The 46,812-nt window shown below is 70.2% G+C and carries 40 protein-coding genes and 1 pseudogene (1 of these 41 cut by a window edge); 19 read left to right on the top strand and 22 right to left on the bottom strand.

Annotated features, from left to right (window positions below; all coding sequences use genetic code 11):
* Positions 1–101: 101 nt before the first annotated feature.
* The 9 genes from ACWD4G_RS17205 to ACWD4G_RS17165 all read right to left on the bottom strand — a co-directional run bounded on the left by ACWD4G_RS17205 (position 102) and on the right by ACWD4G_RS17165 (position 10,143).
* Positions 102–818 carry an ABC transporter ATP-binding protein gene (locus ACWD4G_RS17205; protein WP_451294093.1) on the bottom strand — a complete coding sequence of 239 codons (717 nt, stop codon included), beginning with the start codon at positions 816–818 and terminating at the stop codon, positions 102–104.
* Positions 815–1,723, bottom strand: coding sequence for an ABC transporter ATP-binding protein (locus tag ACWD4G_RS17200; protein WP_451294091.1), 909 nt, complete (start codon positions 1,721–1,723; stop codon positions 815–817). Before ACWD4G_RS17200 ends, ACWD4G_RS17205 begins: the two co-directional genes overlap by 4 nt.
* Positions 1,724–1,726: 3 nt before the next feature.
* Positions 1,727–3,547: a branched-chain amino acid ABC transporter permease gene (locus ACWD4G_RS17195; protein WP_451294089.1), complete on the bottom strand. Its 1,821-nt coding sequence runs from the start codon at positions 3,545–3,547 to the stop codon at positions 1,727–1,729.
* Between the two features lie 5 nt (positions 3,548–3,552).
* A complete protein-coding gene (locus ACWD4G_RS17190) occupies positions 3,553–4,485 on the bottom strand; it encodes a branched-chain amino acid ABC transporter permease (protein WP_451294087.1) in 933 nt (310 codons plus the stop codon).
* 110 nt (positions 4,486–4,595) lie between these two features.
* Positions 4,596–5,825 (bottom strand): branched-chain amino acid ABC transporter substrate-binding protein, encoded by a 1,230-nt coding sequence (locus ACWD4G_RS17185; protein ID WP_451294085.1) that lies wholly within the window; start codon positions 5,823–5,825, stop codon positions 4,596–4,598.
* Between the two features lie 281 nt (positions 5,826–6,106).
* Positions 6,107–6,739, bottom strand: coding sequence for a Tat pathway signal sequence domain protein (locus ACWD4G_RS17180; RefSeq protein WP_451294083.1), 633 nt, complete (start codon positions 6,737–6,739; stop codon positions 6,107–6,109).
* On the bottom strand, positions 6,736–7,137 hold the full coding sequence (locus tag ACWD4G_RS17175) for a hypothetical protein (RefSeq protein ID WP_451294081.1): 402 nt from the start codon (positions 7,135–7,137) through the stop codon (positions 6,736–6,738). The genes ACWD4G_RS17180 and ACWD4G_RS17175 overlap by 4 nt, the downstream gene beginning before the upstream one ends.
* A gap of 32 nt (positions 7,138–7,169) precedes the next feature.
* Positions 7,170–7,655, bottom strand: a complete 486-nt coding sequence (locus ACWD4G_RS17170; protein WP_451294079.1) for a hotdog fold thioesterase — start codon at positions 7,653–7,655, stop codon at positions 7,170–7,172.
* A 184-nt stretch (positions 7,656–7,839) separates the two neighbouring features.
* On the bottom strand, positions 7,840–10,143 hold the full coding sequence (locus ACWD4G_RS17165) for an FdhF/YdeP family oxidoreductase (RefSeq protein WP_451294077.1): 2,304 nt from the start codon (positions 10,141–10,143) through the stop codon (positions 7,840–7,842).
* A 204-nt stretch (positions 10,144–10,347) separates the two neighbouring features.
* Here ACWD4G_RS17165 and polA point away from each other — a divergent pair, with 204 nt between their 5' ends.
* Entirely contained in the window at positions 10,348–13,074 is a 2,727-nt protein-coding gene (gene polA / locus ACWD4G_RS17160; protein ID WP_451294075.1) for a DNA polymerase I, read from the top strand.
* Positions 13,075–13,725: 651 nt separating this feature from the next.
* Here the strand turns inward: polA and ACWD4G_RS17155 are convergent.
* The gene (locus tag ACWD4G_RS17155; RefSeq protein ID WP_451294073.1) at positions 13,726–14,577 is read right to left on the bottom strand and encodes a DUF4184 family protein; all 852 of its coding nucleotides are present in this window, start codon (positions 14,575–14,577) and stop codon (positions 13,726–13,728) included.
* Positions 14,578–15,024: 447 nt separating this feature from the next.
* On the opposite strand from ACWD4G_RS17155, the gene ACWD4G_RS17150 reads away from it, so the two are divergent.
* The 3 genes from ACWD4G_RS17150 (at position 15,025) to ACWD4G_RS17140 (ending at position 18,160) form a co-directional block, all read left to right on the top strand.
* The gene (locus tag ACWD4G_RS17150; protein WP_451294071.1) at positions 15,025–16,815 is read left to right on the top strand and encodes a lytic transglycosylase domain-containing protein; all 1,791 of its coding nucleotides are present in this window, start codon (positions 15,025–15,027) and stop codon (positions 16,813–16,815) included.
* Between the two features lie 169 nt (positions 16,816–16,984).
* On the top strand, positions 16,985–17,119 hold the full coding sequence (locus ACWD4G_RS17145; RefSeq protein ID WP_451294069.1) for an SPW_0924 family protein: 135 nt from the start codon (positions 16,985–16,987) through the stop codon (positions 17,117–17,119).
* A 48-nt stretch (positions 17,120–17,167) separates the two neighbouring features.
* Positions 17,168–18,160, top strand: coding sequence for a DUF3068 domain-containing protein (locus ACWD4G_RS17140; RefSeq protein ID WP_451294067.1), 993 nt, complete (start codon positions 17,168–17,170; stop codon positions 18,158–18,160).
* A gap of 55 nt (positions 18,161–18,215) precedes the next feature.
* Here the strand turns inward: ACWD4G_RS17140 and hrpB are convergent, their stop codons facing one another.
* Positions 18,216–20,810: an ATP-dependent helicase HrpB gene (gene hrpB / locus ACWD4G_RS17135; RefSeq protein WP_451294065.1), complete on the bottom strand. Its 2,595-nt coding sequence runs from the start codon at positions 20,808–20,810 to the stop codon at positions 18,216–18,218.
* A 151-nt stretch (positions 20,811–20,961) separates the two neighbouring features.
* Positions 20,962–21,870, bottom strand: coding sequence for a class I SAM-dependent methyltransferase (locus ACWD4G_RS17130; protein WP_451294063.1), 909 nt, complete (start codon positions 21,868–21,870; stop codon positions 20,962–20,964).
* Between the two features lie 329 nt (positions 21,871–22,199).
* On the opposite strand from ACWD4G_RS17130, the gene rpsA reads away from it, so the two are divergent.
* The 4 genes from rpsA (at position 22,200) to ACWD4G_RS17110 (ending at position 26,084) form a co-directional block, all read left to right on the top strand.
* Positions 22,200–23,696 (top strand): 30S ribosomal protein S1, encoded by a 1,497-nt coding sequence (rpsA, locus tag ACWD4G_RS17125; protein WP_093504378.1) that lies wholly within the window; start codon positions 22,200–22,202, stop codon positions 23,694–23,696.
* 252 nt (positions 23,697–23,948) lie between these two features.
* The gene (locus tag ACWD4G_RS17120) at positions 23,949–24,887 is read left to right on the top strand and encodes a PAC2 family protein (RefSeq protein WP_451294061.1); all 939 of its coding nucleotides are present in this window, start codon (positions 23,949–23,951) and stop codon (positions 24,885–24,887) included.
* Positions 24,888–25,018: 131 nt separating this feature from the next.
* Positions 25,019–25,657, top strand: coding sequence for a dephospho-CoA kinase (gene coaE, locus ACWD4G_RS17115; RefSeq protein ID WP_451294059.1), 639 nt, complete (start codon positions 25,019–25,021; stop codon positions 25,655–25,657).
* 49 nt (positions 25,658–25,706) lie between these two features.
* Positions 25,707–26,084, top strand: coding sequence for a tetratricopeptide repeat protein (locus ACWD4G_RS17110; RefSeq protein ID WP_451294058.1), 378 nt, complete (start codon positions 25,707–25,709; stop codon positions 26,082–26,084).
* A gap of 16 nt (positions 26,085–26,100) precedes the next feature.
* On the opposite strand, the gene ACWD4G_RS17105 is transcribed toward ACWD4G_RS17110, so the two are convergent.
* A complete protein-coding gene (locus tag ACWD4G_RS17105; protein WP_451294056.1) occupies positions 26,101–26,367 on the bottom strand; it encodes a DUF6343 family protein in 267 nt (88 codons plus the stop codon).
* Positions 26,368–26,544: 177 nt separating this feature from the next.
* Between ACWD4G_RS17105 and ACWD4G_RS17100 the strand changes: the two genes are divergently transcribed.
* The 4 genes from ACWD4G_RS17100 (at position 26,545) to ACWD4G_RS17085 (ending at position 29,690) form a co-directional block, all read left to right on the top strand.
* Positions 26,545–27,579, top strand: a complete 1,035-nt coding sequence (locus ACWD4G_RS17100) for an acyltransferase domain-containing protein (RefSeq protein WP_451294054.1) — start codon at positions 26,545–26,547, stop codon at positions 27,577–27,579.
* Between the two features lie 37 nt (positions 27,580–27,616).
* Positions 27,617–28,309 (top strand): class I SAM-dependent methyltransferase, encoded by a 693-nt coding sequence (locus ACWD4G_RS17095; RefSeq protein ID WP_451294052.1) that lies wholly within the window; start codon positions 27,617–27,619, stop codon positions 28,307–28,309.
* Between the two features lie 139 nt (positions 28,310–28,448).
* On the top strand, positions 28,449–28,979 hold the full coding sequence (gene cpt, locus ACWD4G_RS17090) for a chloramphenicol phosphotransferase CPT (protein ID WP_451294408.1): 531 nt from the start codon (positions 28,449–28,451) through the stop codon (positions 28,977–28,979).
* Between the two features lie 180 nt (positions 28,980–29,159).
* Positions 29,160–29,690, top strand: coding sequence for a DoxX family protein (locus ACWD4G_RS17085; RefSeq protein WP_451294050.1), 531 nt, complete (start codon positions 29,160–29,162; stop codon positions 29,688–29,690).
* Between the two features lie 167 nt (positions 29,691–29,857).
* On the opposite strand, the gene ACWD4G_RS17080 is transcribed toward ACWD4G_RS17085, so the two are convergent.
* Positions 29,858–30,379 (bottom strand): RNA-binding S4 domain-containing protein, encoded by a 522-nt coding sequence (locus ACWD4G_RS17080; protein WP_451294048.1) that lies wholly within the window; start codon positions 30,377–30,379, stop codon positions 29,858–29,860.
* A 105-nt stretch (positions 30,380–30,484) separates the two neighbouring features.
* Here ACWD4G_RS17080 and ACWD4G_RS17075 point away from each other — a divergent pair, with 105 nt between their 5' ends.
* Together ACWD4G_RS17075 and pip are read left to right on the top strand one after the other, a co-directional pair.
* Positions 30,485–31,219, top strand: a complete 735-nt coding sequence (locus ACWD4G_RS17075; RefSeq protein WP_451294406.1) for a uracil-DNA glycosylase — start codon at positions 30,485–30,487, stop codon at positions 31,217–31,219.
* Between the two features lie 89 nt (positions 31,220–31,308).
* On the top strand, positions 31,309–32,283 hold the full coding sequence (pip, locus tag ACWD4G_RS17070; RefSeq protein WP_451294046.1) for a prolyl aminopeptidase: 975 nt from the start codon (positions 31,309–31,311) through the stop codon (positions 32,281–32,283).
* A 51-nt stretch (positions 32,284–32,334) separates the two neighbouring features.
* On the opposite strand, the gene ACWD4G_RS17065 is transcribed toward pip, so the two are convergent.
* Entirely contained in the window at positions 32,335–33,807 is a 1,473-nt protein-coding gene (locus ACWD4G_RS17065; protein WP_451294044.1) for a LamG domain-containing protein, read from the bottom strand.
* Between the two features lie 189 nt (positions 33,808–33,996).
* The gene (locus ACWD4G_RS17060; protein WP_451294042.1) at positions 33,997–34,698 is read right to left on the bottom strand and encodes a GntR family transcriptional regulator; all 702 of its coding nucleotides are present in this window, start codon (positions 34,696–34,698) and stop codon (positions 33,997–33,999) included.
* A 188-nt stretch (positions 34,699–34,886) separates the two neighbouring features.
* On the opposite strand from ACWD4G_RS17060, the pseudogene ACWD4G_RS17055 reads away from it, so the two are divergent.
* A pseudogene (locus ACWD4G_RS17055) lies at positions 34,887–35,111 on the top strand (aspartate/glutamate racemase family protein); the annotation flags it as partial.
* A gap of 129 nt (positions 35,112–35,240) precedes the next feature.
* Here the strand turns inward: ACWD4G_RS17055 and ACWD4G_RS17050 are convergent.
* The 3 genes from ACWD4G_RS17050 to ACWD4G_RS17040 form a co-directional block, all read right to left on the bottom strand.
* Positions 35,241–36,284 (bottom strand): GNAT family N-acetyltransferase, encoded by a 1,044-nt coding sequence (locus ACWD4G_RS17050; RefSeq protein ID WP_451294040.1) that lies wholly within the window; start codon positions 36,282–36,284, stop codon positions 35,241–35,243.
* Between the two features lie 65 nt (positions 36,285–36,349).
* Positions 36,350–37,081, bottom strand: a complete 732-nt coding sequence (locus ACWD4G_RS17045) for a hypothetical protein (RefSeq protein WP_451294038.1) — start codon at positions 37,079–37,081, stop codon at positions 36,350–36,352.
* Between the two features lie 88 nt (positions 37,082–37,169).
* The gene (locus ACWD4G_RS17040) at positions 37,170–37,934 is read right to left on the bottom strand and encodes an SDR family NAD(P)-dependent oxidoreductase (RefSeq protein ID WP_451294036.1); all 765 of its coding nucleotides are present in this window, start codon (positions 37,932–37,934) and stop codon (positions 37,170–37,172) included.
* A 415-nt stretch (positions 37,935–38,349) separates the two neighbouring features.
* Between ACWD4G_RS17040 and ACWD4G_RS17035 the strand changes: the two genes are divergently transcribed.
* The 3 genes from ACWD4G_RS17035 to ACWD4G_RS17025 all read left to right on the top strand — a co-directional run bounded on the left by ACWD4G_RS17035 (position 38,350) and on the right by ACWD4G_RS17025 (position 42,259).
* Positions 38,350–40,350, top strand: coding sequence for an FUSC family protein (locus ACWD4G_RS17035; protein ID WP_451294034.1), 2,001 nt, complete (start codon positions 38,350–38,352; stop codon positions 40,348–40,350).
* Between the two features lie 129 nt (positions 40,351–40,479).
* Positions 40,480–41,901 carry an amidohydrolase gene (locus ACWD4G_RS17030; RefSeq protein ID WP_451294032.1) on the top strand — a complete coding sequence of 474 codons (1,422 nt, stop codon included), beginning with the start codon at positions 40,480–40,482 and terminating at the stop codon, positions 41,899–41,901.
* Between the two features lie 172 nt (positions 41,902–42,073).
* On the top strand, positions 42,074–42,259 hold the full coding sequence (locus tag ACWD4G_RS17025) for a hypothetical protein (protein ID WP_451294030.1): 186 nt from the start codon (positions 42,074–42,076) through the stop codon (positions 42,257–42,259).
* Here the strand turns inward: ACWD4G_RS17025 and ACWD4G_RS17020 are convergent.
* The 3 genes from ACWD4G_RS17020 to ACWD4G_RS17010 all read right to left on the bottom strand — a co-directional run bounded on the left by ACWD4G_RS17020 (position 42,256) and on the right by ACWD4G_RS17010 (position 46,206).
* Entirely contained in the window at positions 42,256–44,139 is a 1,884-nt protein-coding gene (locus tag ACWD4G_RS17020; protein ID WP_451294404.1) for an ABC transporter ATP-binding protein, read from the bottom strand. The genes ACWD4G_RS17025 and ACWD4G_RS17020 overlap by 4 nt on opposite strands.
* Before the next feature lie 754 nt (positions 44,140–44,893).
* A complete protein-coding gene (locus ACWD4G_RS17015; RefSeq protein WP_451294028.1) occupies positions 44,894–45,325 on the bottom strand; it encodes a hypothetical protein in 432 nt (143 codons plus the stop codon).
* 50 nt (positions 45,326–45,375) lie between these two features.
* Complete coding sequence (locus ACWD4G_RS17010; protein WP_451294026.1) at positions 45,376–46,206, bottom strand: ATP-binding protein; 831 nt, start codon at positions 46,204–46,206, stop codon at positions 45,376–45,378.
* Positions 46,207–46,657: 451 nt separating this feature from the next.
* Here ACWD4G_RS17010 and ACWD4G_RS17005 point away from each other — a divergent pair, with 451 nt between their 5' ends.
* On the top strand, positions 46,658–46,812 hold the 5' portion of the coding sequence (locus ACWD4G_RS17005; protein ID WP_451294024.1) for a helix-turn-helix domain-containing protein. 706 nt of this gene lie beyond the right edge of the window; the window shows 155 of its 861 coding nt (coding positions 1–155); it begins with the start codon at positions 46,658–46,660; its stop codon lies beyond the right edge, outside the window.

Here is a 46,812-nt window from a genome sequence, read left to right as displayed (position 1 = left end):
GCGCTCCCCGCGCCGGGCCACTACGTATCCGCCCGCGGCCCCCCCCCCCCCGCTCGGGCGCGCGGGCCTCGCCGTATACGTATGTGGTGCCGTGTTGGACGTCAGTCCTCGCCGAGGTACGCCTTGCGGACCGATTCGTCGGTCAGCAGGTCGGAGCCGGTGCCGGAGAGGACGATGTTGCCGACTTCCATGACGTGGCCTTGGTCGGCGAGGGAGAGGGCGGCTTGGGCGTTCTGCTCGACGAGCAGGATGGTGGTGCCCTGGGCTTTGAGTTCGGCGATGGTGGCCATGATCTTCTGCATCATGATCGGCGAGAGGCCCATGGAGGGCTCGTCGAGCATGAGGAGCTTCGGCTGGGACATGAGCGCCCGGCCCATGGCGAGCATCTGCTGTTCACCGCCGGACAGTGTGCCTGCGGCCTGCTTCCTGCGTTCGCCCAGGATGGGGAAGAGGTCGTAGGCGCGTTGGATGTCCTTTTCGATGCCGGGTTTGTCGCTGCGGAGGAAGGCGCCGAGGCGGAGGTTGTCCTCGATGGTCATGCGGGGGAAGATGTGGCGCCCTTCGGGGGAGTGGGCGAGTCCCAGCGAGACGATGTTGTGTGCGGGGACTTTCTTCAGCGATTTGCCGTTGAACTTGATCTGGCCGCCAGCGGGCTTCAACAGACCCGACAGGGTGCGCAGAGTTGTGGTCTTACCGGCTCCGTTGGTGCCGATGAGGGTGACGACTTCGCCGGCGTTGACTTTGAAGGAGATGCCTTTGACGGCTTCGATCTTGCCGTAGGCGACCCGGAGGTTTTCGACTTCGAGTAGTGCGGTCATCGGTCGTTCTCCTTGCCGGGCGCGGCGTCGGTGGGGGCCTCGGCGTGTGCTTCGGCGGCTTCGACTTCCGCGATTTCCTCCTTGCCGGGGGCGTCTTCGAAGGGTTCGCCGAGGTAGGCGGCGACGACGCGTTCGTCGCCTTGGACGGTGGCGCTGTCGCCTTCGACGAGTTTTTCGCCTTGGACGAGGACGGCGACGCGGTCGCAGAGGTTGAAGATGAACCGCATGTCGTGCTCGATGACGAGGACGGCGATGCCCTTGTCGCGGATGGCGAAGACGAGTTCTTCGGTGGCCCTCGTCTCCTGGGGGTTCATGCCGGCCGTTGGTTCGTCGAGCAGCAGGAGACCGGGTTCGCTCGCCAGGGCGCGCGCGATCTCCAGCTTGCGTTGCTCACCGTAGGGCAGGTTCCTGGCGAGGTGTTCGGCTTTCTCGGCGAGGCCGACGAATTCCAGGAGTTCCATGGCGCGTTCGCGAGACGCGGCCTCGGCCTTGTGGAAGCCGGGGCCGCGCAGCAACGCTGACCAGAGGCCTTCCTTGGTCCGCGTGTGGCGGCCGACGAGCACGTTTTCCAGGACCGTCATGTTGGCGAACAGTCGGATGTTCTGGAAGGTGCGGGCGATGCCGGCGGCCGTGACCTTGAAGGATTTGGGCGGTAGGACTTGGCCTTTGTAGCGGACTTCGCCTTCGGTGGGGATGTAGAGGCCGGTGAGGCAGTTGAAGAAGGTGGTTTTGCCGGCGCCGTTGGGGCCGATGAGGCCGACGATCTCGCCGCTGTTGACGGTGAGGTTGACGTTGCGTACGGCGGTGAGGCCGCCGAAGCGCATGGTGACGCCTCGGGCGTCGAGGACGGTTTCGCCGGGTGTGGTGGCGCCGGTGGTGTCCTTGGTGGTGGTGTCGGTGGTCATGGGTCAGGCCCCTGCCTTGCTGAGGACTGTGGGTGCTTCGGCTTCTTCGTGGAATTCGAGTTGGCGTCGCCGGTTGGGGATGAGGCCTTCTGGGCGGAAGCGCATGAGGAGTACGAGGGCGAGGCCGAAGGCGAAGAGTTGGAGGTCGCCGAGGAACTGGAGCTTGGCGGGGATGAGGTAGAGCAGTGCGGCGCCGACGAGGGGGCCGCTGATGGTGCCCATGCCGCCGAGGACGACGGCTGCGAGGAGGAATGCCGAGTTCGGTGGGACGACGTGGGCGAACTGGTACTGCTCGGGGGTGACGGTGTAGGTCACGTGTGCCTGCACGGTGCCGGCGAGGCCGGCGAGGGCGGCGCCGAGGGCGAAGGCGATGAGTTTGACGCGGAAGCCGTTGATGCCCATGGCGAGTGCGGCTGTCTCGTCTTCGCGGATGGCGATCCAGGCGCGGCCGATGCGGGAGTCGCTGCTGCGTCGGAAGACCACTACGACGACGAGCGTGATGAGGAGCATCAGGAAGAAGTAGTTGGCGAACCGGGCGATGGTGAAGCCGGCGATGGTGTGTTCGGCGCCGAAGTCGAACCCGAGGATGTTGAGGTTGGGGATGGAGGAGATGCCGTTGGAGCCGTTGGTGATGTCGGGGCCGGAGGTGCCGTCCATGTTGAGGACGGCGAGGCGGAAGATCTCTCCGAAGCCGAGGGTGACGATGGCGAGGTAGTCGCCGCGGAGTCGGAGGGTGGGTGCGCCGATGATGACGCCGAAGATCATGGCGACGACGGCGCCGAGGATGGCGGAGGCCCAGAAGGGGAGGTGGACGTCGAAGGGGGAGGAGGGGGAGCCGGAGACCATGGCTGCGGTGTAGGCGCCGACGCCGAGGAAGGCGACGTATCCGAGGTCGAGGAGGCCGGCGAGGCCGACGACGATGTTGAGGCCGAGGGCGACGGTGGCGAAGATGAGGATGTAGACGCCGATGGTCGCGTATTGGTCGTTGGTCTGGGTGAAGGGGAATGCGGCGGCGGCGACGAATGCGCCGATCATGGTGACGTTGCGGTGTTTGGCTGTGATCGCGGAGATGCGGTTGACGAGGCCGGCTTTGGCGACGGCTGCGAAGCCGAAGCCCGCGGTGATGAGGAAGCCGACGAAGAGTTCGTCGTATTCGGTGCCGATGCCGTAGGTGAAGACGGTCAGGCCGAGGGCCATCGCGGCGACGATGATGAGGATTTCGGCGTAGGCGGGGAGCTTGGGTGCCGGGCCGGGGTTGCCGGTGGCGAAGCAGGCTTTGACGATGGACCAGCTGTTGCGGGCGCTGAGGGTGAACTCTTCCCAGGGGGTGTCCTCGGGGTCGGCGAGTTCGGGTTGCGGTCGTTCGAACGGTAGGGCGAGTGCGCCGAGGAGGGCGGTGAGGGTGGCGATGGCCGCGACGTAGCCGCCGGGTTCGAGGTTGACGAGTCCGCCGAGTTCGACGCTGATCGCGAGGATCGTGTACCAGGCGGTGACGAAGGTGCCGAGTGCGGCGAGTTTGATGGCGCTGTCGGCGCCTGCGGGGATGAGCCAGCGCAGGGGTGTGATGCCGTAGGAGGCGAGGCCGAAGAGTGCGGTGAGGGCGCCGCCGATGAGGACGAGGACTTGGAGGCCGCCGGGGTAGCCGTAGACGGTGAGGTTGCCGGGGAAGGCGGCGGTCCAGGTCCAGGAGAGGAAGGTGGAGATGACGGCGAGGGCGCCGCCGCCGGTGGCGAGGGCGCGGCCGGTGTTTTCGGGGAGGGCGACGAGGCCTCGGGGGGTGGTGGGCTTGGTGGTGCCCGTGGTCGCGGTGGTTTGTGTGGTCATCGGTGTCACGCCCTGTCCGCCACGCGCTCGCCGAGCAGGCCTTGTGGCCTGAACAGGAGTACGAGGATGAGGAGTACGAACGCCCAGACGTTGGCCCAGGACTGGCTGCCGAACTGTTCCATGCCGGGGATGTCGGCGATGTAGGCGGTGGAGAGGGCTTCGGCGAGGCCGAGGACGACGCCGCCGAGCATGGCGCCGTAGATGTTGCCGATGCCGCCGAGGACGGCGGCGGTGAAGGCCTTGAGGCCGAGGATGAAGCCCATGCGGAATTGGACTTGGCCGTATTTGAGGCCGTAGGCGACGGCTCCGACGGCGGCGAAGGCGGCGCCGAGGGCGAACGCGATCACGATGATGCGGTCGGTGTTGATGCCCATGAGCTTGGCGGTGTCGGGGTCCTGGGCGGTGGCCTGCATGCCGCGGCCGGTGCGGGTCTTCATGACGAAGTAGGCGAGGATCGCCATGCTGATGGGGGCGGCGATGAGCAGGAAGATGTCGCCGGTCTGGATGGTGACGTTGCCGATTTCGAAGGGTCCGCCGTCGATCTGGGGGAAGTTGACGGATTCCTTGGCGTCGGGGTACCAGGCCCAGACGGCTTGCTGGAGCGCGAGGGAGAGGCCGATGGCGGTGATGAGGGGTGCCAGGCGTGGTGCGCTGCGCAGGGGGCGGTAGGCGAGTCTTTCGGCGCCTACGGCTGCGAGGACGGCGACGATGATGCCGCCGATGAGCATGAGGGGGAGTGCGACCCACATGGTGGTGCCGTCGGGCAGTACGTACAGGTAGACCGTGATGGCCCCGAAGCCGCCCAGCATGAAGATTTCACCGTGGGCGAAGTTGATGAGCTGGACGATGCCATAGACCATCGTGTAGCCGATGGCGACCAGCCCGTACATTGATCCTAGTAGCAGGCCGTTGACCAGCTGCTGCGGCAGTTCGTTCACCGCATGTCCTCCGAGTTTTTCGGATGTTCGACGAATGTGACCGGATGTGAGTCCGCGCGGGGCGCTTGGTGGTGCAGCGCCCCGCGCGGCTCATGTGTGTGCGGGTTGGTTCAGCCGGTGTAGGTGCCGGACTTGACCGCCTTCCACTCGCCGCCTTCGACCTTGTAGACGGTGAGCTGCTTGTTGGTCGTGTCGCCGTATTCGTCGAAGGAGACCTTGCCGGTCACGCCGTCGAAGGAGACGTTCTGCATGGCTTCGGTGATCTTCGCGCGGGCGTCGTCGGGGAGCTTGCCGTCGTTGTCCTCGACGACCTTCTTGACGGCTTCGATGATGGCCCAGGCGGAGTCGTAGGAGTAGCCGCCGTAGGCCGCGTAGGGCTCCTTGTAGCCTTCGGCCTTGTAGTTGGCGACGAAGTCCTTGGCGGAGGCGAGTTCCTCGACGGGGGCGCCGACGGAGGTGGAGAAGTCGCCGGTGGCGGCGCTGCCGCCGAGGTCCATGTAGGCGGGGTTGTTGATGCCGTCGCCGCCGGCGACGGGGATGTTGGCGCCCGCGGCCTTGATCTGCTTGGTGAGGGGGCCGGCCTGGGGGTATTCGCCGCCGTAGTAGACGACGTCGGCGCCGGAGGACTTGACCTTGGTGGCGACCGCGGAGAAGTCCTTGGTCTCGGGGTCGATGTGTTCGGTGCCGACGACTTCGCCGCCGAGCTTTTCGAATTCCTTGGTGAAGGTGCCGGCGAGGCCCGCGCCGTAGGTCTTCTTGTCGTCGATGACGAAGACCTTCTTCTTCTTGGCGTCGTTGTAGAGGTACTGCGCGGCGAACGGGCCCTGGATGGCGTCCGTGGTCGCGGTGCGGAAGTACGACTTGTAGGGGCGGACCTTCTCGGTCTCCCACTTGGCGCCCTGGGTGAGGGTGGGGCCGGTGTTGGCGGGGGAGACCTCGACGAGCTTGGCGTCGTCGAAGACCTTCTGCATGGATTCGGCGACGGAGGAGTTCAGCGGGCCGACGACACCGAGGACGTCGTCGTTGGCGACGAAGGTGGCGGCGTTCTGCTGGCCGGAGGAGGGCTGGGCCTGGTCGTCGAGGGCTTCGATCTTGAAGGTGATGCCTTCGACGTACTTCTCCTTGTTGGCCGTCTTCACCGCGAGGTCGGCGGAGTTCTTGATGCCCAGGCCCATGGCGGAGAGGTCACCGGTGAGCGGGGCGTCGACGCCGATGACGACGGTGGTGCCGCTGCCCGCGTCCGAGCCGCTGTTGCCCTCGTCGCGCGAGCCGCAGGCGGTGAGTGTGAGTGCTCCCGCCGCCAGCGCGGCGGTGATGGCTATGAGCGAACGTTGACGCACGATGAGTCCTTTCCCTGGCACGGCCCTTCCTGTTTGGAAGCGGCCGGGTCGCGCTGGGCCGAAGAGGTGTCGACTTCGATTCCGGTGGCGCGGTGACTGGGCGTGACTCTAAGCGTGTGTGGGGAACGTGTAGGAGAGTCTGACCAAGGCTGTGACGCTCTTGTTATGACACGAGGTAATGCAGAGCGGTACTCAGAGGGTGGATGCGCGGAATTCTGGCCGATTCGCCCTGTCCGCATGGTGAGAACGCGCAGGATCGGCGGGGGTCTGTTCAGGAGTGTTCACGTTTTTGGTGATGACGTGGAATCGTTGCCGCAGGCGACCTGGAGGGCGCTGGAGAGGTCGTGGGCATAGCGATCGCCCAGGATGAAACTGTGCTCTTCCATTGCGCGTGTATTACGTAGAGTTACGTCCAGGAAAGGCAGTCCGGCGTTCTCCGGCGCTTTCCCGCATTCCGTGACGCGCATGGTGACAACGATCTTGCGCGAGTCGTCCCGCCCGGTCCGGAACGGGGCGCTCGGGTCCGTGGTCAGCGAGATCCCGGCATACGGCTGGCGCATCCGCTCCACGGTGACCGGAGGGCCCAGGCGCACTTTCAGTTCCATCTCGAAGACGAATGTCCTGTTCCCGGCGTCCGGGCTCGTGGTCACCGGTCCCAGGTAGAGAACGCCGACGGCCTGGGAGGGGTAGGGCGCGAGGGGTGGTGGCGTCGGCTCGGGCCGGGTGGCGTACAGATAGCCGCCCCCGGCGAGGGCGACGAGACCGGCCGTCACCACGAGGGCGGTACGGCGGTGCCGGGTGTACGTGAGTGCCAGGCGTCCGGCGGGGGGCGGTGGCGGGGCCTGGCCGTCCGGCTCGTGGACCTCCCGCGCGCGCGTGCCCTCGCCCGGTTCCACGGGGCCGACGCCGCTCATCGCCAGGGCCTGTCGCCGGGCCCGCCGTCGCGGTACCACTTCGCGCAGCCTTCGCGCGCCCGGGTGTCGATCAGCCGCTCCGCCGCGTCCGGGCCCTGCCGTCTCTCCTCGGCCCGGGCGGCGTCGACGACCTCGCGCAGGATGTCGTACTGCCCGTTGGACAGCCCCATCGACTGGTAGTCCCCGTAGGTGTCGCCGTACAGCACCTCGCGCGACCAGTGCGCCACGAGTTTCGTACACAACTCCTCGGGCGGTGTGGCCGACGGCGAGGCGGGGGGCGATATGGTCGCCCGTGTCCCGGCCGACCCGTCCGGCTGCCCGCATCCGGTGAGCAGCGCACCGGCCAGCAGCACCGGCCCGAGCGCGGACCCCCGCCCCAACGCTCTGTGCGTCCCCATGTCTTGACGCTAGAGCCTGCCCGTCGGCCTTGTCAGCCCGCTGTCGCCCGCTGTGCGTCGGTCGGTGTCACAGCGCGCAGCAGGCAGGTCAGCCGGGCCGTGCACACCCGCTTGCCCGCCTCGTCGCTGACGACGACCTCGTACGTCGCCGTGGTGCGGCCCCGGTGCAGGGGTGTGGCGACGCCGGTGACGAGCCCGGAGCGTACGCCCCGGTGGTGGGTGCAGTTGAGGTCGACACCGACGGCGATCTTGGAGCTGCCGGCGTGCAGCATGGAGCCGACCGAGCCCAGCGTCTCGGCGAGCACGGCGGACGCGCCGCCGTGCAGCAGTCCGTACGGCTGGGTGTTGCCCTCGACGGGCATGGTGCCGACGACGCGGTCGGCCGAGGCCTCCACGATCTCGACGCCCATACGGGTGCCCAGGTGCCCCGCGGAGAACATCGCGACCAGGTCGATGCCGAGTGCGGCGTACTCGTCTATGACCTCTTGCGGGAACTTCACGTGGTGCTGCTCGCCCATGGGGGCTCCGTTCGTCGTCGGCCGGTCGACAGATGACAACTATTGATATCTGTTAGCTGATGTCTGATATCTGACATCCGTTATCCGTTATCCGGCATCCGTTGTCTGACATCCGTTATCTGGCATCTGCTATCGGGCAGTTGTCATCTGTCATCCGTCGCTTGTCACTCTCCTGAGCGAACGCTCAGTCGGTGGACGATTGTTCCAGACGGACCACGACGGACTTGCTGGCCGGGGTGTTGCTCGTATCGGCGGTGGCGTCCAGGGGCACCAGGACATTCGTCTCGGGGTAGTAGGCGGCCGCGCAGCCGCGGGCCGTCGGGTAGTGCACGACCCGGAAACCGGGAGCGCGCCGTTCGACGCCGTCCTTCCACTCGCCCACGAGATCGACGTACGACCCGTCGGCGATACGCAGGGCGGCGGCGTCCTCGGGGTTCACCAGGACGACCCGGCGGCCGTTCCTGATGCCCCGGTAGCGGTCGTCCAGGCCGTAGATGGTGGTGTTGTACTGGTCGTGCGAGCGCAGGGTCTGCAGCAGCAGCCGGCCCTCGGGCAGCTCGGGGTACTCGACGGGGGCGGCGGTGAAGTTGGCCTTGCCGGTGGCGGTGGGGAAGCGGCGCTCGTCGCGCGGGGCGTGCGGGAGGGCGAAGCCGGAAGGGTCGGACACGCGCGCGTTGAAGTCGTGGAAACCGGGCACCACGCGCGCGATGCGGTCGCGGATCGTCGCGTAGTCCTTCTCGAACTCCTCCCACGGTGTGCGGCTGTCCTCCCCGAGGACGCGACGGGCGAGGCGGCACACGATCGCCGGCTCGGACAGCAGTTGCCCGCTCGCGGGTTCCAGACGGCCGCGTGAGGCGTGGACCATGCCCATGGAGTCCTCGACGGTCACGAACTGCTCGCCACCGTCCTGCAGATCGCGCTCGGTGCGGCCCAGCGTGGGCAGGATCAGGGCACGCGCGCCCGTGACGGCGTGCGAGCGGTTCAGCTTCGTCGACACATGCACGGTGAGGCGGGCCCCGCGCATGGCGGCCTCCGTGACCTCCGTGTCGGGGGACGCCGACACGAAGTTGCCGCCCATGGCGAAGAACACCTTCGCCTTGTCGTCGCGCATGGCCCGGATGGCCCGTACGACGTCATAGCCGTGCCCCCGGGGAGGCGCGAAGCCGAACTCCTTCTCCAGGGCGTCCAGGAAGGCCGGGGCGGGCCGCTCGAAGATGCCCATGGTGCGGTCGCCCTGCACGTTCGAGTGGCCGCGCACCGGGCACACACCGGCGCCGGGGCGGCCGATGTTGCCGCGCAGCAGAAGGAAGTTGACCACCTCGCGGATGGTGGGCACCGCGTGCTTGTGCTGGGTGAGGCCCATGGCCCAGCAGACGATGGTCCGCTTCGAGGCGAGGACCATGCGCAGCGCTTCCTCGATCCGCTCCCGGGTGAGACCGGTCGCGGCGAGCGTCTCGTCCCAGTCGGCGGCACGGGCGGCCTCGGCGAACTCCTCGAACCCGTGGGTGTGTTCACGGACGAACGCCTCGTCCACGGCGCCGGACCCCGCGCCGGAGGCGCTTTCGTGCTCAGCCAGGATCAGCTTGTTGAGGAGACGGAGCAGGGCCTGGTCGCCGCCGATGCGGATCTGCAGGAACAGATCGGTGAGGGCGGCGCCCTTGAGCATGCCCTGCGGGGTCTGCGGGTTCTTGAACCGCTCCAGTCCCGCCTCGGGCAGCGGATTGACCGTGATGATCCTCGCGCCGCCCGCCTTGGCCTTCTCCAGCGCGGAGAGCATTCGAGGGTGGTTCGTCCCCGGGTTCTGCCCGGCGACGATGATCAGGTCGGCCTTGTAGAGGTCCTCCAGCAGGACGCTGCCCTTGCCGATGCCGATCGTCTCGGAGAGCGCCGAGCCCGATGACTCGTGGCACATGTTGGAGCAGTCCGGCAGGTTGTTCGTACCGAACTCGCGGGCGAACAACTGGTACAGGAACGCGGCCTCGTTGCTGGTGCGGCCCGAGGTGTAGAAGAGGGCCTCGTCGGGGGAGTCGAGCGCGTGCAGTTCCTCGGCGACGATGTCGAAGGCCCGCTCCCAGGACACCGGCTCGTACTGGTCGCCCCCTTCGGGGAGATACACGGGGTGGGTGAGCCGCCCCTGCTGCCCGAGCCAGTAACCACTGCGTGTGGCGAGATCGGCGACGGTGTGGGCGGCGAAGAACTCCGGGGTGACCCGGCGCAGCGTCGCCTCCTCGGCGACGGCCTTGGCGCCGTTCTCGCAGAACTCCGCGGCATGCCGGTGATCGGGCTCGGGCCAGGCGCAGCCCGGGCAGTCGAAGCCGTCCTTCTGGTTGACCCGCAGCAGCGTCAGCGCGGTCCGCCTGACACCCATCTGCTGTTGCGCCATCCGCAAGGTGTGCCCGATGGCGGGAAGCCCCGCCGCCGCGTGCTGTGGCTCCGCGACCTGCGGCGCGTCCTGAACCGGATCAGTCTTGGGTGCCTTGCCGGCCATCCCCGCTCCCCACTCGCGAACAGTGCATCGGGCATGAGTTACATCTCCGATCCTCCCACGCGCCGCCGACAACGATCGAGAGCGGGAACGATCAAGAACGAGGTCCTGGCGATCAAGAAGGAGGACCCTCCGCCCGCTGCTCCCGGCGGTGGGCGTCTGGTACCCGGGGCCCGAGTGTCAGTGGTCCGTGGCAGGATCGGGGTCGTGGCAGAGACAGCATCGAAGAAGACCGAGAACACCCCTGGCGGCGCGCGTCCCCGGCTCATGCTCATGGACGGGCACTCGCTGGCCTACCGCGCGTTCTTCGCGCTGCCCGCGGAGAACTTCACGACCGCGACGGGCCAGCCGACCAACGCGATCTACGGCTTCGCGTCGATGCTGGCGAACACGCTGCGCGACGAGGCGCCCACACACTTCGCGGTCGCCTTCGACGTCTCCCGCAAGACCTGGCGCTCCGAGGAGTTCACCGAGTACAAGGCGAACCGCTCGAAGACCCCGGACGAGTTCAAGGGCCAGGTCGAGCTGATCGGCGAGCTGCTGGACGCGATGCACGCGGTCCGCTTCGCCGTCGACGGCTACGAGGCCGACGACATCATCGCCACCCTCGCCACCCAGGCCGAGGCCGACGGCTTCGAGGTCCTCATCGTCACCGGCGACCGGGACTCCTTCCAGCTGGTCTCCGAGCACACCACGGTGCTGTACCCGACGAAGGGCGTCTCGGAGCTGACCCGGTTCACCCCGGAGAAGGTGTTCGAGAAGTACGGCCTCACTCCGGCCCAGTACCCGGACTTCGCGGCCCTGCGCGGCGACCCGTCGGACAACCTCCCCGGCATCCCCGGCGTCGGTGAGAAGACGGCCGCGAAGTGGATCAACCAGTTCGGTTCGTTCGCGGAGTTGGTCGAGCGCGTCGAGGAGGTCAAGGGCAAGGCTGGTCAGAACCTCCGCGACCACCTGGAGGCCGTCAAGCTCAACCGTCGTCTCACGGAGATGGTCCGCACGGTCGAACTGCCCAAGGGGGTCGCCGACTTGGAGCGCGCCGCGTACGACCGCAAGGCCGTGGCGATGGTCCTGGACACCCTGGAGATCCGCAACCCGTCGCTGCGTGAGCGTCTGCTGGCCGTCGACCCGGGCGCCGAGGAGGCCGACGCGGCGCAGCCACCGGCCGAGGGCGTCGAGGTGGACGGCACGGTGCTCGGCTCCGGCGAGCTGGCCCCCTGGCTCACCGAGCACGGCACGGCCGCCCTCGGCGTGGCCACGGTCGACGCCTGGGCGCTCGGCTCGGGCTCGGTCGCGGAGATCGCGCTCGCCGCGGCCGGGGGAGCGGCGGCCTGGTTCGACCCGACGCAGCTGGACGAGGCGGACGAGACCGCGTGGGCGGCCTGGCTCGCCGACACCGCGAAGCCGAAGGTGTTCCACAACGCCAAGGGCGCGATGCGGGTCTTCGCCGAGCACGGCTGGAGCGTCGACGGCGTCTCCATGGACACCGCGCTCGCCGCCTACCTCGTCAAGCCGGGCCGCCGCTCCTTCGACCTGGACGCGCTGTCCCTGGAGTACCTGGGCCGCGAGCTGGCCCCGGCCGCCACCGCCGACGGACAGCTGGCGTTCGGCGCGGACGAGGGCGCCGAGGCGGAAGCCCTCATGGTGCAGGCCCGCGCGATCCTCGACCTCGGCGAGGCCTTCGAGGAGCGCCTGAAGGAAGTGGGCGCCGCCGGCCTCCTGCGCGATGTGGAGCTGCCCACCTCCGCGCTCCTCGCCCGTATGGAGCGGCACGGCATCGCGGCGGACAGGGCCCACCTGGAGGCCATGGAACAGATGTTCGCGGGCGCTGTGCAGCAGGCGGTGAAGGAGGCGCACGCGGCGGCCGGGCACGAGTTCAACCTGGGCTCGCCCAAGCAGCTCCAGGAGGTCCTCTTCGGCGAACTGGGCCTGCCGAAGACCAAGCGCACGAAGACCGGCTACACCACGGACGCGGACGCCCTGGCCTGGCTGGCGACCCAGACCGAGAACGAACTGCCGGTCATCATGCTCCGCCACCGCGAGCAGGCCAAGCTCCGCGTCACCGTCGAGGGCCTGATCAAGACGATCGCCGCCGACGGCCGTATCCACACCACGTTCAACCAGACGGTCGCCGCCACCGGCCGCCTCTCCTCCGTCGACCCGAACCTGCAGAACATCCCGGTCCGCACCGACGAGGGCCGGGCCATCCGCCGCGGCTTCGTCGTCGGCGAGGGCTTCGAATCCCTCATGACGGCCGACTACAGCCAGATCGAACTGCGTGTGATGGCCCACCTCTCCGAGGACGAGGGCCTCATCGAGGCGTTCACCTCGGGCGAGGACCTGCACACCACGGCCGCCGCCCAGGTCTTCGGCGTCGCGCCCGACGCGGTCGACGCCGAGATGCGCCGCAAGATCAAGGCGATGTCGTACGGCCTCGCCTACGGCCTGTCGGCGTTCGGCCTCTCCCAGCAGCTGAACATCGACGCCGGCGAGGCGCGCACCCTGATGGACGCCTACTTCGAGCGCTACGGAGGCGTACGGGACTACCTCCACCGGGTCGTGAACGAGGCGCGTGCCACCGGCTACACGGCGACGCTCTTCGGACGCCGCCGCTATCTCCCCGACCTCAACAGCGACAACCGCCAGCGTCGCGAGGCCGCCGAGCGCATGGCCCTCAACGCCCCCATCCAGGGCACCGCCGCCGACATCGTCAAGATCGCCATGCTCAACGTCGGCCGCGCCCTCGACAGCGCGGGCCTCACCTCCCGGATGCTCCTTCAGGTCCACGACGAAATCGTCCTGGAGATCGCCCCCGGCGAGCGTGCCGAAGCCAAAGCCCTGGTCCGCCGGGAAATGGCCGACGCCGTCCACCTCAGCGTCCCCCTGGGCGTCTCCATCGGCGACGGCCCGGACTGGGAATCAGCAGCCCACTAGCCCCGACAGCCACCGCACCCGAACAACCAGTGGGCCCGCCCCCGCAAGGCAGCGGGCCCACCCCAAGGCCCCCCGCCGCCGATGAGCGGCTCATCCCGATTCAGCCCTCCACACTGATCAGCCGCTCACCCTCATTACCCCGTCCAATGACACTCCGCCGCGACGGCGAGCAACCCTTACGGCGGCGCCCGGTGGTGCCGAACCGACCTGCGCCCTGGGCGGCCTCCAGCACACGCCGCCCATCCCACCGGCCCCGCCGTGCCGACCCCTCCCCACCAGGCCGAACCCCTCCCCGCCGACCTGCGCCCCTGCCCATCGCCGTCACCCACTTGGCCCTCACCAAGGCGCCCCCGGCGGACCGGCGGCGACAGGATGCCCGCATGGGCATACGCACGCTCCGCCGCCGTACCGCGACAGCTGCCAGCCGCCGCCCCTGGACGGAGGTCCGCCTCCCCTGGGTGCACACCCGCGTCAGAAGGGCGCACGCCGGCCTCAGACGCGCTCAGGTCCACCTCAACCGCGCGAGGTCCCGCCTCCCCTGGGCCCTCACCCACCCGCTCCCGGCCCTGCTGGGCCACGTACCGCCGTACGCCCCCGGCGCGGCCACCCGTCGCATCCCCAGCCGCACCGTCGCACGCCGCCGCCCCTCCTTCACCGGCGCACGGAACTGTCCGCCGCCTCGACACGGAGCGTCGTGGCGGGAGCCGGGCGCCACACCCTGACGCCCACGCCGTAGAGCACCACCCCGACCACCAGCCCGGCGCCCGCCCCGAAGCACAGGGTCGGGATCACCTCGTACGGCTTGGCGACGGCCCCCCAGTACGCCCACCAGCGGGCCACCCGATGCGCGGCCGCGAGCGCCGCGCATCCCCCGATGACGAGCCCCGCCACCCACCGGTCGGCGGAGGACAGCACCGGCACCCCCGTGGCCCCTTCCGCCGGCGGCCGCTGTCGCCGCAGCGCGAGGACGACGAACACGGCGATGACGACGGCCGCGACCGCCGAGCCGCCGTACTGCAGATACCAGTACAGGGGCGAGCCCGCGATCTCCTCACCGAGGACGGGGAACAGCCGCATCCCCCACCGGTCGAGATGCGTGAACGCGTCCCAGACGACATGGGTGAGCGCCCCGAGCACGGCGGAGACGTACCACCACAGGAGAAGGGACGGACCAACCGGCCGTACACCCCTCCCGCAGCGCACCAGCGCCGCCACCCGCGTCTGCCGCCCTCTCGGCAGCAGCGCGACGAGCGGTTCGCGCAGCACCAGCCACAGCCCCACCAACGCCCAGGCGAGGAGGGCGTCGACGGTGAAGACCCCGGCGAACGAGTGCGTGACATCGCCGAACTCCATGGCCCCGGGCAGCACACTCGCCGCGTAGTAGGTCAGGTCGGGCGCGAACGAACCGGCGACGAGCACCGACGGCACCAGTGGTCCGCGTCCGGAACCGTCCCCGCGCAGGGCGGGCAGTACGGCGGCGGCATGGCTGAGTGTGAAGGGCAAGTCATCCCCCTGTGACGTCCTTTGATCGGGTTCGTACACCCGGCGATCATCGGCCGCCAGTATGCGTGACGGAGACGGACATCTCCGGGATTCTCGCGGAGGTCGAAGCGAGGTCGAAGCGACGTCGAAGCGAGGCCGAAGACGCCCGAGCGGCGAGCGACAGCAAACCGATAAGGTCAATTGCCGAAAATCGGGCACGAACGGGTGTCTGCGCGACGGAAGTTGTCGTAGGGTCGCCTGGGTCGCCGTGCCGGTGGGTAGGGGGGGCCGCCGGGAAACCGGAATCGGAAGGCCGGATCGGGGCAACCAAAACCGGAAGTCCGGAGTCGGTGTACCAGAGCGGGGAAAGCGGTCCGGGAAAAACCGGAGAAGCGCCGCGAAGTACCTGAGACGGCACCAAAACGGAAGAACGCCAAGGCGATCGACCACCCGGGAGGGGTTCACTCAATGGCGGCGCAGTTCGGTTTGAGGCTCCGCAAGGGAGCGTGGACCAGCGCTCTGGCCGCGGCCACGGTGGCGGCACTGGCCGCCTCCCAGGCCCCCGGGGTGGTCACGGACAGCGCCGGCAGACAGACGACCGGCTCGCCCTCGCCCGATGTGACCTCCCCCGCCGAGGACACCGCGTCCGGCAACTCGCGCTACTACACGGACCTTCCGCCCCTCGACAGCCCCACCCCGACCACCGGCACGGACGACGACTCGTCCACGATCGGCGGCGGCGAGCGCGGCATACCCGCGACCGTCCTCGACGCCTACAAGAAGGCCGAGGCATCCCTGCGCGACTCCAAGCCCGGCTGCAACCTGCCCTGGCAACTCCTCGCCGCCATCGGCAAGGTCGAGTCCGGCCAGGCCAGCGGCGGCCGGGTGGACGCCGAGGGCACGACGTACACGAAGATCCTCGGCCCGGTCCTCAACGGCGGCGCGTTCGCCAACATCAGCGACACCGACAACGGCGCGTACGACGGCGACTCCACGTACGACCGGGCGGTCGGCCCCATGCAGTTCATCCCCTCCACCTGGGAGTGGGCGGGCCGCGACGGCAACGGCGACGGAGCCAAGGACCCCAACAACATCTACGACGCCGCCCTCGCCGCCGGCAACTACCTCTGCCGCTTCGACTGGGACCTGTCCGACACCGGCGATCTCCGCCGCGCGATCCTCAGCTACAACAACTCGACGGAGTACTACAACACCGTCATGTCGTGGCTGGAGTACTACCGCAAGGGCACCCACGAGATCCCGGACGGCACCGGCTCGCTGCCCCAGACGCCCAGCGACAACAACGACGACAACGACAGCAACAGCTCCAGCGGCAACAACAGCGGTGGCAGCAACGGCAACAGCGACGGCAACGGCTCCTCCGACGACCCGAAGACGAGCCCCAGCCCGACGCCGCCGAAGACGGAAGAGCCCGCCGACGACAAGCCGGAGGGCGGCACGACCACCCCGGCGCCGCCGACCACCGACCCGCCCAGCGAGCCGCCGGCCGATCCGACGACACCCACCGACACGGTGGACCACCTGGAGAACGCCGGTACGGCCACGACCCTCACGGCGATGGCCGGTGACACCTTCGCCGAGAAGATCACCGCCCGCTCCGAGACCAAGGCGGGCGACGCCGTGGCGAAGGTCCGGCTCCGCTTCACCATCGTCGGCGACACGGACACCACCTTCACCGGCGGCGAGTCCGTCGCCACCATCGTCACCAACAGCGCCGGCCAGGCCACCGCCCCCGCGCTCGTGGCCGGTGAGAAGACCGGCGCGTTCACGGTCCGCGTGACCGTCGTGGGCCGCACGGTGACCGCCCTCGACTACAAGGCGACCGTCATCGCCCGCCAGGCCGACGCCCTCACCCGTACGACGGCGACCGAGCTGACCTGCGTGCCGAACGGCGAGTTCGCCGAGCAGGTCGAGGTCAAGGCCACCTACCAGGGCGGGATCGCCGACAAGGTCGCGGTCAAGGCGACCCTCATCAAGTCGGTCCTCGACATCACCGAGAACGACAAGGGCCCCTACTTCAAGGACGCCGACGGCAACCCCGTACGCACCCTGAGCGGCCTGGAGACCGATGCCGACGGCCTGCTCAAGCTGCCCAAGCTGTACTCGGACGACGCCGAGGGGACGTTCATGCTCCGCCTCGAAACCGAGGGCGGCGCGACCTTGAACGTCACCTTGAAGGTGGAAGCCCCGGCCCCGACCGAGACCACGTCCGAGAGCCCGAGCGCCAGCGCTTCGTAGCGCCGCACCCTCCTCCGTAGCTCTTCCGTACCCACTCGTACGGCCGCGGCGGCGCCCCTCCTCCGGGAGGGTGCCGCCGCCGTGTGTGAAACCTGTTCTCATCTCACCCGACCGTTGCTACGGTGCCCGACCTGACGACCTATCAGTTCCTGTTGGTCGGGAGGCCCGTATGCGTGCCGTAGTCGCCGCCGTGACCGGTCTCGCTCTCGCGTGCGTGCTGGCGTTCACCATCACGGCGCTGGGCTCACCGACCGGCGAGACATCCCCGAAGCCCTTGCTGACGACGGTGCCCGCGCATCCCTAGGCGCAGGGCCCGCACATCCGTGGCCAACCACCTGGGAGGGAGGCCGAGATGCGCCGCAAGGCCGGCCTGATCCTGCTCGCGCTCGCCGTGTTCTTCACGGCGCTGTCCCCACTGCTGCGCTGGTACGTCTTCCCGCGCGTCGCCAAGGTCCCCGCGAACCAGTACCAGGAGATGGTCCTGGAGGCGAAGGACGCGACCCTCCTCGACTACGGCACGATGACCGAGCGGACCGTTCCTGAGGTCACCATCGTGCAGACCCTCAGGGGCAACGTCGAGGCGTCCGAGAAGATCGAGCGGACGACCGACCGGGACGTGGTCGTCTGGGACGGGCTGTCCTATGTCCAGGACTCCGACGGCGAGATGGTCTCCAAGATCCCCGAGCGCTACATCTTCGACGCCCACACTCAGGAACCCGTCCACGCCCGGGGTGAGATGGTCGACGGCGACCCCGTGAAACGAGAGGGTTTGGAATTCAAATGGCCCTTCCTCACGGAGAAACGCGACTACGAGTACTTCGACGCGCAGGCAAGGGTGACCACCCCCATCCACTACAAGGGCACCCAGGACTTCCGGGGCGTGGAGGTCTACTACTTCGAACAGACCATCCCCTGGACCGAGGTCCCCTTCCCCCGCGTGATGCCCGTGGAGGGCATCACACGTGAGACGGTCGCCGAGACGGGCACGACCCGCTGGTACACCACGGTCCGCAAGTTCTGGGTCGAGCCGGTGACCGGTGCCCCCGTCTACGGCGAGGAGATCCACAAGGAGGAACTCCGCGGCGGCTCACTCCTCGGCGACCGCGAGAAGGTCACCGCCTTCGCCGGCCATGTGAAGATGCGCGAGGACTTCATCGAACACACCGTCGACCTCGTCAAGTCCCAGCGCGTCTATGTCCTCCTGCTGACCTCGTACCTGCCCTGGGGCTCCCTGGGCCTCGGCATCCTCCTCCTGGCCCTCGCCCTGTACGTCGAGGCCCGCGGCCGCGGGCCCGGAGCCGCCGAGCCCACCAAGCCGCCGGCACCGGAGCCGGTGAGCGCCTGAGCGGGGATTGCTGTCCGACTCGGTCAGCGTTCGAGCGGGGTGTCGTCCTACGCGGTCAGCGCCTGAGACGGGCGTTGGTGTGCCGGGTGGCCTCGGCGGTCGCCGGGTCCTCGGGCCACGGATGCTTGGGATACCGGCCGCGCAGTTCCGCTCGCACGGCCCGGTAACCGTCCTTCCAGAACGAGGCCAGATCGGCGGTGACGGCGGCGGGCCGCCCGGCCGGTGACAACAGATGCACCAGCACCGGGACCCCCGCCAGCACCGGCGACTCCCGCAGCCCGAACATCTCCTGCAACTTCACCGCGAGCACAGGCTGTTCGGGCCGCGTGTAGTCCACCCGGACCCGCGAGCCACTGGGCACCTCGATCCGCTCCGGCGCCAGCTCATCAAGCCGTATGGCCTCCCCGCCGGCCCACGGCAACAGCCGCTTCAGCGCCTCCCCGGCATCGATCCGCCCGAGATCGGCCCGCCGCCGTGCACGGCTCAACTCCGGCTCCAACCAGTCGTCCACGCGCGCGTGCAGGGCGTCGTCGGACACATCGGGCCAGGGCTCACCGAGACGCAGACGCACAAACGCGAGCCGCTGACGCAACCGCTCCGCATCCGGCGACCACCGCAACAGGCCCAGCCCCTCACTGCGCAACCCCTCCAGCAGGGCATCCCGTACGGCGCCGGGCTCGACGTCCCCGACCGGCCGTACGGCCAACTCCACGGCCCCGAGCCGCTCGACCCGCCGGGCGACGACATCCCCGTCCCGCCACCCCACCTCGACGCCCTCACGCAGGAGCCCCCGGGCAGCCTGCCGCGCGACGCCCTCGTCCACGGCCACCCCGAGCCGCACGCGAGCGTGCCCGACCCCGACCCCGCGATCAGCCACGGCAACAGCGACCCACTCGGCGCCACGCAACCCCGACCCGTCCCCCACCTCGGCCCGAGTCCCGGAAGCCATGAGAAACGACCCCCCACCCCCGCGAGCCACCCGCTCAGGAAACGCCAACCCCACAACAACCCCGACCCCCCGTTCCTCCCCGGCACCCGCCCACCCAGCGGCCTGACGGTCACCGGGGGCGGACGGAGCGTCGCCGCACGGTTCGCCCGGGGAGGGGTCATGGGTGGAATGCGGGTGGGAAAGGAACCGCGCCGCAGGCGCGGGCCGCAGGCGCCGGACTTCCGCTCGCCAGCGTGCCGCGTAGGTGTCCCCGCCACGCCGAGCGCGGCGTAGCGCGGCGGCCAGGTCGTCGCCGTACTCCCGCGGCGGCTCCTCGCTCAGCAGGGCCACCACCTCCGCCGCCAGATCGGCGCCCACCAACGGCGTCGCGTCCAGCAGGGCCCGCGCCAGCCGGGGGTGCAGGCCGAGGCGGGACATGCGTACGCCTCGTCCGGTGGCCCGCCCGCCGACGTCGACCGCGCCCACGGCGGCGAGAACCTCCCGCGCCGCCGCCATCGCCCCACTCGGCGGCGCATCCAGGAGCGCCAGACCAGAGGCGTCCGGATCGCCCCAGCAAGCCGCCTGCAGGGCGAACGCGGCGAGGTCGGCCACTTTGATCTCCGGCGCCGGAAAACGAGGCAGACGGGCATCCTCAGCCTCAGTCCAGCACCGGTAGACGACTCCCGGCGCCTCACGCCCGGCCCGCCCCGCCCGCTGCCGCCCGGCCGCCTGCGAGGCCCGTACGGTCGTCAAGGCGCTCAACCCGCGCGCGTGGTCGACGCGCGGCTCCCGGGCGAGCCCCGAATCGACGACCACCCGAACCCCGGGCACCGTCAGCGACGACTCCGCCACCGAGGTCGCCAGCACCACTCGTCGCCGTTCCCCACCGGCCAGCACGGCGTCCTGCACGGCCGCCGGAGCCCGCCCGTGCACCTGGAGCACATCCACATCACCGAGGCCGTCCGCCCCCGCCAGCCGCCCGGCCACCCGCGCGATCTCACCCACACCGGGCAGGAAGCACAGCACATCCCCGGAACGCTCGGCCAACGCCCGCCGCACCACCGACGCCACATGCGTCAACAGCGCCGGCTCCACCCGCATCCCGTGCGGCGGCCGTACCGGACGGGCGGGCGGCGCCCACACCACCTCGACCGGATACGACACCCCCTGCGCCGCGACCACCGGCGCACCGCCCAACAGCCGGGCCCAGCCCTCCGCGTCCGTCGTCGCCGACGCGGCCACCAGCCGCAGCTCGGGCCGCAGCGCCTCCCGTACGTCGAGCAGGAACGCCGCCACCGTGTCCGCGTCCAGATGACGCTCGTGGCACTCGTCGAGCACCACCACATCGACACCCGGCAACTCCTGGTCCCGCTGCAACCGTTGCAGCAGTACACCGGTCGTGACGACCTCCACGCGCGCGTGCCGTCCGACGACCCGCTCGCCGCGCACCGTGTAGCCGACGCTCTCGCCGACCTTCTCACCCAGCAGCCACGCCATCCGCCGGGCCGCCGCCCGCGCCGCGATCCGCCGAGGCTCGGCCACGACCACCCGCCGCACCGGACCGCCGTCCAGAAGCCCCGCCAGCGCCAACGGCACCAGCGTCGTCTTGCCGGTCCCCGGCGGAGCCACCAGCACCGCGCTCCCGTGCGTCTCCAGGGCGTCGTCGAGACCGGGCAGGGCGCCGCGCACGGGCAGCGCGTCCAGGGCGTCGTCACGGATCACGCCCCCAGTGTCGTACGACGACTCCTCAAGCCGTACGCCCGCGAAAACGCCCCCCACGCGCGCGTGCCCCCGGTAAGGACGCCTTCCACCCGAGCGTGGCCCTCGTGCAGGCACCCTCCACGCGCGCGTCGCCTCGGCCCGAGCCCTCCGCTCAGTCTCGTTCGCACACGAAGATCGCCGTCCCCGGGATCACGCTGCCACGCAGCGGGGACCAGCCGCCCCACTCGGAGCTGTTCCACTCGGGCCACTCCGGCTCGACCAGGTCGACCAGACGGAAACCGGCGGCCACCACGTCACGCACCCGGTCGCCGACCGTCCTGTGGTGCTCCACGTACACCGCGCGCCCCTCGTCGTCCTGCTCGACGTAGGGGGTCCGGTCGAAGTACGAGGCGGCGACCGACAGACCCTCGGGGCCGGGCTCGTCGGGGAACGCCCAGCGGATCGGGTGCGTCACCGAGAAGACGAAACGGCCACCGGGACGCAGCACACGGCGCACCTCACGGAGCACCCGCACGGGGTCCGCGACGAACGGCAGCGCCCCGTACGCCGAGCACGCCAGATCGAACGACGCGTCCCCGAAGGGGAGCTCGCCCGCGTCGGCGCACACCAGGGGGAACTCCCCGCCGATCCGCAGTGCGTGCTGGAGCTGGCGGTGGGAGAGATCCAGGGCGACCGGACGGGCACCCTGGGCGGCCAGCCAGCGCGCGCACTGCGCGGCGCCGGCACCGATCTCCAGGACGTCCTTGCCCTTCAGCTCCTCGACCGGCCCCAGCAGCTCCGCCTCGACCTCGTCGAGCCCCTCGGGGCACCACACGAAGCGGTCGTCACCCAGGAACGTGCCGTGTTCGATCTGGTACTCGTCCGCGTTGCGGTCCCACCAGCCCCGGTTGGCCCGGACGCTCTCCGCGACCCCGGCCGCGCGCCGGGTGGCCTCGGGCTCGGCGTCCGGCACGGAACCGGCGGTCCCGTGGACCTCGTGGACATCGCGCTCTTGGATGATCGGCTCCCTCGTCGTACTCTTCCGTAACCTGCGAGAGGCGGCCCGCCCCGGCGCTGTCACGGAAGAGGTGTCTCAGGCCTGCGTGGCCTCATGGGACAGGTTTTGTGCCGGGTATGCGGCGTTCCGCCCCGGGTGTGCGCCTTCGCGCATTGACCCTGCCTGGCTGCCCCCGTATGCTACAAGTTGCGCTGCGGGCCTGCGCACCTCAGACGTAGCAGGCTGCGCTCGCATCTGTTGTATGTCCCCTCGGTTGTCGAGGCGTCATTGGAATGTCCTGGTGATCTTCCTGGTGTGGCGCTTCCTTGGCTGTCCGGCTTCTTCAGAGCGATACGGGCTCCCGGCGTAGCAGTACCTACGACTTCAATGTCCGTACCGGAGCCCTTTCCCACATGACGAGCAGCACCGAGACCACCGCCACCACCCCGCAGGTAGCGGTCAACGACATCGGTAACGAGGAAGCCTTCCTCGCCGCGATCGACGAGACGATCAAGTACTTCAACGACGGCGACATCGTCGACGGCGTCATCGTGAAGGTCGACCGGGACGAGGTCCTGCTCGACATCGGTTACAAGACCGAAGGTGTCATCCCGAGCCGCGAGCTCTCGATCAAGCACGACGTCGACCCCAACGAGGTCGTCGCCGTGGGTGACGAGATCGAGGCCCTCGTTCTCCAGAAGGAGGACAAGGAAGGCCGCCTGATCCTCTCGAAGAAGCGCGCCCAGTACGAGCGTGCCTGGGGCACCATCGAGAAGATCAAGGAAGAGGACGGCATCGTCACCGGTACCGTCATCGAGGTCGTCAAGGGTGGTCTCATCCTCGACATCGGCCTCCGCGGCTTCCTCCCGGCCTCTCTTGTCGAGATGCGCCGTGTCCGCGACCTCCAGCCCTACGTGGGCAAGGAGCTCGAGGCGAAGATCATCGAGCTGGACAAGAACCGCAACAACGTGGTCCTGTCCCGCCGTGCCTGGCTGGAGCAGACCCAGTCCGAGGTCCGCCAGACGTTCCTCACGACCCTCCAGAAGGGTCAGGTCCGTTCCGGTGTGGTCTCCTCGATCGTCAACTTCGGTGCCTTCGTGGACCTGGGTGGCGTCGACGGTCTGGTCCACGTCTCCGAGCTGTCCTGGAAGCACATCGACCACCCCTCCGAGGTCGTCGAGGTCGGCCAGGAGGTCACGGTCGAGGTCCTCGACGTCGACATGGACCGCGAGCGTGTCTCCCTGTCGCTGAAGGCGACCCAGGAAGACCCGTGGCAGCAGTTCGCCCGCACCCACCAGATCGGCCAGGTCGTGCCCGGCAAGGTCACGAAGCTGGTTCCGTTCGGTGCGTTCGTCCGCGTGGACGAGGGCATCGAGGGTCTGGTCCACATCTCCGAGCTGGCCGAGCGCCACGTGGAGATCCCGGAGCAGGTCGTCCAGGTCAACGACGAGATCTTCGTCAAGGTCATCGACATCGACCTGGAGCGTCGCCGGATCTCGCTGTCCCTGAAGCAGGCCAACGAGTCCTTCGGTGCCGACCCGGCGTCGGTCGAGTTCGACCCGACCCTGTACGGCATGGCCGCGTCCTACGACGACCAGGGCAACTACATCTACCCCGAGGGCTTCGACCCCGAGACCAACGACTGGCTCGAGGGCTACGAGAAGCAGCGCGAGGAGTGGGAGCGCCAGTACGCCGAGGCGCAGCAGCGCTTCGAGCAGCACCAGCAGCAGGTCATCAAGAGCCGCGAGGCCGACGCTGCCGCCGCTGCCGAGGGTGGCGACGCCGCGGGTGCGGCTCCGGCCGCGGGTGGCGGTTCGTACTCCTCCGAGGGCGCTGACACCTCCGGTGCGCTGGCCTCGGACGAGGCGCTCGCCGCCCTGCGCGAGAAGCTCGCCGGCGGCCAGAGCTGAACGCTCACCGCTGAGGGTTAGCCGATAGCGCCGAGGGCCCGCATCCATCAACGGATGCGGGCCCTTGATGCGTTGTGCCTTCGAACCCCCCACTCACCCCACGGCATCACGGCGACCGATCTTGACCGGTTTCTACAACTTCGGTGCCACGGCTGACTCTTATGTGTCGCGTTCCATTCCTGGGACGTTCTTCGGGAATGCCGGGCCGTTCTGCCGCGTTGGGAAGTACGAACACGAGGAGGAGCGGTCACAGTGCTTGATCCGCAGGGTTTGTACGCATGGGAGCCGAAGGGCCTGGCTGTCGTCGACATGGCCCTCGCCCAGGAGTCGGCGGGGCTCGTCATGCTCTACCACTTCGACGGATACATCGACGCGGGAGAGACGGGCGACCAGATCGTCGAACGGCTGCTCGGCTCGTTGCCGCACCAGGTCGTCGCCCGCTTCGACCACGACCGGCTGGTGGACTACCGCGCACGGCGCCCACTGCTGACGTTCAAGCGCGACCACTGGACCGACTACGAGGAACCGAGCCTGGAGGTGCGCCTCGTCCAGGACGCCACCGGTGCGCCCTTCCTGCTGCTGTCGGGCCCCGAGCCGGACGTGGAGTGGGAGCGCTTCGCCGCCGCCGTACGGCAGATCGTCGAGCGCCTCGGCGTACGCCTCTCGGTGAACTTCCACGGCATCCCCATGGGCGTCCCGCACACCCGCCCGGTCGGCCTCACCCCGCACGGCAACCGCGCCGACCTGGTCCCCGGCCACCGCAGCCCCTTCGAGGAGGCCCAGGTGCCCGGCAGCGCCGAGGCCCTCCTCGAATACCGGCTCACTCAGGCCGGCCACGACGTCCTGGGCGTCGCCGCGCACGTCCCGCACTACATCGCCCGCTCCCCGTACCCGGACGCCGCGCTGACCGTCCTGGAGGCCGTCACGGCGGCCACCGGCCTGGTGCTGCCCGGCGTCGCGCACGCCCTGCGCACGGAGGCCCACCGCACGCAGACGGAGATCGACCGGCAGATCCGCGAGGGTGACGACGAACTGGTCGCCCTCGTGCAGGGGCTTGAGCACCAGTACGACGCCGCCGCGGGCGCCGAGACCCGGGGCAATATGCTCGCCGAGCCCGTCGAGATCCCGTCCGCCGACGAGATCGGCCGTGAGTTCGAGAAGTTCCTGGCGGAGCGGGAGGGCGACGGCTGATCGGATAGCCTGAGAAGGCCGCGCACCGCCTGTCCCCGCCGCCGCGGGGGTGGTCCGGTGGGTCTGACCGGCGGCATCGGAGCCGGTATGACGTCCCCGCCGAGCGGGGTCTCGGAGGTGGAGGCGCGGCCATGCTGTCTGTAGGCCTGACCGGTGGCATCGGCGCCGGCAAGAGCGAGGTGTCGCGGCTGCTCGTGGAGTGCGGCGCCGTGCTGATCGACGCGGACCGGATCGCCCGCGAGGTCGTCGAACCCGGCACACCCGGGCTCGCGGCCGTCGTCAAGGCATTCGGCGAGGACGTCCTCACACCGGATGGCGCGCTGGACCGTCCCGAACTGGGCTCCATCGTCTTCGCGGACCCGGCGAAACTCGCCACGCTCAACGCCATCGTGCACCCTTTGGTCGGCGCCCGCTCCAGAGAGTTGGAGGACGCCGCCGCCCCGGACGCCGTCGTCGTCCACGACGTCCCGCTCCTCACCGAGAACGGCCTGGCCCCGTTGTACGACGTCGTGGTCGTCGTCGACGCCGCCCCCGAGACCCAGCTCGACCGTCTCGTACGCCTGCGCGGGATGACTCAGGAGGACGCACGCGCGCGTATGGCGGCCCAGGCGACACGTGAGAAGCGGCTGGAGATCGCCGACATCGTCATCGACAACGACGTACCCCTGGAGGATCTCCGGCGGCGAGTGCAGGACGTGTGGGCGCAGCTCCTGCGCAGAGCACAGGAGTCACAGGAGCCGCGAACGGCATCCGAACACTCACAGGAATAGCGGGCCTTCAGCGGGCGTTGAACGGGCCCAGCGAGGGAAGGACTCAGCCGTGCCCGAGACCAGCGGTTCCACCGGACGTACGCCGGAGACGCATGTCATCGACTTCCGCGCCGCCGAGCAGCTGCTCGCCGCGAGGGACCCGCGCGGCGCGGTGAAGCTGCTCGACCGAGTCATCGCCGACCACCCCGAGAACACGGCCGCCCGGTTGCTGCGCGCCCGAGCCTTCTTCGCGGCGGCCCAACTGCGACCCGCCGAGCTGGAGTTCACGATCGTGCTGGAGCGCGAGCCGGACAACGCCTTCGCCCACTTCGCCCTCGCCCGCACCTACGAGCGCCAGGCCCGCCCGGAGCAGGCCAAACGCCACTTCCGTCTCGCCGCCGCCCTCGATCCGAACCCGGAGTATCTGCAGGCGGCGCGGTTCGAGTGAGGGGCGCGGCCGGCCGCTACGGGTAGCGGTGCCCCGGCGGTTGGTACGGGGGGATGTCGCGGCCCGGCTGGTAGTGCGGGCCCTGGCGGATGTGGCGCAGGACCATCGTCAGGTCGACCGTGGCGACCAGCCACAGCACCCCGCACACGATCGCCCAGCCGGGACGGCCGACCAGGGCGAAGGCCACCGTGCCGAAGATCGCCCAGATCACACCCCAGGCGCTCAGCCAGAGCCGCATGCGCAGGGGACTGCGTGCTGTCGTCGGTTCACTGCCGGTACGCATCGGGATCGCCGCTCCTCGGCGGGCAACAGGGCCATCGCCCAGTGGGATCGTGATCACTGCCCGTGATCGCTCTGCCCCTTCCGGTCACCCTTTCGGTGCAACTCGTCCTACTCGGAAACGTACTCCTCGCCCCGGGCGTTCTCCAGAAGACGGCGTGGAGGGACGGGGGAGGCGACGGTGCTGCTGGATGCGCTGAGGGCGGACGAGAGGCTCGCGGAGTGGCTCAAGGAACTCGAAGAGGAGGGCGAGAGCGCGCCGGAGGCGGAGGCGAGGCTTCCGGCCGCCGATGAGCTGCCCGAGGTCCTGCTGGACCTGGCCGTGCCCTACGAGGACGTCAACGACCTGGTCGCGCTGCGCCGCGCGCTGGTGGACGACGAGGGGGCGACACGGCTCCTCGGACGTTGTGTCGCCGGCCTCGTACGGGACATGGGGAAGATCGGCAAGGGGTTGAGACTCCCGCCGTTCCCACGGGAATCGGGGCCGCTGGGCCGCTACTTCCCTGTGTACGTCTTCGTGGCCGCCCTGCCGTATGTGCGCGCGTACCACCGGGAGCGCGGTGTCCCCGACGACATCTCCCGGCGGACCCTCGCGGACCTCGGCCGCGGTCTGGTGCTGCACCGCCGTCGTTACGGGGTGGGTGGGCTGCTGGCGCCGACCTGGTTCTCGCTGCACTTCCACGGGGAGTTGTTCCAGCTCGGGCGGTTGCAGTTCCAGCGGGCACGGGTGAGTGGGCGCGAGGGGGTCGCGCTCGCGGCGGCCGGCCTCGCGGCACGGCCCGGGGAGCTCTGCCTGGACCTGCACATACCCGACTACGCGGGCCCCCTGACAGCGCAGGCGTGCGACGGGTCGCTGGCGCTGGCGCGGGAGTTCTTCCCGCGCCACTTCCCGGAGGAGCGTTATGCGGCGGCCTGCTGTCACTCCTGGCTCCTCGACCCGCAGTTGAAGCGGTATCTGCCGATCGACTCCAACATCGTGCGCTTCCAGGAGCGGTTCCGGATCGCGTGCGGCAGCGGCGAACCGGCGGACGAGCTGCCCGTCCGCTTCGTGTTCGGCGACCCGGACCTGCCGGTCGAGACCTTGCCGCGCCGGACGAACCTCGAACGGGCCGTCGTGGACCATCTGCGGTCGGGTGGGCATTGGTACTGCGGACACGGGTGGTTCCCCTGGCTCACGGGCCGGCCGTTCACATTCACTCCATCGAGTGAAGGATGAGTGGAACGGCCCGATGGTGCCCGGCCGTTGGACGGATATGAGCATTCAGATGCGTGAGGGATACGAGGGGACCGGACCCGGCGCGATCACCCCGGACGGCTGCGCGGTCGAGCTGTACTCGCGGCTGCCGCTGAGGGGCGAGCCGGAGGTGATCGCGAGCGTCGCACCCGCGGGAGCGCGCATTCTCGAACTGGGCTGCGGCGTGGGGCGGATGACGCATCCGCTGATCGAGAGAGGGTTCACTGTCACAGCGGTGGACGAGTCGGCGGAGATGCTGGAGAGAGTGCGCGGGACCCGCACGATACACAGCGCGATCGAAGGGTTAGACCTAAGCGAGAAGTTCGACGTGGTGATGCTGGCGTCGTTCCTCGTCCACACCGGCGACGTCGAGGTCCGACGAGGCATGCTCGCCACCTGTCTGCGGCATGTCGCGGACGACGGCTTCATCCTCATCCAACGGGAAGGCGAGGACTACCACAGCGATCTTCCCCGGGAGCGGGTCGATCCCCGAGGCTTCACCACCCGCATAGTCTCCAGCGAACCGATCGGTGACGGGGTCCACTCGGTCCACGCCGAGTATCTCTTCCCCGACGGTGAGTGGACCCAGACGTTTCGCTCCCGCCCGATGACCAAGGAGCAGTTCGAGGAGGCGCTGGGGGAGGCCGGGCTGAGGGTGGATCGCTATCTGACGGAGGACCGGATCTGGGTGAAGGTGCTGCCGGTGGGATGAGGAGGGGCCTGGGGGCGGAAAGGCCGAGGTGAGGAGGGGCGTGTGAGGTCCGGGAAGTAGCCGGGCGGCGGTTGGGTCGTGAGGGCCTGGGAGAAAGCCGTTTGGGGCCTGGTCGCGGTGCCCTTAGCGTGGCCGCGTGATGACTCAGGTGATCGTTCTCAACGGTGGCTCCAGCTCGGGGAAGTCCGCGATCGTGCGGTGTCTGCAGGCCGTTCTACCGGAGCCATGGCTGGCGCTCGGCACGGACACCCTGGTTGACGCGATGCCGGCGTCCATGCGGACGGTGGACGGCGGAATCGAGTTCGCGGCGGACGGAGAGGTGACCGTCGGAGCGGAGTTCCGAGCACTGGAGGCGGCGTGGATCGAAGGAGTCGCCGCGATGGCCCGTGCCGGTGCCCGGGTCATCGTCGACGAGGTCTTCCTCGGCGGACCGCGGTCGCAGAAGCGGTGGCAGACCGCTCTGGGTGAACTGGGGGTGCTGTGGGTCGGCGTCAGATGCGACGCGCAGGTGGCCGCCGGTCGTGAGGTCGCCCGGGGCGATCGGACCGTCGGGATGGCCGCGTCCCAGGCGGAGTCGGTCCACCAGGGCGTGACCTATGACCTGGAGGTGGACACCGTGCGTGCCGAGTCGATCGAGTGCGCACGGACCATCGCCGCCCATGTCAGGTGATCGCCGGGCTTGCTGAGGGCCGGGTTGCTGACGGCCGGTGCGCTGATGGCCGGGCCCAGTGATCGTCGGCTTCCTCGGGAAGAATTTTGGGCGGGCACCGATGAGTTCGGTGGGGTGTCCGGGTCTACCTCTGTGACAGCAACGGGCAGCCGTACGGCGCCACTTCACAGAGGAGACCTCATGTCCGAGACCACCGCTTCCGCCGGCCGAGTCGTCAGCACCGCCACCACCGGCACCGCCGCCACCGCCGCCACCGCCGCTTCGGCCTCCTCGTCCGCCTCGACTTCTCGGTCCTCCGTCGCCGACGGCGCCGGGCTCAGCAGGCGGGCGCGGATCTCGGTGGGCGCGTTGCAGATCGTGCTCGCGCTTTTCTACGCGGTCGCGAGTGCGCTGCCCAAGCTGATGGCGCATCCGTCGGCGGCCGAGTCGTTCGAGACGCTGGGCTGGGGCAGCGCGGGGATGTACATCATCGGCGCGCTCGAACTGGCCGGGGCGATCGGGCTGGTGATCCCCTCGCTGGCCTCGGTCGCGGCGGTGTCGTTGAGCGCGCTGATGGTGGGGGCGTTCATCACGCAGCTCGCCGTCTTCGACGGGGAGTACGCGGCGACCCCGCTGATCCTGACAGTGCCGCTGGTCGTGATCGCGTGGGCACGGCGGAAGGATGTGGCCGGGCTCGCGCGGTGGGCGCGATGGGTGCGACGGGAGGCATGAGCGGGCCGACCGGGTGGCGTCGCCGGAGACGGGATCGTCGCCGGGGGTGTGCTCGGGGTGGTGATGATCGCGCGTGGCGCGGTGGCGGAGGCAGGACCGAGGGGCTTCCCGGTGTGGCCGTAGTGGCCGGGGAGCCCCCAGGCCCCGCCTCCGCGCCGCGTGGCAGGCTAGGAGCCGCTCGGTCCGCCGAAGTCGCCGGGGGTTCCAGGGCCTGCCATGCCGCGCAGGCGTTCCAGTTCTCGGCGGTCGCGCTTGGTGGGGCGGCCGGTGCCCCGGTCGCGGATGCCGATCAGGGCCGTGGCCTCGCGGGGCGGGGGCGGCGGAGAGTTGTCGACATAGCACTCGGCGGCGACGGGGGCACCGACACGCTTGCGGATCAGGCGCTTGACCACGACGATCCGCTCGTGACCCCCGGCCTGGCGGAGCCGGACCTCGTCGCCGACGCGTACCGCGTAGGCGGGCTTGACGCGTTCGCCGTTGACGCGGACGTGTCCGCCCCGGCAGGCGGTGGCACCCATCGAGCGGGTCTTGACCAGGCGGACCGACCAGATCCAGCTGTCGATGCGCACGGTCTCGCCGCTCGTGGGGCCCGCGGCCTCGGCTGCGGCGATCGCCGCGCCCCGGTCCCGGTTCTTGGCGCCCGGGTCGCTCGTCCGCTCACCCGCATCTTCAGAACCTTCAGAAGCCATGCCTCGACCTTAGCTCCCCGGCGGCCTCCGGAGCGGCGATCACGAGGGTCGTACCGTGGAGACATGGGCGGTGGTGCAGGCGGCGACGGCCGGGGCGGCGGTGCCATGGGCGACGGCGGTGGTGGCGGCGCCTCCGGCAACGGTGGCCTCGGTGGACTGGCCGCGCTCGATGCCCGGATCACCGGGTGCCGAGCCTGTCCACGGCTGGTCGAGTGGCGGGAGGAGGTGGCCCGGACCAAGCGGGCCGCGTTCGCCGACCAGGAGTACTGGGGGCGACCGGTGCCGGGCTTCGGACCGGCCGACGCGGCGCTGCTGATCGTCGGGCTCGCCCCCGCCGCGCACGGGGCGAACCGCACCGGGCGGATGTTCACCGGCGACCGCTCCGGCGACGTTCTGTACGCGGCGCTGCACGAGGTGGGCCTCGCCTCGCGGGGCACGGTGGTCGGGATCGACGACGGACTCGAACTGTACGGCGTACGGATCACCTCGCCCGTCCACTGCGCGCCGCCCGCCAACAAGCCGACCCCGGAGGAACGCGACACCTGCCGCCCCTGGCTGGTCAGCGAGCTGGAGCTGTTGCGGCCGTCGCTGCGGGCCGTGCTGGTGCTCGGTGCCTTCGGCTGGCAGGCCACGCTGCCCGCGCTCGCCGAGGCCGGCTGGAACGTGCCCCGGCCGCGTCCCCCCTTCGGCCACGGCACCCACGTACCGCTCGACGGCCTCGACCTCTTCGGCTGCTTCCACGTCAGCCAGCGCAACACCTTCACCGGACGGCTGACCCCCGCCATGCTCCGCGACACCCTGCGTACGGCGGCCGGGGCGGCGGGGCTGAGCGTCAGGTAGTGAGCAAGCGCGAGGACTTCGTCATGATGGTCGGGGACCGGTGGAAAAAGCGGGTGCCGGGCGGGTTGGGCGGCGGTTAGGGTCGCGCAATGCCTGTGTATCGCGAGATCGAACCGTATGACCATGGCCTGCTCGATGTCGGTGACGGCAACCGGGTGTACTGGGAGGTCTGCGGTAATCCGCGGGGCAAGCCGGCCGTGGTGCTGCACGGTGGGCCGGGGTCCAGGGCGAACGCCTGGTTCCGGCGGCTCTTCGATCCCGAGGTGTATCGGATCGTGCTGCTCGACCAGCGGGGATGCGGGCGTTCGACGCCATCGGCGGCCGTGTACGAGACCGATATGAGTGTCAACACGACGGCCCACCTCATCGCCGATCTGGAGCTGCTGCGACGGCACTTGGGGATCGAGCGGTGGCTGGTGTGGGGCGTGTCGTGGGGGTCGGTGCTCGGGCTGCGGTATGCCCAGACGCATCCGGGGGCCGTGTCCGAGCTGGTGCTGACCGGGGTCGCCTCCGGTTCCGATGCCGAAGTGGCCCTGCTGACCAGGGGACTCGGACAGCTCTTCCCGGAGGCGTTCGAGCGGTTCCTTGCCGAGGTGCCCGAGGGGGAGCGGGACGGGAACCTCGCGGCGGCGTACAACCGGCTGCTCGAATCGCCCGATCCGGAGGTGCGGGCGCGGGTGGCGCGCGCCTGGACCGACTGGGAGACGGCCGTCGCGGCACAGCCGCCGCGTTCCGTGCCGCGCTACGAGGACCCCGTCTTCCGCTACTCGTTCGCCCGTACGGTCACCCACTACTGGGGCAACGGCCACTTCCTCGACCAGGGTGACGAGGACGCGATCGTGCTGCGCGAGGCCCATCTGCTCGACGGCATCCCGGGCACCCTCGTCCAGGGCAGCCTCGACCCCGGCAACTTCCTCGGCATCGTCTGGCGCCTCCACCACGCCTGGCCCGGCAGCGAGTTGGTCCTCATCGACGATGTGGGACACAACGCGGGTGCGCCGGACATGGCGCAGGCGCTGGTGGCGGCGACGGACAAGTACGCCAAGGACTGGGCGCCCGAGTAGACCCGGGGCCCGGGCCCACCGGGTCGGCCGGGTCGGCCGAGGGGTTCGGGGTCAGACCACGCGGGCCGCCGCGATGGGGCGTTCGGCGACCGTGTGGTCCTCCGACGCGCCGTAGGAGCTCCAGCGGTAGCGGGAGAACGCGCCGGTCGTGTCCGAGGCGTAGAACATCATGTGGCCGATGCCCACACCACGGAAGCTCGCACCGGCGACGCCGCTGACCATGCGGGTGTCGGGGTGGGCGGTGGCGCTGGGCTGGCCGTAAACGCCGTGCGGGGCGGACGTCATGTCGATGACCTCGATGGCGTACTGGGTCTCCCCGCTCCTCACCCCGGTTCCCGTGTAGACGCCCTTGACCTGGCGGACCAGCACGATGTGGCCGGTGTTGTCGGGGTCGCTGCCGTTGTAGTCGACGGCGATCAGGTCGCCCGGCAGCAGATCGGTGACCCTGCGGATCGGCTGGAAGTGCGGGCCGCCGGTGCCGTCCGTGAAGGCCTTGCGGTAGTCGGCGGCCTCCGGGATGCCGTCCTGGAAGTACTGCCGGAAGTACTCCGCGCCGGCCCAGCCGTAGGTGTGCCTCAGCACCCAGGTGACGAAGGAGGAACAGCGGGCCTTCGCGATCCAGCTGGTCAGGTCGTCCGGGGTGCCCCAGGTGACCGTCGACGAGGCTCCGACCAGGTACTGGTTGTTCTCACGGGCCGTACGGCTGCTGATGATCGAGATCTCGTCGGCACCGAGGGCGCGGCCGCACGCCCGTACGTCGTCGATCGCGCCCTTGAAGCGGTTGACCGGGGCGCCGTCCCACTTGGCCCGGCCTATGTTGAAGCCCTCGGGGGAGGCCCAGGAGAGGGTGGTGGCCGCGCTTCCGTGGGGTTCGCCGTTCACGTAGAGAAGGATCTGCGTGCCGTCCCACACTCCGGTCAGATGGGTCCAGACTCCGAGCTCGGCGGGGGTGGTGGCGAGGGCCGAGACCTTGGTGCTCTGGTCCTCGCTGCGGACCTTGAACGCCCAGGTGCGGGGCTCGGGGTCGTACTGGAGGAGGAAGCGGCTGGCGTTCGTGCCGTCCTGGCTGACCGCCGTGTACATGTTGGCCAGGTCGGCGGGCGAGGTGCCGTCCGCCAGGCGTACCCAGGCCGAGACCGTGAACGGGGCCGTGGTGTCGAGGACCGAGGACGTCGCGGCGTACGAGGTGGACGTGCCCTCGAAGGTGAGTTCGCCGCCGGCGCGCAGGGTGGTCCAGGAGGTGTCGGAGCCGAGGGTGACGGGGCGGTCGTGGCCGGAGCGGTCGGCGTTCGTGCCGTCCAGGGGCCAGTGGCCGAGGAGACCGCCGGGCAGATAGCCGGAGGCGAGGAGGCGTTGGTAGTGCACCATGCGGTCGGCCTCCGCCAGATGCGGTGCCGTGACCGGTGTGAACGGAGTGTTGAGCGGCGCGTCGGCCGCCGCCGTGCCCGCGCTCTGCGCCACTGCCGTGAGCGCGCCCACGCCCACGAACGCCGCTCCGCCCAACAGCCCACGTCTGCTGACCATGTTCGCTTCCCCCACTGCCGAGATGAATGTCTGAGTCGGACGTCCTGAGTCTGGTGCTCTGAGTCGGATGCTCTGAGTCGGATGTCCTGAACGCCAACTCGTCGGTAGATCCTTGCGAGTTGGCGGAGTCGGCAGAGTGTAGACAGTGGGGGCTCAGGGGCCCAGGGGTTTTCGGGGGCACGCCCGTCCTCAGGGGCTGTCCGCTTCGGTGTCGTCGCCGAACAGATGGCGGACCGTGGAGCGGTAGTTGGTGCGGATATGGGTCAGGGCGTGTGCCCGGGCGCGGGCCGGGTCGCCGGAGGCGATCGCCTCGTACAGCTCGCGGTGTTCGGCGAGGAGTTGGGGCCACTCGGTGTTGCGGCGGGTGAGCCAGCGCAGTCGGCCGTCGACCGGCTCCATGACGGAGATCAGCAGGCTGTTGCCGGCCATGGCGAGGACCCGGTCGTGGAAGCGGGTGTTGATGTCGGTGATCGACTCGGCGTCGCCCGCCTCGGTCGCGCTCGCCGCCTCGTCGAGCAGGGCCGACAGCTCCGCCAGGGACTCCGGGGTGGCGCGGGCGGCGGCGAGTCCGGCGGCGTACACCTCCAACGCCTCGCGCAGCTCGAAGAGTTCCGTGACGTCGGCCGGGGTGAGCCGGCGGACGACCGTGCGGCGCGGGGTCTCGAAGAGGACGAAGCCCTCGGCGACCAGCGCGCGGATCGCCTCGCGCACCGGAACGCGGGAGACCCGGAAACGCTCGGCCAGCTCGCGTTCGACCAGCCGGTCCCCGGGGCGGAGGCGGCCCTCGATGATGTCCTGCCTCAGTGTCCCGAGGACGCGCTCGCGCACCGCGCCGAGGGGCTCGATCCTCGCCGGTTCGATCTTCGCTCCTTCCGGAGCCAGGGAACTCATGGGGCAATCTTCGCCGAAGCCGGGGGGCTTTTACGTGCCGTTAACAACGGTGATATCGGTCGAAACTGGTGACGGGAGGAGCATGGCGGAAGTTTGGTATACCAAATGGCTCTGAGATCCCGCACGAGTGCCGGACATGTCCCCACCGCCCGTCCTCGCCCTCGTCTCCTCTCGCTCATGGAGGCCATGTGTCCCTCGCCGACAGCGCCGAAGCCGCCGGCGCACAAGCGTTCGTGCGGGTTGTGGAGGAGCAGGTGGGGGTGCCGGTGGTGGACGGGGTGGGAGCGGCGGTCAAGCTGGCGGAGGGGTTGGTTGCGCTGGGGTTGAGGACCAGCCGGGTGGGAGGTTACGCGAAGCCGTTGGCGAAGAGGCGGGGGTGGGGACGGCCGGGGGCAAGTGGGGGATTGCTGTAGGTGAGGTGAGGTGAGGTGAGGTGAGAGGGGAGGGGAGGGGAGGCGGGCGGCGGGTGCGGGGACGGGGGGTCCCCCCGTGCCGACCGGGACAAGCCCCGCCTTGCCTTTCGAACCTTGCATGTCGCACCGTCACACGCCGAGTCGTGTGAGTGAGGAGGCGTCGGCATACGGGCTCTCCACCCGCCAGCCGTTCTCACGGGCCACGCGCTCGAACACTCCGATCTTGTAGGCGAGCCCCTCCGGCTCACCGATGTCGCACCATCGATCGGCCCGGGCCGCTTCCTCGTCGCCCCGCACCAGCGGCCGTCCCCGTACGGCGAGGTGCAGCGCCAGCGTCGACCGGGCGTACAGGCGTACGGCGTCGCGTCGGTCCGGCATCTTCCGGTACCGCTCGGTCTCCCGCAGGCGCAGTCGCCCGCTGTGGCCGCCGGCGACGAGGAGCGGAACCATCGGCGTCGCCGCACCGGTCGTCAACGCCGCACCGCCGCGACCCGCCGGGTCCCGGAGGTCCGCTGAGGACCCCGGCCAGGGCTCCGACGAGGGCTGCGACGAGGGCTGCGACGAGGACTCCGGCGAGTCGGCCACGAGGAACGTCAACTCCTCCTCGTCCGCCCTGACTTCGTACCGGGGCAGATACGACAGCCGGGCCAGCCCGAGGGCATGCTTCCACGAGGTGACCCACAGCCGCCGGCCGAGGTAGTAGCGGACGGACGCCTGCCAGGTCCAGTGGGCGTCGAGGCGGAACCCGTGCAGCCCCTCGGCGCGACATGCCTCGTACACCGTGTCCAGCGTGAGCGAGGCGAGCCCCCGTCGCCGGGCGACGGGATGGACGTAGAGGGACGAGACGCGCAGCGCGCCTCCGCCCATGGCCCAGGTGTCGACGGCGATGGTCCCCGCGGGTTCGTGCCCGCCGCCAGGTGTTCGAATCCAGTACCTCCTTCGAAACTCGTCGTCGCGCGTGTGCTCGCGCTCGGATACGCCCAGTCGGAGCCGCAGCCTCCTCTCGCTGGGTACCGTCAGCGAATCCGCGTCGACACAGGTGCCGAGGGCGCCCTCGGCGAGCGAGGCGAGGTCCCACAGTCCGAACCGACGCCCTTCGCCGAAGGCGACCGGGCACAGCAGGGGAGAGGCCGCCAGACGTTCGTGGACCCGTAGGACTTGATCGTCTTTCATGGCCCGGAGCGTAGGGGCGCTCCCACCTCAACCACCTTGCTCAGTCAGGGATTTCACGGCGCACTTCACCGAGGAGGTGGACCAAGTCCCTGCTCATGCGCTCGCCTTTCGCACTCCTGTTCAAGGTCGGGGTACGCCTCCGCGATGGCCGCGCAGATCCGCCGCCGCACCAGCGCGAGGGCCTCCGTGCGACCGGAGCCCCGTCCGAGACCGGGCAGCCCGTCGAGGAGCCGGTCGTAATGGCTCATCCGGTGAAGGAGATAGTCGACCTTCCAGGGGGCGAGTGAGGAACGATCGGCAGGGGCGGCGGAAGAACTGTCCGGTGGGGTGCCGAGAGGGCTGTTCCAAGGGCCTCCCGGCGGGTGATCGCCCCTGCTCTCGCTGCTTCCGGGGTCACCGGCCCTGTGCTCGTTCCACTCCATCTCCCTGCGCGCCCGGTGTTCGACCGCTCGCAGGGCCAACCTGCCCGTATCCAGGCGGGGTACCTCGATCGGTTCGCTCCTGATCCGCTCCATCACCTCCTCCCTCCGCCGCCGCACCGCGGCCCGTACGGCCTCCGAGCGCCGTGCCGAGGAATCCGCCACTGCCCGGAAGCCCTCACTCCGCTCAGCTGCCTCGACCCGTTCCATCCGGTACAGCCGCATGTGGGGCGCGTCCCTGAACCGCGGATTCACGCTGAGCCGGTCGGGCGCGCCGAGCAATCGCCGCACCATCCCACCGGTCCAACCGCGCACCCGCAGTCCCGCCAGCGACACATATCGCCGGCCGCTCTCCTCGTAGCTCTGGCGGTCACCCATGCCGTCTCCCCCCGTAGCACTCCATCCGTCACTCTCTGTGACGGATGATTCATTGATAGCGCGTGCCACTGACAATCGGCCGGGGGCGTCAGTGGTCGGGGGCGTCGGGGTTCAGGACGGTGGTCGGGGCCTGGCCGGCGAGGATGCCGCCGTCCAGGACGAACTCGGCGCCCGTCGAGAAGGTGGCGTCGGTGATGATGAAGAGCGCCATGCGGGCGACTTCCTCTGGCTCGCCGAAGCGGGGCAGGGGCTGCCCCCTGGTGTAGGAGTCGTCGAAGCCGGCCGTCATCGGGGTACGGATGGCGCCGGGGTGGACGGAACAGACGCGGACCCCGTCGGGAGCCAGTTCCAGGGCGGCGACCTTGGTCAGCCCGCGCAGTCCCCATTTGCTCGCCGCGTAGGCCCCGATGCCCGCGTAGGCGGTCAGTCCCGCGAGGGAGGAGATGTTCACGATGACACCTCCACCGGCCCTGCGGAGCGAGGGCGTCACCGCGCGCATGCCCAGCCAGGGTCCTTGGAGGTTGACGTCGATGACGCGGCGGAAGGAGTCGAGACTTTGCTCTTCCATGGGGCCCCATGCGGAGATTCCGGCGTTGTTCACCAGTACCGAGACCGGGCCCAGGTCCCGTTCCACCTGGTCGATCGCCTGTCGCCAGCTGTCCTCGTCGCCGACGTCCAGACGCAGATGGTGGGCCCGGCCGCCGAGTTCGGCCGCCAGGTCGGCACCCTCCTTGTCACGGATGTCGGCGATGACCACGGTGGCGCCCTCGGACACCAGAAGGCGCACCACCGCAGAGCCGATCCCGCCCGCTCCACCGGTGACGATCGCCACCCGATCGTCGATACGCCTCATGCGTCCCATGTGTCCCATCACGACCTCCTGACCCCGACGTCGACGAAGTCCCCGCCACCAGCATCGGCCGCCACAGGGCGACATGCCTCCCCATGCCTCCCGATGGGCCGGGGGCGCACGTCCGTGAAGTCCCCGCCCCGTAAGCGGGAGGCGTGGCTGCGCTGTCACCGAGGACCCATCTGGCATTGCGTTCATAAAGAACATGGTGTTCCCACGTATCGTCACGTCGCGGTAATGCGGGCGTTTCACATCCGTCCGGCCCGGGCCCTACGGTGGGCAGTGCAAGCAGCTGTACCGCCAACGCCCCGGCCGCCGTCGTCCGAAGGCTCGTGTTCGCCTCGATCGACGAAGGAGCTTCGTGTCGCGCCCCGCCCTACCGTCCGTCCTCCCGCCCTGGCTCGGACATGCTCTGCGTATGCAAAGGGGGCCTGTTCCCTGGAACGCGGTGCTGCGTGGGGCGTTGGCGGCGGGGCCGTTGTTGGCCGTGGCCTTGGCGTTCGGGCGGGCCTCCGTCGGGGTCGTCGCCGCGCTCGGGGCCATGCTCGCCGGGATCAACGACCGGCCCGGGAGCCGGCGGGTCTCGGTCAAGCGGCTCGGCGTACCCGCGCTCGCGGGAGCCCTGGGGCTGCTCGTCGGAACGTACGCCGGGCAGTACACGGGGACTTACACCGGCCACGCCCTCGGCGCCGCCGTGCTCACCCTGCTCCTCACCCTCCTCGGCGTCATCGGCGGAGGCCTGAGCGCGGTCGGGCCCGTGGCCTCCGGCGCGGGCACCCAACTGCTCGTCGCCGCCGCCATCGGCGCCGGGATGCCGTTGCCCGAGACGGGATGGCAGCGGGCGCTCGCCTATCTCGCCGGCGCCGGGTGGCTGCTCGCGCTGCGGCTCGTCCTGCCGACTCCCCAAGGCCTCACCGGCGGCGACTACCGGTTCGACGGCGAACGGGTCGCCGTCGCCGCCGTCTACGACGCCGTCGCCGTACTGCTGGACGCCGTCGGCACCCCCGACGCCACCGCCCGCCGCGCCGCGCTGACCGCCGCCCTCGACCACGCCCAGGACGCGCTCACCGGTCCCCGGCTGCGGCGGTACGCCGGCTCCTCGGCCGAGCGGCGGCTGCACGCCCAGTACGCCGCCGCCCTGCCGCTCGCCGAGGCCGCCACCGCGCTCGCCTGGGCCGGGGACACCGTCGTCGGCCGCGCCTCCGAAGGGCCCCGCCGCCTCGCCGCCGCCGTACGCGGCAACACCGCCACCGGCCCGCTGCCCGCCCCTTCTCGCTCGGCGCCCGCCCTGCGCGCCCTCGACGATGCCCTGCTGCACGCCGCCGAGGCCTTCGACCGGGGCGGCGACCACCACGACCTTCACACCCGGCGCCGTACCGCCCGATCGCTCGTACGACTCGCCCTCGGGGTCGGCGGACGCGAGTACGCGCTCCGGGTCGCGCTCTCCCTCGGGGTCGCCGCCGCCGTGGCGCAGGTGCTGCACCACGAGCACTGGTACTGGCTGCCCGCGACCGCCGTCTTCCTCGTCAAGCCCGATCTCGGGCCGCTCGTGTCCCGTGTGCTGTGCCGGGCCGCCGGGACCGTGCTCGGAGCCGTGGTCTTCGCCGGGTTCGCCGCCGTACTGCCCCGGCCCGAGGGGCTGGTCGCGCTGGTCGCGGTCAGCGGTGCGCTCATCCCCGTCGCCACGCGGCACTTCGCCGCCCAGACCGCCGTCGTCACCGTTCTCGTCCTCGCCCTCGTCATGGTCGGCGGCGAACCCCAGGCGTCCTGGAGCCGTATCGGCGAGACCCTGCTGGCCTGCGCCATCGTCCTCGTCGTCGGCCATCTGCCGATGCCGAAGGGGCAGCGGGCCGGTGGAGTACGCGCCCGGCTCACCGAGGCCGGAACGGCCGCCCACGCCTACCTGGCCCATGTACTGAACGAGTCGCGGGAGGTGCCGGGGAGGGGTGAGGTGTCCGAGAGGGGTGGTGTACTTGGGCCGGGCGGCGGCGTACCCGGGCCCAGTGGCGTGTTCGCGTTCGACGGGGCGTCCGTGGTGAACGGCGTGTCCGTCTCCACCGGTGCCGCACTCCCCGGTGAGCCCGACGACCGCGCCGCCCGCTGGGCCCTGCGCCGCGAGGCCTACCGCACGCTCTCCGAGGCCCGTACCGCCATCGCCCACGCCGGTGCCGAGCTGCCCGCCCTGGCCCGGCACAGCAAGGGCACCGACGAGGTCGCGGCCATCCTCGAACGACTTGTCGACACGACGACGGCAGGCGCCGTCCATCTCGACGACACCGGTCGCCTCACCCGCCACCACACCGACCGGCTCGCCGCCCTCCTCGACGAACTCGCCCACCACCAACGGCACGCGGGCATCAGCCTCCCGGACGCACCGGACGCGACGGACGTCCTGCGGGCGCCGGGCCGCACGGCGTGAGTCCGGCGAAGCCGGTGAGCCCCCGAGCCCAGTCGCGCACCTGAGCCTGGCGGCGCCCCCGGCCCCGGCCGCCCCGCGAAACGCCCGGTTCGGGTCCCCACCGGTCCGCCATCGTCATACCGTGACCGCATGACGCCGCCACCGTCCCCGAACACCCCTACGACACCCCCCTCCCCATCCTCCCCTTCCTCTCCCGCCCCCGCCGATCTCGTCATCACCGGCTGCACCGCTCTCGTCCATGACGAGCACGAGGGCATCGGATTCGTCGAGGACGCGGCGATCGTCGTACGGGAGGGGGTGATCGAGAGCATCGGGCCCGCGTCGGAGACGGCCGTCGTCGAGACGGTGGAACGGATCGACGGGCGGGGGCAGGTGGCGATGCCAGGGCTGATCAACTGTCATACGCACTCGCCGATGGTCGCGTTGCGCGGGATCGCCGAGGATCTGCCGGCCGAGGCGTGGTTCAACGACGTCATCTGGCCCGTCGAGTCCAATCTGACCGCGAGGGACGTGGCGTTGGGGGCCCGGCTGGCCTGCGCGGAGATGATCCGGGGCGGGGTGACGTGCTTCGCCGACCACTACTTCTCCATGGACTCGGTCGCCGATGTCGTCGCCGAGTGCGGGATGCGGGCGCATCTCGGGGAGGCGTTCTTCTCCTCGCTGGGCGCCGAAGGGCGGGAGAAGTCCCTGGAGTTCGCGCTACGGCACCGGGGCGCGGCCGGCGGTCGTATCACCACCGCGCTCGCCCCGCACGCCCCCTACACCGTCGACGACGCCGACCTCGCCGCCACCGCCGAACTGGCCCGGGAACACGGCCTCCCCGTCCATCTGCACGCCTCCGAGAGTCGCGACCAGACCGACAACAGCCTGGCCCGGCACGGCGTCACGCCCATCGAGGTACTGGAACGCACGGGCCTGCTCGGTGTCGAGGCGGGTGTGCTGATCGCGCACGGCACCGGAATCGTCGAGCGGGACCTGCCCGTCCTTGAGCGGGCGACGGGGCCGGTGGCCGTGGCGACCTCGCCGCGCGGTTACCTCAAGTTCGCCTGGCCCACCACCCCGGTGCGCGCCCTGCGCGGGATCGGCGTCCCGGTCGGGCTCGCCACGGACGGGGCCGCCTCCAACAACTCCCTCGACGTATGGGAGGCCATGGCCCTCACCGCCCTCGTACAGAAGTCCACCGAAGGTGACCCCCGCTGGCTGACCGCGCGCCAGGCCCTGCACCACGCCACGCTGCAGAGCGCACGCGCCGTGGGACTGGGGGAGCGCATCGGCAGTCTCGCGCCGGGTCGTCGCGCCGACCTCGTCCTCGTCGACCTCACCGGACCGCACACCCAGCCGGTCCACGACCTCGCGGCCACCCTCGTACACAGCGCGCGCTCCTCCGACGTACGCACCACGATCGTCGAAGGCCGGGTCCTCATGCGCGACCGCGAGCTGCTCACCGTCGACGTGACGGCCACCGTGCGGGAACTGGAGGAGAGGCTGGCCGCGCTCACCGACCGCAGCCACGGCGGTCGTATCCAGGACTACGACAAGCCACCGGAGTAGCACGTGACGTCACCGGAACGTGTGGTTTCCGAGAGGTATCTCACGGTCCGCGGTTGACCGAGTGTCAACTATGTCTCAGTCCCGTCACTTCGCGATCCGTTAACCCTATGGTCGGCGTTTAACTCTATGAGTCGCAGCGACTCACGAGTACGGCGCGACATGGAGGTGCAAGGTGAACGGGCGAATGGTGCTGGGGCGCTTTCCCGCCGGTGGGCCGCGCGGCTCTTGGCCGGCGGAGGAGTTCGCACACGCGGCCCGACTGGAGGGGCAGCAGGCCGAGGTCGTCATGGACATCGCCACCGACTCGTTCCTGGTGATCGTGCGCGGCACGGACGCGCCCACAGCCACCTCGGTCTAGCCCGCCATCTCGGTACGGGTCCCACCGCGCGGCGACGGCACCTTCGCCGCGAACTGCTCGGCCTGGAGCGAGTACAGCTCCGCGTACACGCCGCCGGAGGCCAACAGCTCCTCCGGAGTGCCGGACTCCACCAGGCGGCCCTGGTCGAGTACGTGGACGAGGTCGGCGTGACGGACCGAGGCCAGCCGGTGGGTGATCAGGACCACTGTCTGACCGGTGCCCGCCAGCGCGCGGATCTTCTCGAAGACCTCCAGCTCGGCCCGGGCGTCCAGGGCGGCCGTCGGCTCGTCCACGATGAGGATGCGCCCCCGCCGGTATGCCGCCCGCGCGATCCCGAGCCGCTGCCACTGACCGCCCGACAGCTCGTGCCCGCCGCTGAAACCCCTGGCCAGCAGGGTGTCGAGGCCGCGCGGCAGATCGGCGACGACATCCTGCGCCCCCGCGTCCGCGACCGACGCGGTGATCCGCTCGTCCGTCAGCGGCGCCGAGGGGCGGCCGATCGCCATGTTGACGCGGGCGGTGAACGGCCACCGCTTGAAGTCCTGCGCGACCATCGCGATGCGCTCGGCCAGCTCGTGCCGGTCGGCGCTCGCCGTGTCCACGCCGTCCCACATGATCTTGCCCTGGTCGGGGGTGTAGAGCCCCGCGAGCAGCTTGACCAGGGTGGTTTTCCCCGAACCGTTCTCGCCGACCAGGGCCACGATCTTGCCCAGCGGCACGGTCAGGGTGACGTCGTCCAGCGCGGGCCGGGCGGACTTGCCCGGGTAGGCGAAGGAGACGTTCTCCACGCGGATCTCGCGCGGGTCCTCGGGCAGCGCCTCGCCGCCCACCGGGATCGCGCGCTTGGCGGCCTCCACGTACAGGCGCTGCATGTCGCCCACGAACAGCGCCTCCTCATGGAGGGAGTTCACCTCCAGGACGAGCGTGTCGAGGCTGGACGAGCCGGTGCGGATCGCGATGACCGCCGTACCCGCCACCGACAGCGCCATCGCCCCGCCGAGCAGCAGTCCGCCCAGCGTCGCGTACGTCGCCACGGTCGCGAGCCCCGTCCACAGGGCCGCGTACAGCCCCGTACGCGCCGCCAGCCGGGCCAACCGCGCCTGCTCGGCCTCCGCCGTCTCCGACATCGAACGGAAGTGCCGCAACAGAAACGGCCCCACCCCGTGCACCCGGATCTCGGGCGCCGCCTCCGGCTCGATGAGGAGCGAACTGATCAGATAACCGGCCCGCGCATGCTGCACCCAGGCATGGAAGGACTCGTACCGCCGACGGGCGATGGTCAGAGAACTCCAGGCGCTCGGCAGCGTCATCGTCACGAGCAGCGGGAGCAGCGCGGGATGCAGCACGGTCAGTACGCCGGCCGCCGCGATGAGCGAGATCAGCGCGTTCACGACACGTGCCGAGTAGGTGATCATGCGCCGGGCCGACTGGGCGCCGTACTTCGCGGTGTCCAGCAGCTTGTGGAAGCCGTCGTCCTCGATCGCCGACAGCTCCACGCTCGCCGCCCGCTCCAGATACAGCTCGGTCGCGACCCGTTCCACCTTGGGTTCCAGCCGGCCGGTCGCATACGTCGACGCGGCTCGTAACAGCGTGGCGCCCAGTGCCACGGCGGCGACGGCGACCAGCGCCGGTACGGCACCGCGCAACCGCTCCTGAACCGTTTCGTCCGCCATCAGCCGGGCCAGGATCGAGTTCACCGCGAGCAGGCTCACGGCCTGGGCGAGACCACGGCCGGTCTCGGCGGCGAGCACGGTCCGGGCCGCCCGCCGGTCCGCCTGCCACGCCAGGCGGAAACTCGACGCCAGCAGCGACGGCAGCCGCCGGACCATCGCCCGGAAGTTCAGTTCGAGAAACGCGTTCGCGTGCTGTGACCACCCCATGTCGTACCTGAGCGGACCGCCGAACAACAGCGACTCCGACTCGGACGTCTCCGGCTTGCCCCTCTCACGTGCCTCAGGCACCCGCGCCCTCCCGTTCCGTCGGACGCCCACTATCCCGGCCCACCCCACCCCCGACCAGAGCGCGCACCCCAACACGCCCCCACCCACCCGCAGCACACGGGGCGCGCGGGGGTATGGGGGAGCGCGGAGGGGCGCTGGGGTTCACGAGGGTGAAAGCGAAGGGGACGTGAGAGTCCCTGGGGTGGGGGCGCGCAGAGGCAAAAGGAAGCGCGGGGACGCGCTGAGGCGGGGGAGGGGCGGAATGTAGCTGGGGGCGCGCGGGAGAGGCGCTGGGGTTGGGGTCGGCGGAAGCAAGGGGGACGCGGGAAGGCTCTGAGGTCGGGAATGGGCGGAAGTATGGGGGAGTGCGGAGGCAAGAGGAAGCGTGGGGAGACGCTGGGGTTGGGGTGGGCGGAAGTAAGGGGGGCGCGGGGAGGTGCTGGGGCCGGGGGTGCGGAGGTAAGGGGGAGCGTCGAGAGGCGCCGAGGTTGGGGCGCGTGGAGGTAAGAGTGGGCGTGGCGGGGCGCTGATGCCGGGGCCGGGTCTCTGAAGGGCCGCAGGCCCCTTCAGGGGCGCGGGGCTGTTACATCAGCGGCTCCGCCGCGGGGCGCGACAAGCCACAACGCAGCCGCAGCCGCGCAATCACCACGGCCCCACATCGGTAGGCGCCCACAGCACCCCAGCCCACAGCCCCCTACGAGATTCCGGCTCCCCCAGCGGAGCGCTTACGCCGAGACCACACAGGCGTAGTCCCCGTCACCCGGCACAACGCCAGATACAGCGGTATCGGCGGCGTATAAGGAATCGCCCCCTCCGGCCGAAGGATCAGCCCGGGAACGGCCGAACCGTCGGAGACAACCGCCCCGGCGGCATACCTGGCCGGCGCCGGCCACTCCAGCGCGTAATCGGAATCGGCCGGCACGAGCCACCACCAGTGCACCCGATCCGAGTACACACACCCCACCCGGGGCAACCGGGGCAGCACCAGCGGCCCGATCCCGGCCGGAACGGCGACCGCGTCGCAGCCCATGGGCGCGGTCATGCCCTCGGGCAGAGGAAGCGGACGAGGTACGGCGGCCCGCCGTCGCGCGCGATGCAGCCGCGTCAGCGTGTCGAGGCTCACCACGCGGCCCACTCTCCCCCCACCGGGGCCCTGAGCGGGACCGACCGGCGCGCTCACACCCGCCCCCAGCCCCGACTCCACTCGTCCGGAGAACCCCCCAGGGCCCCCGCTCGTCCCCACTCGCCCTCGGCCCGGGCCGCCTCGGAGTCCTGACGACGTCCGGACTCCCCCCGGTCCTCCGCAGGCGGCTTCTTCGCCCCCCAGCCCAAATCGGAACGGGCCCCCGCGTCCGAAACGGAGACCGGGGACCTGTACGCGTACATGGCCTTGGCTGAACCGGAACCGGAACCGGAAGCGGAACCGGAACCGGAACCCGAACCGGAAGCGGCATCGGATGCAGAGCCGGACCCGGGCCCGGGAACGAAGCCGGACGCGGGACCGGAGCCGGGAACGAAGCCGGAACCCGCATCGCACCCAGCGGACCCAGACCCAGACCCGGACACAGCCCCGGACCCGGACCCGGAATCGGAGTCGGTGTCGGTGTCGTAATCGAAGCCGACACCGAAGCCGGCGCCGAGGTCGGCGTCGCACTCGGCGCCCGCGAAGCGCTCCGCGCCCGCAGCCGTACGCGGCAGATCCGCCCACACCAGCAGCCCGAGCCCGGCCGGTTGCGCCCCCCAGGAGCGGCACAGGGACTCTATGAGGAGCAGCCCCCTGCCGTGTTCCTCTTCGGGCCGCTGCGGTGAGGGGTGCGGCTCGCCCGGAGCGCAGCCCTCGTCCCGTACGGCTATCCGGACCAGTTCGTCGCCGTCGTGCAGTTCGCAGACGATCTGGGAGCTGGCGGTGTGCACGATCGCGTTGGTCACCAGCTCGGAGACGACCAGGGCGGCCGTGTCGCAGGTGTCCTCGCAGTGGGACCAGCCGGAGAGCTGGGTCCGCGTCACGCGCCTGGCCTGTGCCACGGCACCCGGGTGCGCGGTCAGCTCGAATCGAAACCGGCGCTCGGCGGTTGTCTCGGGGCGCGCGCCCCCGGCGGCCGGTCCGAGACCGACACGGTCTCCGGCGGCGTCTGTTCCTAAGGGCGCAGGGGGCGGAATCACGTTTGCCACTATCGCCTCGCCGCGAACACTTGGCAAGTGTCACTCTGAAAATTGCAGAGTGCTGTGTGACTCTCTGAACGGTCGTGGCACACTGCACGCAACAGCACGTTTAGCGGCGCCAGTTGGAAATCCCTCGCAGAACGTTCGTATGTACGCACAGTGTTCAGACGCATGCGCTGGACGTATGTGAGGCGGGTACGGACAGAGGTTCCGAAGGGCGCCGTCGGGCTGTGGGGACCGGATATGTCGAAATGTGTCGGGCTTTCGGGGCCCGGCGCTCGGATGGAGGTACGAGGTGAGCGAGCCGCGGTCCGCGCCCACGGTCGGCCAGGTCGTGCTCGGGCGGCGTCTGCTGGATCTGCGCGAGAGCGCCGGCATCCGGCGTGAGGAGGCCGCGCGCATCCTCCATGTCGCCCCCGCCACCGTCCGCCGCATGGAGACCGCCGAGGT

The organism is Streptomyces sp. NPDC002643, assembly GCF_053592555.1.
The sequence above is the reverse complement of the archived record's forward strand: the minus strand, read 5'-3'. Positions and strand labels throughout refer to the sequence as shown.

Coding starts and splice junctions, on each gene's coding strand:
- ACWD4G_RS17095 (WP_451294052.1), top strand. CDS start 27,617: ATGAGCATTCAGATGCGTGAGGGATACGAGGGGACCGGACCCGGCGCG.
- ACWD4G_RS17060 (WP_451294042.1), bottom strand. CDS start 34,698: ATGAGTTCCCTGGCTCCGGAAGGAGCGAAGATCGAACCGGCGAGGATC.
- pip (WP_451294046.1), top strand. CDS start 31,309: ATGCCTGTGTATCGCGAGATCGAACCGTATGACCATGGCCTGCTCGAT.
- rpsA (WP_093504378.1), top strand. CDS start 22,200: ATGACGAGCAGCACCGAGACCACCGCCACCACCCCGCAGGTAGCGGTC.
- ACWD4G_RS17150 (WP_451294071.1), top strand. CDS start 15,025: ATGGCGGCGCAGTTCGGTTTGAGGCTCCGCAAGGGAGCGTGGACCAGC.
- ACWD4G_RS17195 (WP_451294089.1), bottom strand. CDS start 3,547: ATGACCACACAAACCACCGCGACCACGGGCACCACCAAGCCCACCACC.
- ACWD4G_RS17140 (WP_451294067.1), top strand. CDS start 17,168: ATGCGCCGCAAGGCCGGCCTGATCCTGCTCGCGCTCGCCGTGTTCTTC.
- ACWD4G_RS17035 (WP_451294034.1), top strand. CDS start 38,350: ATGCAAAGGGGGCCTGTTCCCTGGAACGCGGTGCTGCGTGGGGCGTTG.
- ACWD4G_RS17050 (WP_451294040.1), bottom strand. CDS start 36,284: ATGAAAGACGATCAAGTCCTACGGGTCCACGAACGTCTGGCGGCCTCT.
- ACWD4G_RS17040 (WP_451294036.1), bottom strand. CDS start 37,934: ATGAGGCGTATCGACGATCGGGTGGCGATCGTCACCGGTGGAGCGGGC.
- ACWD4G_RS17020 (WP_451294404.1), bottom strand. CDS start 44,139: ATGGGGTGGTCACAGCACGCGAACGCGTTTCTCGAACTGAACTTCCGG.
- ACWD4G_RS17175 (WP_451294081.1), bottom strand. CDS start 7,137: ATGGGGACGCACAGAGCGTTGGGGCGGGGGTCCGCGCTCGGGCCGGTG.
- ACWD4G_RS17105 (WP_451294056.1), bottom strand. CDS start 26,367: ATGCGTACCGGCAGTGAACCGACGACAGCACGCAGTCCCCTGCGCATG.
- ACWD4G_RS17065 (WP_451294044.1), bottom strand. CDS start 33,807: ATGGTCAGCAGACGTGGGCTGTTGGGCGGAGCGGCGTTCGTGGGCGTG.
- ACWD4G_RS17200 (WP_451294091.1), bottom strand. CDS start 1,723: ATGACCACCGACACCACCACCAAGGACACCACCGGCGCCACCACACCC.
- ACWD4G_RS17045 (WP_451294038.1), bottom strand. CDS start 37,081: ATGGGTGACCGCCAGAGCTACGAGGAGAGCGGCCGGCGATATGTGTCG.
- ACWD4G_RS17165 (WP_451294077.1), bottom strand. CDS start 10,143: ATGGCCGGCAAGGCACCCAAGACTGATCCGGTTCAGGACGCGCCGCAG.
- ACWD4G_RS17145 (WP_451294069.1), top strand. CDS start 16,985: ATGCGTGCCGTAGTCGCCGCCGTGACCGGTCTCGCTCTCGCGTGCGTG.
- coaE (WP_451294059.1), top strand. CDS start 25,019: ATGCTGTCTGTAGGCCTGACCGGTGGCATCGGCGCCGGCAAGAGCGAG.
- ACWD4G_RS17080 (WP_451294048.1), bottom strand. CDS start 30,379: ATGGCTTCTGAAGGTTCTGAAGATGCGGGTGAGCGGACGAGCGACCCG.
- ACWD4G_RS17180 (WP_451294083.1), bottom strand. CDS start 6,739: ATGAGCGGCGTCGGCCCCGTGGAACCGGGCGAGGGCACGCGCGCGCGG.
- ACWD4G_RS17075 (WP_451294406.1), top strand. CDS start 30,485: ATGGGCGACGGCGGTGGTGGCGGCGCCTCCGGCAACGGTGGCCTCGGT.
- ACWD4G_RS17205 (WP_451294093.1), bottom strand. CDS start 818: ATGACCGCACTACTCGAAGTCGAAAACCTCCGGGTCGCCTACGGCAAG.
- ACWD4G_RS17170 (WP_451294079.1), bottom strand. CDS start 7,655: ATGGGCGAGCAGCACCACGTGAAGTTCCCGCAAGAGGTCATAGACGAG.
- cpt (WP_451294408.1), top strand. CDS start 28,449: ATGACTCAGGTGATCGTTCTCAACGGTGGCTCCAGCTCGGGGAAGTCC.
- ACWD4G_RS17085 (WP_451294050.1), top strand. CDS start 29,160: ATGTCCGAGACCACCGCTTCCGCCGGCCGAGTCGTCAGCACCGCCACC.
- ACWD4G_RS17030 (WP_451294032.1), top strand. CDS start 40,480: ATGACGCCGCCACCGTCCCCGAACACCCCTACGACACCCCCCTCCCCA.